The sequence below is a fragment of the Novosphingobium sp. genome, from assembly GCF_039595395.1.
Taxonomy (GTDB): Bacteria; Pseudomonadota; Alphaproteobacteria; order Sphingomonadales; family Sphingomonadaceae; genus Novosphingobium.
This window is the reverse complement of the sequence record NZ_JBCNLP010000006.1, coordinates 62,672-120,342: the sequence shown is the minus strand read 5'-3', so window position 1 is coordinate 120,342 and position 57,671 is coordinate 62,672. Positions and strand designations below refer to the sequence as shown.

General features: G+C 64.2%; 50 protein-coding genes (2 of these 50 running past the window's edge). 25 read left to right on the top strand and 25 right to left on the bottom strand.

All coding sequences use genetic code 11. The features are described from left to right. The 3 genes in view from ABDW49_RS20805 to ABDW49_RS20795 are tightly spaced (at most 21 nt apart) and all read right to left on the bottom strand, a layout consistent with a single transcriptional unit that may run on beyond the window. Positions 1-217 carry the 5' portion of a 2-dehydro-3-deoxygalactonokinase gene (locus ABDW49_RS20805; RefSeq protein WP_343614869.1) on the bottom strand. It extends 710 nt beyond the left edge of the window, so the window shows 217 of its 927 coding nt (coding positions 1-217); the start codon lies at positions 215-217; the stop codon falls past the left edge of the window. Further along, positions 201-941, bottom strand: a complete 741-nt coding sequence (locus tag ABDW49_RS20800) for an SDR family oxidoreductase (RefSeq protein WP_343614867.1) — start codon at positions 939-941, stop codon at positions 201-203. Before ABDW49_RS20800 ends, ABDW49_RS20805 begins: the two co-directional genes overlap by 17 nt. 21 nt (positions 942-962) lie before the next feature. After that, positions 963-3,629, bottom strand: a complete 2,667-nt coding sequence (locus tag ABDW49_RS20795) for a TonB-dependent receptor (RefSeq protein ID WP_343614866.1) — start codon at positions 3,627-3,629, stop codon at positions 963-965. 168 nt (positions 3,630-3,797) lie between these two features. Here ABDW49_RS20795 and ABDW49_RS20790 point away from each other — a divergent pair, with 168 nt between their 5' ends. Genes ABDW49_RS20790 through ABDW49_RS20775 form a run of 4 tightly spaced genes read left to right on the top strand, consistent with a single transcriptional unit; the run spans position 3,798 to position 7,902 of the window. After that, a complete protein-coding gene (locus ABDW49_RS20790; protein WP_343614865.1) occupies positions 3,798-4,715 on the top strand; it encodes a dihydrodipicolinate synthase family protein in 918 nt (305 codons plus the stop codon). After that, positions 4,712-5,881: a mandelate racemase/muconate lactonizing enzyme family protein gene (locus tag ABDW49_RS20785; protein WP_343614864.1), complete on the top strand. Its 1,170-nt coding sequence runs from the start codon at positions 4,712-4,714 to the stop codon at positions 5,879-5,881. Before ABDW49_RS20790 ends, ABDW49_RS20785 begins: the two co-directional genes overlap by 4 nt. A 54-nt stretch (positions 5,882-5,935) precedes the next feature. Then, positions 5,936-6,658: a helix-turn-helix domain-containing protein gene (locus ABDW49_RS20780; RefSeq protein ID WP_343614863.1), complete on the top strand. Its 723-nt coding sequence runs from the start codon at positions 5,936-5,938 to the stop codon at positions 6,656-6,658. Between the two features lie 2 nt (positions 6,659-6,660). Beyond that, positions 6,661-7,902, top strand: coding sequence for an MFS transporter (locus ABDW49_RS20775; RefSeq protein ID WP_343614861.1), 1,242 nt, complete (start codon positions 6,661-6,663; stop codon positions 7,900-7,902). 12 nt (positions 7,903-7,914) lie between these two features. On the opposite strand, the gene ABDW49_RS20770 is transcribed toward ABDW49_RS20775, so the two are convergent. Continuing rightward, complete coding sequence (locus ABDW49_RS20770) at positions 7,915-8,925, bottom strand: alpha/beta hydrolase (protein WP_343614859.1); 1,011 nt, start codon at positions 8,923-8,925, stop codon at positions 7,915-7,917. A gap of 276 nt (positions 8,926-9,201) precedes the next feature. Here ABDW49_RS20770 and ABDW49_RS20765 point away from each other — a divergent pair, with 276 nt between their 5' ends. The 3 genes from ABDW49_RS20765 to ABDW49_RS20755 all read left to right on the top strand — a co-directional run bounded on the left by ABDW49_RS20765 (position 9,202) and on the right by ABDW49_RS20755 (position 11,402). After that, positions 9,202-9,579 carry a glycine zipper 2TM domain-containing protein gene (locus tag ABDW49_RS20765; protein WP_343614857.1) on the top strand — a complete coding sequence of 126 codons (378 nt, stop codon included), beginning with the start codon at positions 9,202-9,204 and terminating at the stop codon, positions 9,577-9,579. 158 nt (positions 9,580-9,737) lie between these two features. Next, complete coding sequence (locus ABDW49_RS20760) at positions 9,738-10,802, top strand: PHB depolymerase family esterase (RefSeq protein ID WP_343614855.1); 1,065 nt, start codon at positions 9,738-9,740, stop codon at positions 10,800-10,802. 180 nt (positions 10,803-10,982) lie between these two features. Further along, positions 10,983-11,402 (top strand): hypothetical protein, encoded by a 420-nt coding sequence (locus ABDW49_RS20755; protein WP_343614853.1) that lies wholly within the window; start codon positions 10,983-10,985, stop codon positions 11,400-11,402. A gap of 73 nt (positions 11,403-11,475) precedes the next feature. On the opposite strand, the gene ABDW49_RS20750 is transcribed toward ABDW49_RS20755, so the two are convergent. From ABDW49_RS20750 to ABDW49_RS20720, 7 genes are all read right to left on the bottom strand, one after another. Continuing rightward, positions 11,476-12,147 carry a spermidine synthase gene (locus ABDW49_RS20750; protein WP_343614851.1) on the bottom strand — a complete coding sequence of 224 codons (672 nt, stop codon included), beginning with the start codon at positions 12,145-12,147 and terminating at the stop codon, positions 11,476-11,478. Between the two features lie 64 nt (positions 12,148-12,211). Next, positions 12,212-12,685, bottom strand: a complete 474-nt coding sequence (locus ABDW49_RS20745) for a YaiI/YqxD family protein (RefSeq protein WP_343614850.1) — start codon at positions 12,683-12,685, stop codon at positions 12,212-12,214. Between the two features lie 225 nt (positions 12,686-12,910). Next, positions 12,911-13,180, bottom strand: a complete 270-nt coding sequence (locus ABDW49_RS20740; RefSeq protein WP_343614848.1) for a hypothetical protein — start codon at positions 13,178-13,180, stop codon at positions 12,911-12,913. Between the two features lie 78 nt (positions 13,181-13,258). Beyond that, entirely contained in the window at positions 13,259-14,770 is a 1,512-nt protein-coding gene (locus ABDW49_RS20735; protein ID WP_343614846.1) for a PepSY-associated TM helix domain-containing protein, read from the bottom strand. After that, on the bottom strand, positions 14,767-15,333 hold the full coding sequence (locus ABDW49_RS20730; RefSeq protein ID WP_343617337.1) for a hypothetical protein: 567 nt from the start codon (positions 15,331-15,333) through the stop codon (positions 14,767-14,769). Before ABDW49_RS20730 ends, ABDW49_RS20735 begins: the two co-directional genes overlap by 4 nt. A gap of 5 nt (positions 15,334-15,338) precedes the next feature. Further along, the gene (locus ABDW49_RS20725) at positions 15,339-17,627 is read right to left on the bottom strand and encodes a TonB-dependent receptor (protein ID WP_343614844.1); all 2,289 of its coding nucleotides are present in this window, start codon (positions 17,625-17,627) and stop codon (positions 15,339-15,341) included. Positions 17,628-17,791: 164 nt separating this feature from the next. Continuing rightward, positions 17,792-20,077 carry a TonB-dependent siderophore receptor gene (locus tag ABDW49_RS20720; RefSeq protein WP_343614842.1) on the bottom strand — a complete coding sequence of 762 codons (2,286 nt, stop codon included), beginning with the start codon at positions 20,075-20,077 and terminating at the stop codon, positions 17,792-17,794. A 148-nt stretch (positions 20,078-20,225) separates the two neighbouring features. Between ABDW49_RS20720 and ABDW49_RS20715 the strand changes: the two genes are divergently transcribed. Together ABDW49_RS20715 and ABDW49_RS20710 are read left to right on the top strand one after the other, a co-directional pair. Then, positions 20,226-20,936: a response regulator gene (locus ABDW49_RS20715; protein WP_343614840.1), complete on the top strand. Its 711-nt coding sequence runs from the start codon at positions 20,226-20,228 to the stop codon at positions 20,934-20,936. Continuing rightward, complete coding sequence (locus ABDW49_RS20710) at positions 20,933-22,342, top strand: ATP-binding protein (RefSeq protein ID WP_343614838.1); 1,410 nt, start codon at positions 20,933-20,935, stop codon at positions 22,340-22,342. The genes ABDW49_RS20715 and ABDW49_RS20710 overlap by 4 nt, the downstream gene beginning before the upstream one ends. On the opposite strand, the gene ABDW49_RS20705 is transcribed toward ABDW49_RS20710, so the two are convergent. Next, a complete protein-coding gene (locus ABDW49_RS20705) occupies positions 22,330-22,956 on the bottom strand; it encodes a glutathione S-transferase (protein ID WP_343614837.1) in 627 nt (208 codons plus the stop codon). The genes ABDW49_RS20710 and ABDW49_RS20705 overlap by 13 nt on opposite strands. Before the next feature lie 182 nt (positions 22,957-23,138). On the opposite strand from ABDW49_RS20705, the gene ABDW49_RS20700 reads away from it, so the two are divergent. After that, positions 23,139-26,147, top strand: coding sequence for a carboxypeptidase regulatory-like domain-containing protein (locus ABDW49_RS20700; protein WP_343614835.1), 3,009 nt, complete (start codon positions 23,139-23,141; stop codon positions 26,145-26,147). A gap of 196 nt (positions 26,148-26,343) precedes the next feature. Continuing rightward, a complete protein-coding gene (locus tag ABDW49_RS20695; protein ID WP_343614834.1) occupies positions 26,344-27,111 on the top strand; it encodes a DeoR/GlpR family DNA-binding transcription regulator in 768 nt (255 codons plus the stop codon). Here the strand turns inward: ABDW49_RS20695 and ABDW49_RS20690 are convergent. The 3 genes from ABDW49_RS20690 to ABDW49_RS20680 form a co-directional block, all read right to left on the bottom strand. Beyond that, on the bottom strand, positions 27,087-28,442 hold the full coding sequence (locus tag ABDW49_RS20690) for an amino acid transporter (protein ID WP_343614833.1): 1,356 nt from the start codon (positions 28,440-28,442) through the stop codon (positions 27,087-27,089). The genes ABDW49_RS20695 and ABDW49_RS20690 overlap by 25 nt on opposite strands. Positions 28,443-28,507: 65 nt before the next feature. Further along, positions 28,508-30,565 (bottom strand): phospholipase C, phosphocholine-specific, encoded by a 2,058-nt coding sequence (locus ABDW49_RS20685; RefSeq protein WP_343614832.1) that lies wholly within the window; start codon positions 30,563-30,565, stop codon positions 28,508-28,510. A gap of 266 nt (positions 30,566-30,831) precedes the next feature. Then, complete coding sequence (locus ABDW49_RS20680) at positions 30,832-31,746, bottom strand: AraC family transcriptional regulator (RefSeq protein WP_343614831.1); 915 nt, start codon at positions 31,744-31,746, stop codon at positions 30,832-30,834. 133 nt (positions 31,747-31,879) lie between these two features. Here ABDW49_RS20680 and ABDW49_RS20675 point away from each other — a divergent pair, with 133 nt between their 5' ends. The 6 genes from ABDW49_RS20675 to ABDW49_RS20650 all read left to right on the top strand — a co-directional run bounded on the left by ABDW49_RS20675 (position 31,880) and on the right by ABDW49_RS20650 (position 37,484). Next, positions 31,880-32,779, top strand: a complete 900-nt coding sequence (locus ABDW49_RS20675; protein WP_343614830.1) for an alpha/beta hydrolase — start codon at positions 31,880-31,882, stop codon at positions 32,777-32,779. Positions 32,780-32,868: 89 nt separating this feature from the next. Continuing rightward, positions 32,869-33,813 carry a LysR family transcriptional regulator gene (locus ABDW49_RS20670; RefSeq protein WP_343614829.1) on the top strand — a complete coding sequence of 315 codons (945 nt, stop codon included), beginning with the start codon at positions 32,869-32,871 and terminating at the stop codon, positions 33,811-33,813. A gap of 110 nt (positions 33,814-33,923) precedes the next feature. Continuing rightward, positions 33,924-34,169, top strand: a complete 246-nt coding sequence (locus ABDW49_RS20665; RefSeq protein ID WP_343614828.1) for a hypothetical protein — start codon at positions 33,924-33,926, stop codon at positions 34,167-34,169. Between the two features lies 1 nt (position 34,170). Further along, positions 34,171-34,551 (top strand): hypothetical protein, encoded by a 381-nt coding sequence (locus tag ABDW49_RS20660; RefSeq protein WP_343614826.1) that lies wholly within the window; start codon positions 34,171-34,173, stop codon positions 34,549-34,551. A gap of 249 nt (positions 34,552-34,800) precedes the next feature. Next, on the top strand, positions 34,801-35,829 hold the full coding sequence (locus tag ABDW49_RS20655; RefSeq protein ID WP_343614824.1) for an aspartate-semialdehyde dehydrogenase: 1,029 nt from the start codon (positions 34,801-34,803) through the stop codon (positions 35,827-35,829). Between the two features lie 95 nt (positions 35,830-35,924). After that, a complete protein-coding gene (locus ABDW49_RS20650) occupies positions 35,925-37,484 on the top strand; it encodes a phospholipase D-like domain-containing protein (protein WP_343614822.1) in 1,560 nt (519 codons plus the stop codon). 9 nt (positions 37,485-37,493) lie between these two features. On the opposite strand, the gene ABDW49_RS20645 is transcribed toward ABDW49_RS20650, so the two are convergent. After that, complete coding sequence (locus ABDW49_RS20645) at positions 37,494-38,948, bottom strand: diguanylate cyclase (protein ID WP_343614820.1); 1,455 nt, start codon at positions 38,946-38,948, stop codon at positions 37,494-37,496. Positions 38,949-39,064: 116 nt separating this feature from the next. Here ABDW49_RS20645 and ABDW49_RS20640 point away from each other — a divergent pair, with 116 nt between their 5' ends. Beyond that, complete coding sequence (locus ABDW49_RS20640; RefSeq protein WP_343614819.1) at positions 39,065-39,322, top strand: hypothetical protein; 258 nt, start codon at positions 39,065-39,067, stop codon at positions 39,320-39,322. 174 nt (positions 39,323-39,496) lie between these two features. Here the strand turns inward: ABDW49_RS20640 and ABDW49_RS20635 are convergent, their stop codons facing one another. Further along, positions 39,497-39,730, bottom strand: coding sequence for a helix-turn-helix transcriptional regulator (locus ABDW49_RS20635; RefSeq protein ID WP_343614817.1), 234 nt, complete (start codon positions 39,728-39,730; stop codon positions 39,497-39,499). 323 nt (positions 39,731-40,053) lie between these two features. Here ABDW49_RS20635 and ABDW49_RS20630 point away from each other — a divergent pair, with 323 nt between their 5' ends. Continuing rightward, a complete protein-coding gene (locus tag ABDW49_RS20630) occupies positions 40,054-40,671 on the top strand; it encodes a Crp/Fnr family transcriptional regulator (protein WP_343614815.1) in 618 nt (205 codons plus the stop codon). After that, positions 40,664-41,986, top strand: coding sequence for a transporter (locus tag ABDW49_RS20625; protein WP_343614813.1), 1,323 nt, complete (start codon positions 40,664-40,666; stop codon positions 41,984-41,986). Before ABDW49_RS20630 ends, ABDW49_RS20625 begins: the two co-directional genes overlap by 8 nt. A gap of 75 nt (positions 41,987-42,061) precedes the next feature. On the opposite strand, the gene ABDW49_RS20620 is transcribed toward ABDW49_RS20625, so the two are convergent. The 4 genes from ABDW49_RS20620 to ABDW49_RS20605 form a co-directional block, all read right to left on the bottom strand. Continuing rightward, positions 42,062-42,640, bottom strand: a complete 579-nt coding sequence (locus ABDW49_RS20620; protein WP_343614812.1) for a hypothetical protein — start codon at positions 42,638-42,640, stop codon at positions 42,062-42,064. A gap of 25 nt (positions 42,641-42,665) precedes the next feature. Next, positions 42,666-43,397 (bottom strand): C39 family peptidase, encoded by a 732-nt coding sequence (locus tag ABDW49_RS20615; protein ID WP_343614811.1) that lies wholly within the window; start codon positions 43,395-43,397, stop codon positions 42,666-42,668. A gap of 28 nt (positions 43,398-43,425) precedes the next feature. Next, positions 43,426-43,890 (bottom strand): hypothetical protein, encoded by a 465-nt coding sequence (locus tag ABDW49_RS20610; protein WP_343614810.1) that lies wholly within the window; start codon positions 43,888-43,890, stop codon positions 43,426-43,428. A 69-nt stretch (positions 43,891-43,959) separates the two neighbouring features. Further along, on the bottom strand, positions 43,960-44,568 hold the full coding sequence (locus tag ABDW49_RS20605) for a hypothetical protein (RefSeq protein ID WP_343614808.1): 609 nt from the start codon (positions 44,566-44,568) through the stop codon (positions 43,960-43,962). A 635-nt stretch (positions 44,569-45,203) separates the two neighbouring features. On the opposite strand from ABDW49_RS20605, the gene ABDW49_RS20600 reads away from it, so the two are divergent. Then, on the top strand, positions 45,204-46,247 hold the full coding sequence (locus tag ABDW49_RS20600) for an endo-1,4-beta-xylanase (protein ID WP_343614805.1): 1,044 nt from the start codon (positions 45,204-45,206) through the stop codon (positions 46,245-46,247). A 152-nt stretch (positions 46,248-46,399) separates the two neighbouring features. Here ABDW49_RS20600 and ABDW49_RS20595 read toward each other — a convergent pair whose 3' ends face one another. The 4 genes from ABDW49_RS20595 to ABDW49_RS20580 all read right to left on the bottom strand — a co-directional run bounded on the left by ABDW49_RS20595 (position 46,400) and on the right by ABDW49_RS20580 (position 50,935). Next, positions 46,400-47,536, bottom strand: a complete 1,137-nt coding sequence (locus ABDW49_RS20595) for an NAD-dependent epimerase/dehydratase family protein (RefSeq protein WP_343614803.1) — start codon at positions 47,534-47,536, stop codon at positions 46,400-46,402. Between the two features lie 17 nt (positions 47,537-47,553). Further along, the gene (locus ABDW49_RS20590) at positions 47,554-49,008 is read right to left on the bottom strand and encodes a glycosyltransferase family 2 protein (RefSeq protein ID WP_343614802.1); all 1,455 of its coding nucleotides are present in this window, start codon (positions 49,006-49,008) and stop codon (positions 47,554-47,556) included. 51 nt (positions 49,009-49,059) lie between these two features. Next, positions 49,060-50,088, bottom strand: coding sequence for a UDP-glucuronic acid decarboxylase family protein (locus tag ABDW49_RS20585; RefSeq protein ID WP_343614800.1), 1,029 nt, complete (start codon positions 50,086-50,088; stop codon positions 49,060-49,062). 64 nt (positions 50,089-50,152) lie between these two features. Beyond that, complete coding sequence (locus ABDW49_RS20580; RefSeq protein WP_343614799.1) at positions 50,153-50,935, bottom strand: transporter; 783 nt, start codon at positions 50,933-50,935, stop codon at positions 50,153-50,155. 561 nt (positions 50,936-51,496) lie between these two features. Between ABDW49_RS20580 and ABDW49_RS20575 the strand changes: the two genes are divergently transcribed. The 4 genes from ABDW49_RS20575 to ABDW49_RS20560 all read left to right on the top strand — a co-directional run. Next, positions 51,497-52,012 (top strand): sigma-70 family RNA polymerase sigma factor, encoded by a 516-nt coding sequence (locus tag ABDW49_RS20575; RefSeq protein WP_343614798.1) that lies wholly within the window; start codon positions 51,497-51,499, stop codon positions 52,010-52,012. Then, positions 52,009-52,968 carry a FecR domain-containing protein gene (locus ABDW49_RS20570; RefSeq protein ID WP_343614796.1) on the top strand — a complete coding sequence of 320 codons (960 nt, stop codon included), beginning with the start codon at positions 52,009-52,011 and terminating at the stop codon, positions 52,966-52,968. The genes ABDW49_RS20575 and ABDW49_RS20570 overlap by 4 nt, the downstream gene beginning before the upstream one ends. 93 nt (positions 52,969-53,061) lie before the next feature. Beyond that, a complete protein-coding gene (locus tag ABDW49_RS20565) occupies positions 53,062-56,223 on the top strand; it encodes a TonB-dependent receptor (RefSeq protein WP_343614794.1) in 3,162 nt (1,053 codons plus the stop codon). A 90-nt stretch (positions 56,224-56,313) separates the two neighbouring features. Then, positions 56,314-57,671, top strand: the 5' portion of a protein-coding gene (locus ABDW49_RS20560; RefSeq protein WP_343614793.1) for a tryptophan halogenase family protein. The gene runs 178 nt beyond the window's last position; only the first 1,358 of its 1,536 coding nucleotides appear in the window; its start codon is at positions 56,314-56,316; its stop codon lies off the right edge, out of view.

Genomic DNA, 57,671 nt, shown 5'->3' with positions numbered 1-57,671 from the left:
ATCCGATCATCCCCGAGGCATAGGCGGGCCCATGGCCGGGCCAGCGCTCTGCCAATCCCCGGAGCATGGCCGCCATGCCGCCGCGATCCAGCCCGGCCACACCGCGCGGGGCCGCATAATCGTCGATCAGCGATCCATCGGCGGCGATGCGATAGGCGCGAAAGTTCGAACTGCCCCAATTGATGCCGACAATGTCTTGCTCAGCGACGCGTGACACGGGCGCCTCCATCGATGGGATGGACCGCGCCAGTGATCCAGCCCGCCCGGTCCGAGAGGAGAAACAGCGCGAGTTCGGCAACCTCCTCGGGCAGGCCAAGGCGACCGAGCGGATGGCGCAGGACATTCTCGGCGCGGGCGAGGACAGGATCGGGATGCAGGTCGAAGGAGGCGCGCAGCAGCGGCGTGTCGATCGAGGCTGGAGCAATGGCATTGACGCGGATGCCGTAAGGCGCGAAATCCAGCGCCGCCGTGCGCGTCAGGCTTTCCAGCGCCGCCTTGGAGGCCGCATAGGCCGCCAGCGTCGGCGTGGCAAAGCTGGCGTTGATCGAGGAGAGCAGCAGGATCGAGCCCCCGCCCCTCTCGCGCATCCCCGGCACCAGACGGCGCATCAGCCGCACCGCGCCGATCACATTGACGTCATAGAGATCGACATAATCCGCCGGATCGGTCTCGAGCACCCCGCCCGGCACCGAGGCCGCCGCCGCATGGACCAGCAGATCCACCGGGCCCAAGGTCGCCTCCAGCCGCTCCATGGCCTCGCCCAGCGCGGCGTCCGCGCGCAGATCGGCGACAAGGGAAAGTTCCGTGCCCTCAGCCACGGCCAGATCCAGCCCCGCCACGCGTGCGCCTGCCGCCCGCAGCCGCGCGGCGATGGCCGCGCCGATCCCGCTTGCCGCCCCGGTCACCAGCGCCACGCGGCCAGCCAACTCCTTGTTGTCCACGCCTGTCTCCCTGCCCATCGCTCAGAACTTCACGCTGACACTGGCCTTGAACATACGCCCGAAAAACAGATTGGTGTGCAAGGCCTCGGCGGTGCCATCAAAGGTGCGCTGATGTTCGTTGAGGATGTTGTTCGCCTCCAGATTGACCGACAGGCTTTTGGTGATGTCGTAACGGAAGGTCGTCGACAGATCGGTGTAGGCATCATTGTAGATGCCCGTGCCCGCCGCCGACAGGCTGACCAGATAATCGTCGCGCCAGTTGTAGGCGACGCACAGGCTGACCGGCCCCTTCTCGTAATAGCCCACGACGTTGACATTGTTCTTCGACAGGCCCGGAAAAGCCAGCACGCGCCCCACCACATCGCGGATCGGGGTGGAGGAATCGATGAAGGAATAGGTCGCCATGACGCCAAAGCCGTCGAAGGGCCGGGGTAGGAAATAGAAGGGAAGCTGCACCAGCGCCTCCACGCCCTTCACCTTGGCGCCATCCCCATTGACCCGGCGGTTGATGAGGTAATTGACCCCGCCATAGGTTTCCGCGCTCTGCTGCGAGACGATGAAGGTCGAGACATCCTTGTAGAACAGCCCCACCGACACCAGCGCCTGCTTGCCGAAATAATACTCCATGGAAGCGTCGAGCTGATTGGCCTTGTAGGGCTTGAGATTGGGCGCGCCGCCATTGCCGGTGCCCGGCGTGATCTGCACCCCGTTGGAAAACACCGCCGTGTTGAACAGGGTCAGGCCATTGTTGAGATCGACGGTGTTGGGGAAGGCCACCACCTTGGCCGCGCCCAGGCGCAGCAGCAGGCCATCGGCCAGCTTCGCCTTGGCCGTGGCCGAAGGCAGCCACTCATCGTCATTGCGGCGGAAGGTGGTGGGCGTGGCGGTGCCGTCGCTGGCGATCAGATTGCCGATCGAGGTCAGTTCGCGATGGACATAGCGCACGCCGATGTTGCCGGTGATGTCGAGCACACTCTCCACCGCGAAATCCAGCTTGCCATAGCCTTCGTAGAAATTTTCCTTGATGCGGTAGGTGCCCGCCAGCGCCGTGGTGGTGTTGGTGGGATTGAGGCAGGCCGCCGATTGCGAGACGGCGGGAAAGGCGCTCCAGCTGCCGCAGCCGCCGGTGATCGCATCGGTGGCGGTCAGATAGCTGCGCGGCAGCCCCGCGAAATCGCCGCTGGCAAAATCGGGGTTGGACCGCAGTTGAAGGTAGTTGCCAAGCTGCGTCGCGGCGATACCGCCAGTGGGGCGGATATCGGCCAGCGCCGGGTTGGTCAGATTGTCGAGATGCTGGAAACGCGCGCCGACATGCAACGTGTCGAGGATGCCGCGCCCCAGCTTGAAATCCCAGTCATTGCGTGCCGCCGTCGCGGTGGTGCGCGCACGATAGAGATTGTCGAACAGGATGGTGAAGTTGAGCTGCGAGGGATCGGTCAGATCAACGCCGCTGATCTTGTAGGCGCCCAGATCGCCCTTGGTCAGATCGAAATCCACCGTCGGGTTGATCCCGCTGCGCGGCTGCAGGCGCAGATAATTCTGGCGATAGCTGGAGGAGGAGCGGTTGAAGGAAAGCTCGGCGCTGCTCTGGATGCCGTCCACCACATTGAACTTGCCATGCAGCGCGCTGGACCAGGTGTCGGCCTTGGTCTTGGCATATTCGGTGTTGGTCAGCACCGGCCCCAGGGCCCGGCCTGACAGCAGCACATTGTCAGCCGAATAGGTGGCATTGCTCAGCCCGACCAGCGGGTTGAAGGAGAGCCAATAGCGTTTGCGGTCCGAAATCAGCTTGGAATAGAAACTGTCCAGCGTCACTTCGACATCCGACGAAGGCTTCCATTGCACCACGCCGTCGAGGCCGAATTTGGTGCGCGTCTCGGCGATTTCCTCGGGCCGCACATCGGACAGGCCGAAATGCGAGGCCCCCGCGCTGTCGGTAAAGCGCGTGTATCCGGCAAAGGTGTCGAGCCCCTGCTGCGACAGGCGCCGCCGCCCGTAGGAGGCCGACAGCAGCACGCCCAGCGTATCATCGGCAAATTTGCGCGAGACGAGGCCGAACATCTCGTAACTCGGCTTCTTGGTCAGATCGTCATAGCTGGCCCCACCGCGCAGCGCGGCCTGATTGGGCCCGTCGAGCGGCTTGCGGGTCGAGATGTTGATGACGCCGCCCAGCCCTCCGGCGATTTCGTCGGCGCCTGCCAGCTTGGTGACCTCCAGCCTGGAGATCAGTTCCGAGGGCACCAGCGCCAGAATACCATAGGTGGAGCTGCCAAGCTGATCGAGCCCCGTGCCGCCGCGCCCGGTGGAATCGACGATCTCGCGCCCGTTGAACAGATAGACGTTCTGGCGCAGGCCGCGCACCGAAATGCTGGTGCCCTCGCCAATGCCGCGATCGACCTGAATGCCCGAAACACGCGCCAGCGATTCAGCGACATTGCGGTCGGGCAGCTTGCCGATGTCGTCGGCGACGATGGCGTCGACGAATTGTGCGGCATTGCGCTTGATGTCGCGGGCCTGTCCAAGGCTGCGGCGGATGCCGGTGACGATGATCTCCTGATTTTGCGCAGCATTTTGCGGCGCCGTGGTTGCGGCGGGCGGCGTTTGATCCTGCGCCTGCACCCCGGCACCCCAGCCTGCGGAGACCAGCGCACTCGACACCAGAACCCGGCGAATCACATGCCCTTTCATCGGCTATCCCCTCCATTGTGCTGATTTTTTGCAGAAGGACGGTGTTCCGTCTCACCCTCTCTTAAAATCGCTATTAAAGCACCATTTTTAGTTTAGCAAGCGGATTGACAGGTTTTATTGCGCATATACAATTCACATATAGCAACAAGTATCTCCAGGAGGGGAACCATGACCGAACTCAAGGGGGTCCTGCCGATCCTGCCCACCATTTTCACCGGGGCAGGCACCATCGATGAAGCGGGAACGCGGCGCGTCCTCGACTACATCGTCGCCTCGGGCGCGCAGGGTGTGGTCTTTCCGGGCCTCGCCAGCGAATATGACATGCTCTCACGCGAGGAACGGCTGCATCTGACCGCCCAGATCGGCATATGGCTGGCCGGGCGCATTCCCTTCGTGGTCGGCGCCAGCAGCGAGAACACCGAAGAGGCCATCGCCTATGCCGAGGCAGGCGCGAAAGCCGGCGCGCAGGCGGCGATGATCCTGACGCCCAAGGCCTATGCCGGCGATCTGACGGCCATGACGGGCTTTTTCGCGGACGCCCATGCAGGCTGCGGCATCGCCATCATGGTGCAGAACGCGCCCGCCCCGATGGGCATCGGCATGCCGTTGGAGCAGGTCGCGCAATTGGCGAAAGCCGTGCCCGGCATCCGCTATGTGAAGGAAGAGGCAGCCCCCTCCGGCCAGCGCATCACAAAGCTGAGCGATCTGGCGGGCGATGCGCTGGATGCGGTGTTCGGCGGCGCGGGCGCGCGCTATGTGATCGACGAAATGGTGCGCGGCGCGCGCGGCACCATGCCCGCCTGCGAGGTGACCGAAGTGCATGTGCGTATGCTGACCGCCTTCGACGAGGGCCGCGAAAAGGACGCCCGCGATCTGTTCGAACGGACCCTGCCACTGCTCAGCATGCAGGCGGTCTTCCGCTGGCGGCTGACCAAGGCGGTGCTGCAGCGCCGGGGCCTGATCGACAGCGCCTTCACCCGCGCCCCCGGCCCCGAGCTGGACCGCTATGACCACGCCGAACTGGATGCGCTGCTGGCTCGGCTGGGCGACCTTACCTCTTTCGATCCGGCACGAAAGGTCGCATGATGCGCATCGCCTCCGTCGAGACTTTCATCGTCACCGTCCCGCGAGAGACGCCCTATCTCGGCCCGCTTGGCCCCGGCGAGAGGGTGAATGCACGGGGCTATCTCGTGCGCCAGGGCAATGGCACGATCTATCCCACGGTGGACCGCTCGATTGTGGTGCGGCTGACAGCGGCGGATGGCAGCATGGGCTGGGGCGAGACCTATGGCATCTGCGCCCCGCGCGCGACCTGCGAGATCATCAACGATCTGCTCGCCCCCGTGCTGATCGACAGCGAAGTCCACGATGTGTCCGCGACATGGGATATGCTCTACGATCTGATGCGCGTGCGCGGCTGCTCGGGTGGTTTTCATGGCGACGCTCTGGCCGCGCTGGACATTGCGCTGTGGGATCTGGCGGGCAAGGCGCGGGAGCTTCCGGTGCGCGAACTGATCGGCCCCGTCGTCCATCCCATCATCCCCAGCTATCTATCAGGCCTGCCCGCCGCCACGCTGGCCGAGCGGGTCGCGCTGGCGCAGAGCTGGCAGGCGCGCGGCATCCATGCCTTCAAATTCGCCGCCGTGGTCAGCCATGAAGGCATCGTCGAGGAAATGGCGGCCCTGCGCGCGGCGCTCGGCCCGCAGGCCGAGATCCTGATCGACCTGCACTGGAAATTCACACCGGACGAAGCCCGCGCCCTGATCGCGCAATTGGAACCCTATCGCCCCCGCTTTATCGAGGCGCCGCTCAAGCCCGAAGCCATGGCCGATCTTGCCGCCCTCGCCGCGCAGAGCCCGATCCCCATCGCGGCGGGCGAGGAATGGTACACCGCCCATGATGTCGCCAACCGGCTGGCCTTTGGCCCCATCGCCTATGTCCAGCCCGAGATGGGGCACACCGGCATCACCCAGATCCTGCGTATCGCGCAGCTTGCCGCGCGGCATGGCATCGCCGTCGCGCCGCATGCCACCATCGGCGCCGGGATCTTTCTGGCCGCCAGCCTCCAGGCCTCGGCCACGCTGCCCGGCCTGTGGAAGCATGAATGGCAGCATTCGGTTTTCACCCGCAACCTGGCGCTGCTCCACACCGATATGGCCCATGACGCCACCGGCTACCACCTGCCCACCGGCCCCGGCCTCGGCGTGGAGCCGGGCGACGCTTTCCGGGCCGCGGCGGAGCTTGTGTCGTGACCCAATCGCCGACCCGATTGGCAAGCGCCCAACCCTGGTGCATAGGAGATCACTGTGCGCGCTAAACTCAATGCCCAACCCAATCAGAGCCTGATCGATGGCATCGCCACACTTCAGGCGCTCGCCACCTCGCCCGAGCCGGTGGGGGGGCGCGAACTGGCGCGACGGCTCGATGCCGACCCCACCAAGATCAACCGCCTGCTCAAGACGCTGGCCTATCTGGGCATCGCGCGGCAAACCGCCAACCGCAAATACACCCCCGGCCCCGGCATGCATGTGCTGGCCGCGCAGAGCCTCTTCGCCTCCGGGCTGATCCGCCGCGCGCTGCCGGTGCTGGAGGGTTTGCGCAAATTCGGCCACACGGTCGCTCTGGGCGTGCTGTGGGGCGACAGTGTCAGCTATCTGTTCCACGCCCCGCCCGGCATCGAGGTCTCGGCGGGCCTTGGCCGCATCGGCCTGCTGCCCGCCAGCACCAGCGGCATCGGCATCGTCCTTCTGGCCGAGCATGAGGACGATGAGGTCCGCGAGATCTATCAGGACCGCGAGATCCCGATGTTCCCCGAAGGCATCGAACAACTGCTGGCCAAGCTCGCCGAGGTACGGCGGCTCGGCTATGCCCGTGTCCATGTCGCAGATGAACGCGATCATCATGTGGTGGCGGTCTCCACCGGCGACCCTGCCCATGCGGGCCTTGCCCTTTCGGGCTGGATTCCCGAGGGTGCCACCGATCCGCTGGTCGCCGCCCTGCGCGAGGCCGCGCCCGAAATCGGGGGCTGACCATGCACATTCCGACCAAAGCGGACGCCGGGCAGCCCTCGGCGCCAAGCCGCATGCGCTGGGTCATTCTGGCGCTGCTCTTTGCCTCGACCGTGCTCAACTATGTGGATCGGCAGACGCTCTCGATCCTGGCGCCGCTGGTGCAGCGCGATCTGGGCATGGACGATCTGGGCTATGCGCATATCGTCCAGCTTTTCCTGATCGCCTATACGGTGGCCTATCTGCTGGCGGGCTGGCTGACCGACCGGCTGGGCACGCGCCTTGCGCTGGCGATCTTCGTAGGCTGGTGGTCGCTCGCCAATATGGCGACCGGCTTTGTGCGCAGCGCAGGGGCGCTGGGCGGCGCGCGCGCCATGCTGGGCCTTGGTGAGGCGGGCAATTACACCGCCGGCCCCAAAGCCATCTCCCAGCATTTTCCGGCCAGCGAACGCGGCTTTGCCTTCGGCACCTACACCGCAGGCGCCATGGTCGGCGCGACGATTGCCCCGCCCCTGATCGGCTGGCTGGCGCTGACCCATGGCTGGCGCGCGGCCTTTGTGGCGACCGGCGCGCTGGGCTTTGTCTGGCTGGTGGCATGGCTGGCGGTCTATCCGCGCGACAGAGGCGAAAAAGCCGCCAGCGATCCCACCCCATGGGCAGCGATCCTGCGTGAACGCCCCCTCTGGGGCTTTGCCCTGTCACGCATGTTGGCCGATCCGGTGTGGTATTTCTATCTCTTCTGGTTCCCGAAATATCTTTCGGACCAGCGCGGCCTCAGCCTTGCCGGCATCGCCGCGACGGCATGGATCGTCTACCTCGCGGCGGACCTTGGCAGCATCGGCGGCGGGCTGTTCTCAGGCCGCCTGATCCAGCGCGGCATGAGCCCGGCGCGCAGCCGGTTTGTCGCCCTGGCAGCGGCAGCTGTGCTGGCGCCTTTGGGGATGGCACTCTCGCTGGAGCCCTCGATCGGGCTCACTTTCGCCATCGCCGCGACAGTGACCTTTGCGCATCTGGTCTTCCAGATCAATCTGAGCACGCTGGTGGTCGATCTCTACCCGACGCGCGTGGTGGCGACGGTGTTCGGCATCGTGGCGGCGGGCAGCGGCCTGGGCGGCATCTTTTCGACCCAGCTTGTCGGGCGCCTCGCCCAATCGGGGCATTATGGGCAGATTTTCCTGCTGATGGGCATGCTTCACCCTGTCGCCGTGGCGGTGGCGTGGCTGTCGCTGCGCAGCCAGCCGCATTCGGCCTTGCGCCCGGCATAGGCCGGGTGGATCTCAGGCCAGCCCGTTACGCAGCTGCCATGCCCGCGCCAGATCGGGCCAGCGCGAGATCGGCCAGGCCGGGTCGCCCCTCAGGCCCAGACCATGCGCGCCCTCCTCGAACAGATGCATGTCGATCGCCCCGCCCGAGGCCCGCACCGCCGCGAACAGCGCCAGCGAATGGTCCACCGGCACCACCCGGTCATGCACCGCATGCACCAGCAGGATCGGCGGGGTGATCCCCGGTATGCTCTTGTCGAAGGACCATTGCGCAATGGCCTCGGGCGAGGGGTTCGGCCCCAGCAACGCCATCCTTGAACCGACATGCGTGCCCACGCCCAGGGTCACCACCGGATAGAGCAGGATCGCGCCATCCGGGCGGGTCAGCAGATGGTCGGCCGCGTCCAGTTCGGAATAGGTCCGGTCGTAAACCTTGGTGGAAAGGCAAAGCGCCAGATGCCCGCCAGCCGAGCCGCCCATCACCGTCACCCGCTTGGGATCGACCTTCCACCGCCCGGCCCCGCCCGCGCGAATAAGCCGCATGGCGCGCTGCGCGTCCTGCAGCGCGACCACAGGCCCGTCGCCCCAACGGTCGGCGGGCAGGCGATAGCGCAGCACAAAGGCGGCCACCCCAAGGGCGTTCATCCAGCGCGCGGATTCATAGCCCTCACGGTCGATCCCGACGCGGGAATAGCCGCCGCCCGGTATGATCAGCACCGCAGCGCCAGTCGGGTTGGACGCGGCGAAATAGGCGATCGTCGGGCGGGTGACATGCTCGGCAACGCGGTAACGCAGACCGGCATTGTCCCATTGGTCATCCACCGCTTCGGTTACTGCGGGCACCGGGCCGCCGGGCATGCTTCCCGCAGGCCACAGCGGCACGATCATATCGGGTTCGCGCGTATCCTTCGAGAAGGACGCGATGTCGGCGCTCCGCGTTACCTGCCCCAAGGCGCGTGCCGCCACCATTGTGCCCGGAAGCGCTGCTGCCGCGGCCAGGATCTTGCGGCGAGAGGCCGACGGCATCTTTTGCGGTTCCAAGCTGTCCCCTCCTCTTCGGGGCTTATCGCGCCCGGTTGCGGGAAGCTTACTCAATGGTGCTATTTTAGCAATATATATAGGTATTATCTTTTTTATATCTGGAAGATAGCATATTTTGATGCTTTATATGAAACATATATCCCTGTCGCTGGGTCTGCGGGCTGCGCCCGGCAAGGGATAAAATCCGTTCATGGTGCGTTTCATTCTGTCACGCCAAAGGCTGCCGCCTTGACCAAACACGCATAGAGGAAAGGCTATTCCATGCGCCGCAAACTTCTTTCGATCGGGCTTGCCTCGCTTGTCCTGATGTCGGCCACGCCGGTTCTGGCCGATCCGCCGCCATGGGCTCCCGCGCATGGTCGCCGCGACCATGATGAAGATCGCGGTTATGATCGCGGGCGCTATGAGGGGCCGCGCCGCCTTGGTCGGGGCGACCGCATCTGGCGCGGCGATGACGGGCAATATTATTGCCATCGCAGCAACGGCTCCACCGGTCTGGTCGTCGGCGCGGCGCTGGGCGGCTTACTGGGCAATCAGGTCGCCGGGCGCGGGGACCGGACGCTGGGCACCATTCTGGGCGCAGCCGGCGGCGGCCTGCTGGGCCGGGAGATCGATCGCGGCAACGTCCAGTGCCGCTAGGCTGAGTGCGGGGGATGGGCAGGGATGTCCTCCCCTTTCAACTGGCCCCATGGATTATCATCGGGCATGCGGCAGCCATTGTCATGAAGATGGTGCAGGATCAAAGCTGAGCCCCGGACGTTGGCAAAGCGGGGCGAGGCACAGGCGGCGGGAGCACCATGACCGACATGTTCAAGGCCCTGGTGAAAGCCGCCCGGCTGGCGCGCAAGGGCCGCCCGCTCTCCGCCGTGATCGCGGCGCAGCGTGGCCTGTCTCCGGCCCGCCCGGCCAAGCGCAAAAACGTCGCGAAGGCGAAGGTCAGCCGCAAGCCCAAAACGCGGGCCCTTGCGCTGCCACGGCCCGCGCCCGGCAGCTTTGTGGCCGGAGAGTTCACCTGCCCTCAGGGCACGCTCACCTATCGGCTCTACACGCCCCATGGATCGCCGCTGCGCCGCATGCCGCTGGTCGTGATGCTGCATGGCTGTTCGCAATCGGCCGTGGATTTCGCCATCGGCACCGGCATGAACAGGCTGGCCGATGAGCTGGGGTTTATCGTCCTCTATCCCCAGCAGAGCCAGAGCGCGAACCTCGCCCGGTGCTGGAACTGGCACAAGCCGGACAATCAGGCCCGTGGGCGCGGCGAGCCTGCGGTGATCGCCGCGCTCACCCGCCATGCCATGGCGCTGAGCCGGGCCAATCCCGCACGCATCTATATCGCGGGCCTGTCGGCAGGGGGCGCCACGGCGGCGATCACGGGGGCGGCCTATCCGGATCTCTTTGTGGCCGTCGGGGTCCATTCCGGCGTGGCTCAGGGCCAGATCCGGTCGCTGGCCACCGCCATTTCGGCCATGCGGGGCCGCAGGGCTGCCGCGCCCGCAGCCAAGCTCAGGCGCCCTCCCCCCACGATCGTGTTTCATGGCGATCAGGATCGCGTCGTGCATCCGTCCAATGCGGGCGCCTTTCTTGCCAATCTCGAAAGCTCGAAGCCCGGACCGCTGCTGTCGCAGGCCTTTTCGGGAACCTCGCCGCAAGGGCGCGATTTTACGCGCAAGGTCTACCAGGCGGCCCATGGCGAGATCCTGCTGGAAGCGTGGACGGTCCATGGCAGCGGTCATGGATGGTCGGGCGGGCATGCCGGCGGGTCCTTCACCGATCCTTCCGGACCCGATGCGTCGCGGGAAATGCTCCGCTTCTTTCTGGCGCGACGGCGGCAGGCGACAAAGCCCGGATCCGCCGCGCGATAACAACCGCAACTCACCGCTTTTGCCGCTCGGGAGAGGCCATTACGCTCTAGCCACAGGCACTGGGAAGGCCTAGACAGGGCCTTGATATCACAGGCCTGCCGGGTGCGGGCCCCAGTCCCCGCGAATCTGCCCCCGCAAATCTGTCCCCCCAAACCTGCCCCCCTTCTCAGAGGATATGCCATGACGCTGCCCGCCCATGAGATCTATCAGAACGCCAATGATCCCCTGCAGTTCCGCGTGGTGGTGGCCGAGGCCGACATCCATGAGGATGCCGAACTCAATGCAGCCTATGCCAAGCTGTATGAGGGCTTCGTCGATGAGGTGACGGACAACATGCTGCCCGTCACCCATCTGGTCAGCCATATCGATGAACTGGCCGGGCTGGTGAGCGATTACCTCGCTCACGCCTTTCAGAACGACCCGAATTTCAAGCTGATCACCGATGAGGCGGCATGGCCGGAAAGCATCTGGGATCTCGACGTGTCGGAAGATGGCGACGAATTCTGGGTCTTCGACATCCAGCTTCCCGACAGCCCGCAAGGCAAGAAGGCCCTCGATGCCTTCAAGGCGGCGCATCAGATCGAAACGACCGGCTGGTAAGCTGGCCGCAAGGCAGGGGGCAGCCGGTCGGGGCTGGCCCCCTGCGCTTTGCCCTGGGGAAAGCGGTGCCCCGTTACGGATTGACCGCGAACCAGATGTGGTGGCGCAGGTCATCCTCATACCGCACGGCATCGACCGCCTCTTCGCTCACCTGAAAACCGGCATCGCGCAACTGGCGGGTGAAGGCCTCATCGGCATCGGCGGACCAGATGGCCAGAATGCCGCCTGATCGCAGCGCCTTGCGCGCCGCACTCAGCCCCGATGCGGAATAGAGGCCGTCATTCCAGCGGCGCGTCAGCCCTTCCGGCCCATTGTCGACATCCAGCAGAATGGCGTCATAGGCGTTGGCGGCGGAGTCGATCAGCACCGCCACATCCTCGACCACCAGTTGCACCCGTGGGTCATCAAGGCAGTCGCCCGTGAGCTGCCGCATCGGCCCTCTGGCCCAGGCGATGATCTCGGGCATGATTTCGGCGATGATGATCTGCGCGTCAGCCCCCAGCGCGACCAGCGCCGCCCGCAGCGTAAAGCCCATGCCATAACCCCCGATCAGGAGTTGCGGGGCCGCCAGCGCGCCCAGCCTTTGGCAGGTCAAATTCGCCAGCGACTGTTCCGAGGCGTAGATATCGGTACTCATCAGCTCATTGTCGCCGATGGCGATGATGAAATCACCGCCGCTGCGCAGCAATTGCAGCTCAACGCCATCAGGCACGCGGGCCCTGTCCACCAAAACATGCCCACTCATCTTTTTGACTTTCGGTTGGCCGGAAAACCGGCATTGATGGTTGGATGGCCCTGCCTCGCACGGATCAGCGGCGGGGGATCGCTCTGCCAAGCCGCACCAGCACCTCATCGAGCGCGGAGAGAAAGCGCGAGCGGTCCGCTTTCGAGAAAGGCGCCGGGCCGCCGATGGGATCGCCCACGGCCCCGGCGCGCAGATCGGTCATGATCGCGCGGGTCGCGATGGCCGCGCCGATCGAGCTTTCGGTAAAGGCCTTGCCATTGGGCGCCAGCACGCTTGCCCCGGCCTTCAGGCAGCGATCCGCCAGCAGAATATCCGCCGTGATCACCACGCAGCCCGCAGAGCTGGCCTGCGCGATCCAGTCATCCGCCGCGTCGAAGCCATCGCTCACGACCTCGCGGCGGATCAGCGGATGCTCGGGCACACGCAGGCGCTGGTTGCTGACGATGGTCACCTCAATGCCGTGGCGCAGCGCGACCTTGTAGATCTCTTCCTTTACAGGGCAGGCGTCGGCATCGACCAGGATCTGGCGTTCGGTCACAGCGTCACCCCGCGACAAACGTCGAGGCCGGGGGCCATAAAACGGGCGTGGCTGGCAAGGATCATAAACCTCCGACATGGACGCGGTTTGGTCCACGAAGGTTCGCGAAACGTGCCGGGTGTTCGAGCATGGCAAGGCCTGTTCCGCAGCATCCGCCGCGGCCTTGCCCGTCCCCCTTAGTCGACAATGCCCGCCACCGCTACCCCGGCAGCGCGGTTCCGGGCCTCAGCGGCGCCATGGCCACAGCACGATGAGAGAGGCCACGCTCCATCGCGCCACCGTAAAAGCCCCGATCGTCGCCAAAGCGGCGACGGCAAAGTTGCCGAGCGTTCCGGCATGGATCATCGGCGTGCCGATCAGCAGGACGACCATCACCAGCTTCATCACCGGGGGAAGCTGATCCCGGTTGCCCCAGCTTTTGACAAGCCCGCGCTTGCCGCTTTCGACAAAGGCGCCAGCCAGTCCGCCCAGAACGATGGATTCGATCAATGCCATGCCTACTCCATCGGGCCCACCGGCCCGCGCCGCCTGCCTTTTGCGTCAGGAAAGCGGCGCGCGCAATCGCCGGGGATGCTATCCGGCGGCACCTGCGGCGATGGGTGCAGCCGCGTTGATGCGCTGTCCCCGGCGAAACCATGCCAGCGTGATCCCGGCGGCGACCAGTACGGCATCCACCGCCACGCCGTCACCGCTCACGCCATGGCGCGCGGCATGGGCCACCGCTGTCACCACCAGCAGCACGCCCGTCACCCGGCGCAGCACGAGCCTGATCTCCGCGTCCGTCACCCGCGTCAGAACCGCAGCCGCGATCAGCGAGGCGATGGTCAGCCCCAGCCACACCCATGTCGCGCCCCGCTCGATCATGGCGGGCGCGGTCACGCCGGCCACGGCGGTCAGTGCCAGAATCGCCGGTTGCCCCCACAGGATGCTGGCCCAGACCCGCTCCCAATGCGGTGCTGGCCGCCCCCGGTCACGACGACGGGCCAGCCAGACGTGAATGCCGCTGGAGGTCACCACGCAGAGCGCAAGGCCCAGCAGCCCATAGGCGATCCGCACCGCCACGCCGCCGAACCAGCCGAAATGCAGGATGCCCAGCGAGCCCAGAATCTGCTCGCCCAGGGTCAGCGTGCCGGGGTGCTTTTCCTGAATGATCCGCCCGCCCGCATCGAAGACGAAGCTGTCCTGCGCGGCCAGCAGGCCGGGCCGTTCCTCGCTCAGCGCCACGCTGGCGTCGCGGTGCCCGGCATGGGTGATGGTCAGCAGATGGGGCTGGGCCAGAGGCGCCCTCGCCCGCGCGGCCGCCAGCATCGCGCCGATGTCGGGCGGGGGCGCGGCGCGCGCGTCCAGCGCCGGTCTGGGCGGCAGCAGCATGGCATAGACCTGCCCCGTATCACCGCGATAGAGCAGCATCGCCAGCGCCCCCACGATGATCGTGCTGAGCCCCAGCAGCGCCCCGGTCAGCGACACCAGCACATGGAAGGGCAGCGCCCAGACGCCCAGCCGGTTGTGCCAATCGGCCTCCTGCAGCCGCCGCGAACCGCCCAGCCGCAGATGAAACGCATCGCGCAGCACGCGCGGATGCGAAAGAATGCCCGAGATCAGCGAGGAGAGCAGCGCCACCCCCGTCAGCCCCACGATAAAGCCGCCCCAACTGCGCGGCAGATGAAGCTGGATGTGCAGGGTGGTGAGGAACTCGGTCCATGGCGTCTCCACCTCGCCCGTGATCCGGCCCTGCGCATCGGTGATCCAATTGTGCTCCTCATGGGCGTTTTGCGTGGTCAGGCGCAGGCGCGGCATGTCGTCATCGGGGAAGATGACAAAGAGCGTCTGGTCCCCCACGCGCGGCGCCACGCTGGCCACGGCGCGTACCACAGCCGCGTCGGAGATGCTCTCGACACGGGGCAGATGCGGCTGCTCCCAAAGCGTGAAATCCTGCTGGAACACCGACAGGGCGCCGGTCAGGCACACCAGATAGATCACCGCGGCAAAGGCAATGCCCAGCACCGAATGGCCGCTGAGCACCGCGCGCACGATATCGGGGCGATAGAGCCCGCCTTTGGGCGTTTTATCGCTGCGTGCCATCATGACATCCCCTTGAGAAAGGCCAGTCCGAAGCCCAGCATCGATGTGCCCGCCAACACGGCGGTGGAGCGCAACAGGCGCTGGTCGGCCAGGGTCCAGGTCATCGCCAGCCCCCACAGCAGGGGCACCAGCAAAGCCGCGATCAGCAGCCGCGTCTGCACCGCGCCCGGCATCCAGACGGCATAGCAAAAGGCGATGCCCATCGCCGCCGTCATGCCCAGCGGCCCGGCCAGCAGGCCCTTGGCCCAGCCGCGCCACGCCCGCGAGGTGCCCTCCAGCGGTTCCGGCGCCAGGGCGGAGCGGTCACGCGCCTTGCGTGCCTCGCGCCATGTCGCGCCCTGCGCCACCACGGCCAGCACCCCCAGCGGCGCCAGCGCCAGCGCGGTGGCGATGCCGGGCATCACGCCCAGCACCAGCCCCGCCCCGGCGGCGCCAGCCACCAGCAGCGCCCAGCCGGCGGCCACCAGTGCGGGGCGTTCGCGCTGGCGGTCGCGCCAGCTCATGCGCAGCAACCAGCCACCGCCCGCTCCCGCGATCACCAGCGCGGGGGCCGCGATCCATGCCATGATGCTCACCAGTGCAGATCCACTTCGCCGCCGATGGTCTGCGGCTCGCCCAGCACGGCGACATGCCCGTCGGCATAGGCATATTGCTGATATTTGGCGTTCAACACATTGCGCAGGAACAGATAGGCGCCCCAATGCCCCGCGTCATAACCCACCCGCGCATTGGCCACCGCCCGCGCGCCGACGTAATATTGCTGCTGGTTGACGCCGACGCTGGTGAACACGCCGCTGCGCCAGTTGACGTTGACATTGCCCGTCCAGCCGCTGGCCAGATGGGCATTGACGCCGCCCGCCAGCGTCCAGTGCGGCGCATAGGCAAATTCCGAGCCCGACAGGCTGGAGGCGGTCGCGGTCGTGCCGGTGGGCAGGGTGAATTGGTCGAATTTCGTCTCGACATGGCCCAGCGTGGCATAGGTGTCGAAGACCTTGCTCAGCTTGTGGCTGGCCTCCACCTCGAAGCCCCAGAGATGCGACTTGCCCGCATTGACCGTGTTGTAGTCATAGGAGTTGATGCCCCGGTTCACCGAGACCTGCTGGCTGGTCCACTTCGTGTAGAACAGATTGGCGTTGAGCGTCAGCCGGTCGTCCAGCCAGCTTGAGCGCAGCGAACCCTCGAAATTGAGCGTATGCTCGGGGTTGTAGGGCTCCAGCGTGGAGCGCGCGGCATTCTGGCTGGAGCCGCCCGAGCGATAGCCCTTCTGCACGGTGAAAGCGGTGGTGACATGCGGCGTCCAGTCCATGCTGAACCCGCCCTTGGGCAGGAATGCGCTGAAATTGCGCGTGGCGGGCGGGGCGCTGGCCCCCGCCGAAGCAACCATGCTGGCCACGCCCGCGTTAATCGCGCTGACCGCCTGATAGACCGCGCTGCCCGCCGCGCCGAAACTCGCCGGATTGGGGTAGGTGCCGGTGAAAAGCGCCGTGCTGTCGGAGGCGGACGAGTTGCGCTCATGATCGTAGCGGAAGCCGGCGATCAGCGAGAGGCGGTCGGTCAGTTTGTAACGCCCATCGCCGAAGACGGCGGCGGTGGTGATGCCGATCGGCTGATTGCCCTGATAGGCGACCGGGATCACCGGCAGTCGCGCGGCATAAAGCGTGGTGATCTGATTGGCGGCGGCGGCGGGGAAGCCGTTGCCCTGCAACAGGGCCGAGATGGTTGCGGTCGGCAGGGCGACGTTGATCCGGCTGTTGGCGTTATACTGCTGATTGCGGTGGTAATACCATCCGCCCAGCACGCCGCTCAACCGCTCGTCCTTGTAGTTGAGGCGCAGCTCCTCGGTCACGGTCTTGGTGGTGTAGATGTTGTGGACCGCGGCGATATCCTGCGGGCCATAGTCGCTATCCGCCGTCACATCGCTGTGGATGCGGTTCCACGAGGTGACGCTGGTCAGCTTGAAGCGGTCGCTCAGGCGATAGGAGATGTCGCCGTTGGCGATGTCGGTGGCGATTTTGCCGGTGTTGGGGTTGCCCGCCAGCGAAACGCGGTTGTTGTAATAGTCGGGCTGGCTGGTGTTGACATATTGGTACAGGTAACCGCCCGCGCGGCGCACCCGGTTGTAGCCCAGCTTCACCGTCAGATCGGGCAGCGCGCTGGGCGTCCACAGCAGCTTGCCACGCAGGTTGAGCGATTGCAGGCGGTCGTCATAGCCGCCGCGCGTGACGTTGCGGATCAGCCCCCGGTCGGCGCGATGTTCGACCGAGAGGCGGAAGGCCAGTTCGCCGGGCACGATCGGGCCGCCCAGCGCGGCGGAGAAGGTGCGGCTCATCTGGCTGGACCACAGCACGCGGCCATCGGCGCTCCACTGCATGGTGGGGTCTTTGGTCTCGATCACCACCGATCCGGCAAGCGCGTTGAGGCCCTGAATGGTCGATTGCGGCCCGCGCAGGATCTCCACCTGAGCAATGTCCCACATGTCGGTCGGGCCGCCGAACAGCGCCTCGCTGGGCAGCGGCGCGCCGTCGAGATAGACCGTGGCGGTGTCCGCGCTGCCCGCGCCAGAGACGCCGGTGTTGTTCACGCCGCGAATGGTGAAGCCCGCCGAACCATAGGTTTCCGACATGTTGGCGGTGCGGTTGTAGACATCCTGGATCGACAGGATCGCCTCATCCTTCAGCTTTTTGGGCGTGGTGACGGCGATGCTGGTGGTGGTGTGCCGGATCGTGCGGTCCGACTTTTCGCCGGTGACGATGATGTCGTCACTGGTCTGGCGGGTGGCCGGTTCTTCGGCGGCAGGCTGGGCCAAAGCGGGCGCGGCGCTGGTCAGCAGCAGCGCGCAGGATGCAAAAAGCGTCGACATAGGATTCCCCCCGGTTTGTCGCGGGGGCTGATATATAGATCGCTATTGAGAATCAAACGCATTTTCAATTGATGCAATCCAGCACGGGCTCCCGCCTTCCTGTGCGGAGTTGCAGGCAGCGGATCCATGCCGGGAGACGCCACCGCTCCCGGCATGGGGAACGGCTAGAGCTGGACGCGCAAGGTCATGCTGTAGGAGCGCGGATCGCCATAGATCAGCCCGTCATAGAAACCATATTGGCGATAATAGGTCTTGTCGGTCAGATTGTTGACATTGGCCGAGAGCTGGACCTGCTTCGTCACCTGATAGCGCGCCATCAGATTGACCAGCGTATAGCCACCCACCGTCAGATTGCTGGCATCATAGCGGCCACCACCCAGCGGACGACCGGGGTTGGTCGACCATTGCGTGTTGCTCTGGCTGGACAGGCCACCGCCGATGGTCAGGCGGTTCCACACGCCGGGCAGCGTGTAGCTGGTGGAAAGGCGGAACTGGTGGCGCGGATCCTGCCGATAGGAGGTGCCCTTCACGTTCAGATAGCTGTAGCCCATGAAGATGTTCCACCCCGGCAGCAGCTCGCCCGAGGCGTCCACATCCACGCCCTTGGAGATCACGCCGTTGATCGTGCGATAGATCGTCTCGCCGGTGATGTCGTTCACCGCGCCGGTACTCTCGGCAACATTGCTCTGCTTGTTGCGGAACAGGGCGAGCGAGGCGTTCAGCTTGCCGCCGTAGAACGCACCCTTGATGCCCGCCTCATAGCTGGAGCCGCGCACCGGATCGAGCAGGCGGTTGTCGGCATCGCGCAGATTGCCCTGCGGGGTGAAGACATCGGTGTAGCTGCCATAGACCGAAAACACCCGGGTCACGTCATAGACCACACCGGCATAGGGTGTGAACACCCCGGCCTGATGGCTGCGCGCGCTGGCATCGGCGGTGTAGACATTGGCCACGCTGTAATCGCCGCCCCAGACCTTGTAGTCGCTGATGCGCCCGCCCAGAATGGTCGAGAGACCCTTGGCCAGAATGAAGCGCCCTGCCAGATAACCGCCGACATTGCGGACGCTGTCCACCCCGCGCGCATTGGTGCGGAAGGTGTTGTAATTGGCATAGGAGCCGTCCCATGTCAGCCAGTCGGCAACCGGCAGGCCCGCCGCGCGATACTGGCAGCCGCTGTAGGGCGCCACGCCCGCGATGTTGCAATTGCCCAGCGCATTGCTGAAGGCAAATTCGGCCTGGCGGTTCTGGTAACCGTTGAAACCGGCCATCAGCTGGTGGTCGCGCCCGAACAGATGGAACGAGCCCGACAGGCTGATGTCGACATTCTCGCGCTTGGCTTCATATTCGGAGTGGATGCCGTTGAGAAAGGCCCCCGTGCCATCCTGGTTCCAGAAACCGGCAAAGCCACCGATGTTGCGCGCGGCATTGTTGACCTTGGCCACGCCGATGTTGCTGTAGCTGGAACCCTCCGTATGGGCATAGAACAGGCGAAGATGCCAGTCCTTGCCCCATTGGTGGTCCAGCGTGGCGAAGGCGGTGGTGGATTCGCGCTTGGCCACGCTCCAGTTGGTGACCGGATTGGTGCTGCGCGGCAGATTGGCGAGGCTCCCATCGGCAAACCAGATCGGCACATTGCCACCCCATGAGGCGCCATCGTTGCGGGTGCGCTCATACTGCAGCCCGCCGTTCAGCACGGTGCGCGGCCCCAGATCGACCGCGACATTGCCCAGCACGCCGCGCCGGGCGACATGCTCACGGTCGCGGAAGGTGTCGGTGCTTTCGTCGGTGAAGACCAGGCGGCTGCGGACATGGCCGTCGCGCGTGATCGGCAGGTTGAGGTCACCCATCGCGCGGCGCTTGTTCCAGTTGCCCAGCGTCAGCATGCCCTGCGCGGCCAGCTTGGTGCCCGGCGCCTTGCGCTGCAGATAGATGGTGGCCGAAGGATCGCCCGTGCCGCCCAGCAGCCCGTTGGCGCCGCGGATGATCTGGAGGTTGTCGTAAAGATCCATATTCATCGACGTGCCCACGCCGCTGAAATTGGTCTGCCCGTCGACCTGCATGCCGTCGATCTTGTAATTGGTGATGTCGAACCCGCGCGAGCGATAGGTGGTGCGCCCCGCATTGTCCTGCGCATAGGAGGAGACGCCCGGCGTCTTGCCCAGCACGTCGTCGATGGTCTCGATGCGCTGGTCGTCCAGCAACTGGCGGGTCAGCACGGTGATGGTCTGGGGCGTTTCGCGCGGGGACAGGTCAAGGCCGATGGCGGCGTTCTGATGCTGCGCGGTATAGGTGTCGGGCCCGTCCATCTGCTGGCCCGTGACCGTGATCGAGCGCTCATCCTCATCGGTCGCGGTTTCGGCGGCCATCACGGGCGCGGCCCAGCACAGGCCGATCGCCATGGCAAAGAGGGACGCACGCGCAAGGCCCGCGCCGTCAGCGGCTGGTAACATCGTCAATTCCCCTGTATAGTGCGGATCATTCGCAATAACTCGCGTCCCGCTAACAGGTCAGGGGCTTGGGGAAATCAGCGGATTTGTTTGAATTTGTAAGGGACGCGACGGAATTGTCAGCTATTGTAACGCGTTGGCGGATGCGGCCATGACCAGCATTCTGGTGGTGGATGACGATGCGCAGATCCGCGCGCTGCTCTGCGACTACCTGGCCGAGGCAGGGATGAGTGCCCAGGGTGTCGGCGATGGCGATGCGATGTGGCGGCATCTGGATGAGCATCAGCCCGATCTCATCATCCTCGATCTGATGCTGCCGGGCACCGATGGGCTTTCGCTGTGCCGTTCTCTGGTGGAGCGTCTGGACATCCCCGTCATCATGCTGACCGCGCGCGGCGCGCTGATCGACCGCATCGTCGGGCTGGAAATGGGCGCCGACGATTATCTGGCCAAGCCCTTCGACCCGCGCGAGCTGCTGGCGCGCATCAAGGTGATCCTGCGCCGCGTCGGGCGCAGCACGCAGCGCAGCGAGGAACCGGCCCTGCTGCATTTCGCGGGATGGACTCTGGACACGAAACGCAACCTGCTGCTCTCGGATGATAGCGCCGAACCATTGCTGATCGCCGGGGTGGATTTCCTCACCCTGCGCACGCTGCTGGGCGAACCCTATCAGACGCTCAGCCGCGATTACCTCTCGCAGCGCATCTATGGGCGTGAGCGCGATCCGGCGGACCGCGCCATCGACATGAGCATCAGCCGCCTGCGCCAGATGCTGGGCGACGATGCGCGCAATCCGATGCTGATCCGCACTGTGCGCAACGGCGGCTATGTCCTCTCGGCGGATGTGGCGGCACAGGCATGATCCGGCGGTGGTTGGGGCATCTATGGCCCTCCTCGCTCTCGATGCGGATCGCCTGCATTCTGGTGGCGGGGCTGGTGCTGACGCAGGTGCTGACCAGCACCATCTGGTTCGAAAGCCGGCGGCGGCAGATGCTGGAGATCCCCACAAGGGTCTTCGCCACCCGCGTCGCCGACAGTCTGCGCCTGCTCTCCACCCAGCCGGACGGTGCAAGGCAGGCGATGCTGCAAACGCTGACCACGCCGGGATTTGCGCCCAGCCTGTCCATGCAACTGCCCGCCCCGGTGACGGCCTCGGGCGATCAGACACGCATCGCGCCCTTGCTGGCTCAGGTCATCCGGCTGCATCTGGGGCGCCCGGTCGAGGTGCGGGTGATCGATGCCGCGCTGATGGATGAAAACAACCGCCCGGCAGGCAGTCTGGCGATGATGACCGCGCATGATCCCACCGCCTCCTTTCTGGTGGCCGCCAGGCTGAGCCCGCAAGACCCCTGGCTGATCGCGCGCGGGCAGGAGGATGAGAATGGCGCCGATCTCGACCGCGCTGGCACGATCCTCGACTATATCCTGCGCATCTATCTGCTGCGCATTCTGATCGTGGTCGCGCTGACCTTGCTGGCGGTGCGTCTGGCGATGAACCCGCTCAAGCGCATGGGCGATGCCGCCGAAGCGCTGCGCCGCGACATTCACAGCCCTCCGCTGCAAACCTGCGGCCCCCGCGAGGTGCGCGGCGCCGCCGAGGCCTTCAATGCCATGCAGCGCCAGATCATCGAGAATATGGAAGAGCGCAGCCGCTTTCTGGCGGCGATCTCGCATGATCTGCGCTCACCCATTACCCGGCTTCGTTTGCGCAGCGAGATGCTGCCCTCCGAGGCCCTGCGCGCCAGCTTCCGGGCCGATCTGTCGGATATGGAAGAGATGGTGGATGCCACCCTCTCCTTCGCGCGAAGCGGCGTGGAGGACAGCGTGCGGGAGATGGTGGATCTCGATCTGATGCTGGCGATGATGGTGGCCAATCTGGCCGGGCAGGCCGTCACGCTGACGGGACAGGTGGGCCGCCCCATCCATGGCTTCCCCCAGAGCCTGCGTCGATGCGTGCAAAATCTGCTCGACAATGCCCTGCGCTATGCGGGCAGCGCCGAAATCCATGCCTCAGGAGATAAGCAAATAGCGGTGATCGAGATTCGCGACCATGGCCCCGGCATCGCCGACGATCAGTTGGAAGCCGTGTTCGAGCCCTTCTATCGCCTTGAGCATTCGCGCAATGCCGATCTGGGCGGCGTCGGGCTGGGCCTCAGCATCGCGCGCAAGATCGCGCTGGCCCATGGCGGCAGCCTGACCCTGCGCAACCGGGCCGAAGGCGGGCTGTCGGTGCATCTGGCGATACCCCATGCCGTTCAGGATGCCTGAACCCCAGCCGTATCGGGCGACCATGGCGCAAACCGCTGCATGATCTGGTCGAACAGCTCCGATGCCAGATGCTGTTCCAGCCATCGCTTCAGATGCGGCAAGGGCAGCGCATCGAACCACGTCCGGTCGACCGCCGCGAACTGGCGCACGAAGGGCATGATCGCCGCATCGGCCAATCCACGCTCCGCGCCGCAAAGCTGCCCGGCGGTGCTCAGACGGCGGTCGAGCAATTCCAGAAACGCCAGCCCCCGCGCGCGATGGGTGAGCGCGTCGCCATCGTGGCGCTCGGGGTATTTGTAACGGTCGAGCGCATGTTTGAAGGCGCCATCATTGGTGGTGACAAGCGCCCCATCGTCACGCGCCAGCCAGCCTTCCGGGTCATGCCGCATCAGCGCCCAGCGCATGATGTCGAGGCTCTCGTCGATAACCCTGCCGTCGGGCAGCACCAGCACCGGCACCGTCCCCTTGGGGGAAGCCTCAAGCATGGCCTGCGGCTTGGCCGAAAGCTTGATCTCGCGCAGGGCGAAAGCCGCGCCGCTGATCGTCAGGGCCAGCCGCGCCCGCATCGCATAGGGGCAACGCCGAAAGCTGTAGAGGATGGGGTCTGCCTGCATGGCCCGCCTGTATCAGGCGACACGCTCCGCTCCAACTGCGGCATGCTTATGGGCCTTACCGTGGTTATTTTGTGGTCTTTATGTTTGATTGTCACAAAAATTCCACCAATGCCTCCTAATCCGACGATCGGGATGCGGCCGGGCCGCCTCCGCCATCTTCGTTTCTCCAAAGGGGGTTCCTCATGTTCCGCTCCACGCGCTGCTGCGCGCGCGCTGCCTTGCGCGCGCTGCTGATGCTCGGCACCACGGTGTCCGCCGTCGCCATCACCACAAGTGCCGCGCAAGCCCAGGATTACACCAACATCGCGGCCTCGGGCCGGGTGACCGGGCAGGATGGCGCGCCGATCGCCAATGCCGAGGTGAAGATCACCTCCTCGGACAAGGGCGTCAGCCGCAGCGTGAAGACCGATGGCACGGGCGCCTATACGATCCCCCAGCTTTCGCCGGGCAATTACGATGTCACCATCACGGCCGAGGGCTTCGCGACCTACAGCGAGCGCAGCATTGCCCTGACGCGCGAGACCGGCGGCGCCAACAGCTTCCGCCTGGCCCCGGCGACCCGCAGCGGCGACATTGTCGTGACCGGATCGCGCCAGCGCGTCGCCGATTTTCAGGACACCACGGTCGGCAGCACGATCAATCTGGCCTCACTGACCCAGCGCGTGCCTATCGGCCGCTCGCTGCGCGATGTCATGCTGCTCACTCCGGGCACGGTGCAGGGCTCCTCGCCCGCAAATGCCGGCTTTGCCAATCAGGTGTCGATCGGCGGCGCTGCCTTTACCGAAAACGCCTTCTACATCAACGGCCTGAACGTCACCGACTTCGTGTCGGGCGGCCAGCCAACCGAAGTGCCTTTCGACTTCTATCAGACCGTCGAGGTCAAGACCGGCGGCGCCCCCGCCGAATTTGGCCGCGCGACCGGCGGCTATGTGGTGGCCACCACCAAATCGGGCTCGAACCAGTATCACGCCAGCGTCACCGCGCTGACCGAGCCCAACGGTTTGCGCGCCACCTCGCCCTCGACCCGCACCACCGATTACGCCCATGCCAGCGCCAGCCGGCAGGAGCTGATCTTCCAGGCCAGCGGCCCGATCATCAAGGATCACCTCTTCGTCTACGGCCTCTACAATTTCCGCGACATCAGTTCCTTCACGCCCGCGAAGAACCAGAACAACGCGACCGGCACCGTCAACCGCAGCCCCTTCTGGGGCGGCAAGATCGACGGATACATCACCGGCGACCACCATTTCGAATTCACCTATTTCGACTCGACCAACGACACGCGCAACCGCAGCTATGACTGGAACACGACCACCTTCCAACGCGGCGCCGAGACCGGCGGCACCAATGCGCGGGCGGGCGGCATCAACTATGTGGGGCGCTACACCGGCACCTTCACCCGCTGGCTGACGTTGTCGGCCGCTTATGGCGTCAACAAGCTGCGCTCGGGCAATCTGCCGCTCGACACCGTCAATTCGCAGGTGGTCGATTATCGCACCGACCCCGCCGGCATCCAGATCGGCGCCAACAAGGTGACCGACGCCTTCAGCGAAACCGACGACACGCGCCGTTTCTACCGCATCGATGCCGACCTCCAGTTCCATCTGGTGGGCGCGCACCACATCCGCTTCGGTTACGACCACGAGAATGACAAGCAGGTCCAGACCTTCCAGACCATCGGCGCGGGCGCCTTCAAGATCTACAATGTCACGGCGGATTCGGCCGCGCGCATCGGCTTGCCGGTGGGCGAGACCTATTACACCACCCGCGTCTATGCCCAGAACGGCACCGCCCATGTCCGCAATGAGGCCTTCTACATTCAGGACCAGTGGTCTCTGCTGAACAACCGACTGCGGCTCGATCTGGGGCTGCGCAACGACCGCTTCAGCAACCAGGGCGTGAACGGCCAGTCCTTCTTCAAATCGGGCAACCAATGGGCCCCGCGTCTGGGCGCCTCCTTCGATCCGCTGGGCGACGGGCGGACCAAGATCTTTGGCTCCTATTCCAAATATTACCTGCCGATGGCGGGCGACATCAATCTGAACGTCGCGGGCAGCCTGGTCACCTACACGCGCTACAACCGCTTCAACGGGCTGGGCGCCAACAGCATCCCGGTCGCGGGCGCGGCGTTGCTGAACGTGGCCAACACCAGGGCCTGCCCCGACACCGGCATCGCCAATTGCGAGGTTTCGGCGGATGGCTCGGCCTTCAACCCCTCGGGCACGATCGCAACCAACATCAAGCCGCAATCCGACAATGAGTTCATCATCGGCGCCGAGCATCAGTTCGGCGATCATATCCGCATCGGCGCCAGCTTCACGCACCGCGAGCTGACCAATGTGATCGAGGATATGTCGATCGATCTGGCCGCGCGCAAATATTGCATCGGGCTGGGCATGTCGGTGGCGTCCTGCACCTCGACCTTCTCGGGCGGCAACCAGTTCGTCATCGCCAATCCCGGCAAGGATGTGACGGTGCAGCTCAACAAGCTGCCCGATGGCTCGACGCCGGTGGTGACGCTGAAAGCCGCCGATCTGGGCTACCCGATGCCCAGCCGCACCTACAATGCGCTGACGCTGACCTTCGACCGCAGCTTCGACCAGAAATGGAGCCTGTCGGCCTCCTACACGTTGTCGTTCAACCGCGGCAATTACGAGGGCGGCGTTCGCTCGGAGAACGGCCAGTTGTCGATCAACCGCAGCGCCGATTTCGACTCGCCCGGCTTCGTCAACGGCGCCTATGGCTATCTGCCCAGCGACCGCCGCCACAGCTTCAAGGCCTATGGCAGCTATCGCCTGCTGCCCTTCCTCGATCTGGGCGCCAATGCCGTCGTGCAGTCGGCAGCGCATTACAGCTGCATCGGCTCTGTGCCGCTCAGCGTCGATGCCTATGCCAACACCTATCACGGCTATGGCTTTTACTGTCAGGGCCAGCTGATCCCGCGCGGCACCGCCTTCATGGGCGACTGGCTGACCCAGTTCGACATCAGCGCGGTGGCGCATCTGCCGTTGCCGCATGGGGTGGATGCCTCGATCCGGCTGGACGTGTTCAACCTGTTCAACAGCCAGTCGGTCACCGCCTACAACAATTTCGGCGAGCAGAGCGACGGATCGGTCAACCCCGATTACCGCAGCCCGGTCAATTACCAGAACCCGCGTTCCTTCCGCCTGACGGCGCGGATCGGGTTTTAAAGAGTCGTTTGAAAATCCGGCGGAAGAGCCGGATTTTACGGCACCGGCCCGCTCCCCCGCCCGGCCACCCATAGGATACGTCCGTTGGGTATCCGGGCGGGAAAACGAGCCGATGCCGCGTCTGCGAGGGCCGCTCCCCAGCGGCCCGCAATTGCCAAAGCATGCGCCGCCGGGCAAACAGCCGTGCGGCGAAACGATGGAGGCCACAATCGAAAAACGATCACAGCGTCAGCGCGAGATCATCGCGCGGATGCGCAGCGGGCGGACCCTGTCGGTGCTGGCGCTGGCCAGCGATCTTGCCGTCTCGGACGAGACAATCCGCCGCGAATTGCGCGCGCTGGAGGAGCAGGGCGTCATCATCCGCGAGCATGGCGGGGCGCGTCTGGCCACGCAGGTGCATGAGGGGCCGCTCCACCAGCGCATGGAGGAGAATGCCGACGCCAAGCTGCGCATCGCCCGCGCGGCCGCCGAGCTGATCGACGATGGCGCGATCCTCTTCATCGATTCGGGCACCACAAGCTGCTTTATCGCCCGCCAGCTGGTCGAAAGGCGCTCGCTGACGGTCATCACCAATTCGCTGCAGGTGGCCAGCGATCTGGGCGGCATCAACAACAACCGCCTGTTCCTTGCCGCCGGGCAGATGGATTACGATTATCGCGCCTTTTCCGACCATGTGGCGCAGGATTATGTGCGCGGCTTCACGCCGCATCTGGCCATCCTGTCGGTCGGCGGCATCAGCATCGAGCGGGGCCTGATGGACTTCCACCCCGGCGAGGCCGCCATGAGCCGGATCGCCTATGCCACCTCCAAGCGCGTGCTGCTGGCCGCCGATTCCTCGAAGATCGGGCGTTATGCGCTGATCCAGACGGCGGCGCTCAACGATGTCGACATTCTCGTCACCGACACGCCGCTGGACGAGGATTACGCCCGCGCCTTCGCTCACGCCGAGGTGGTGATCGCCTGAGCGCGCCCCTCGGCACGGCGCGCGGCGCCCATCAGGGGCAGCCCGGCCACCAGCATCAGCAAGGCGCCGCATCCCGCCACGCCGGCATGCAGCAGCCAGAAGGCGGGGGCGCCGATCCTGTCGTACCAGACCCCGCTGAAGCCGACCCACAGGTTGGCGAAAAAGCCGTGGAGATAGAACAGCCCCATCCAGAAGCCGACGCGCCGGCGCGGGGCTGCCCCGGCGATCAGGCTGAGCCCCGAGGGCCAGATCAGCACGATCGCCGCATCGATCAGCAGCACATAGGTGATGGCCCAGGGCAGCGGCAGCGATGGCCCCTCGGCGCTGCCGATGGTCAGGATCAGATAGCCCGCCGTGCAGCACAGCCCGCCCATCAGCACCTGCACGCTGGCGCTGATGGCATGCCCGCGCCGCTCCAGCGCGCGGGTTGCCCATTGCGACAGGGTGATCAGCATCAGGGTGAAAGCGCCATCCAGCGAGAGGAACCACGCCACCGGCATCGCCCAGCCGCCCAGCCGCAGATCCAGATGCGTCCGCGCCCAGATCAGGAAGATGTTGTTGAGCTGCTCATAGGCGGCAAAGCACAGATAGACCGCCGCCAGCGCGACGATCAGCAGGCCGACCGCCGGAGCGGCGCCCAGTGACACGCGGTCAGCCATCACGGCCACGGGAGGCCGGGCGATCTCCGCGCCGCTGCGCGCATAGAACCCCAGCCCGATGGTCAGCCCTGCCGCCGCCGCACCGAGCCCCCAGACCGGCCCATAAAACAGCGCCAGCGCGCCGCACACCAGCGGGCCGCCGATCGTGCCCGCATTGAGAAAGCCGAGATAGGCGGTGTAGGCTCGCCGCCGCCGCGCCTCATTGGCATAGAGCATGCCGAGCTGCGCCGAGAGATTGCCCTTCAGCAGGCCTGTGCCGAGCGCGAAAGGGATCAGCCCGATCAGGAAACTGCCCTTGCCCAGCATCAGCATCAGGCCGAGCAACATGCCGCCACCCCCGCCCAGCACCAGCAATCTGCGGCTTCCGCCCAGATCCCCGACCAGTCCGCCCAGGGGAATGGACAGATAGATCAGCGCATTGGCGCAGCCGTAAAGCTGCGAGGCAAAGCCTGTGGTCGAAACCGGGCCCAGCAGCCTATGGAGCGTCGTGGCCCCCGCCACGCGGGCGAGGTCTCCGGCCAGCACCTGATCGACCAGCATCAGCACCAGCAGCGACTTCACCCCCGCCATGGCGAAGCGCTCCCAGAACTCCATCATCGCCAAGGCAAGGAAGCGCGGTTCCAGCAGCGGGCTGTCGGTGGTGGTCCCCCCAGTGCTCCTCTCGTCGTCCATGTCGCCTTTCCTCGCCGACTGGCCCAGCTAGGCGGCTTGTGCAACACGATGATGACAGTCGTGGCTCAAACGGGGTGAGGAAAGGCCGGGGCGGGCTCGCTGATGCCGGGGCGGCCGGTTTCGACATGCCCGGCCAGACGCAGGCTTGTGCCATCCGCGCTGGTCAGCAGCAGATCGTACCAGCGGTGGTCGGCCAGCGGGATGGCGCGCTGCATCGTGCCCGAGAGGGTGAAGTGGTCGCGCGTGCCGCCATGAGCGCAATGCATCGTGATGCTCACCGCCGCAGCGCCGCGACTGGCGAGATGCAGCGTGCCGCCGCTGCCATCCTCACGCCAGAGGACCTGCACGGCGATCCGCTCCACGCCGGAGCCGCGAAATTCGCGCTGAAAACCATTGGGGCCGCGTACCACAAGGGCATGGGGCTGATCGGCGCGCAGCGGCCAGTCTTCCTTCAGGCGCGATCCTGCCGCCACGGTGACATAGCGCCAGCCGGGGAAGGCAATCTCATCCTGCACGCCAAAGACGATGCCCACGGGGCCATCATTGACGAAACCCAGCGTCAGACCGGCATCGCTCCAGACCGGCTCGACGGCAAAGCGATAGGGCAAAGCGCGCGCCGGGCGGGTGCCGGGCTCCTGTGCTGGCACGGTCTTGGCGGTCGCGATGGCCGGCGGCGGGGCGGCCTTGCAGAGCTGCTCGGTCTCGGCGATGTAGCCCGCCACGGAGGGCAGCGCCTGCAGCCAGCGCGTGTCGCGCCGCGCCTCAAGCGGCACATCGAAATCGAAGATCGAGGTCAGATCGCCGCAGATCGCGCGCCGCCATGGCGAGATGTTGGGCTCGCCCACACCGAAGCGCTTTTCCAGAAACCGCAGCACCGACGTATGGTCGAAAAGCTGCGAGTTCACCCAGCCACCCCGCGTCCAGGGCGAGATCACCATCATCGGCACGCGCGGCCCCAGCCCGACCGGCTCGCCCTGCCAGGTCTCGCCGCGCACATCGACATTGCCCGCGCCATAATGCGGGGCGATGGCGGGCATGGGCGCGGGAATATGGTCGAAAAAGCCGTCATTCTCGTCATAGTTGAGGATAAAGGCCGTCTTGGCCCAGACCTTGGGATTGGCCGCCAGCGCGGCGACAAGCTGGCCGATCAGCGCCTCGCCAAAGGGCACCGGGGCATCGGGATGCTCGCTCATCTGCATCATCGGCACGATCCACGAGACCTGCGGCAGGCGATCCTCCGCCACATCTTTCGCGAAGGCGGCGATCAGATGGCGGGCCTGGGTCTTTTCCGGGTCTTCTGGCGCGACGCCGTCGACCCAGTCGACATAGGCCCGCCCGCGCCTGTAGCGCGAGGACGCCTTGTCGAGTTTGCGGAACTCCTTGAAATAGCCCAGCGGATTGTCGGAATAATTGGCCAGCTCCTGATAGACCCGCCATGACACACCCGCCTCCTCCAGCCGCCCGGCATAGGTGCGCCAGGGCAGGCCATCGGTGTCGTCGTCCCTGGCCATATCCGCGCCGGGGTTGGCATCGCTGCCGCCATTGGTGACGCAATATTCGCCCTCTTGCCCGACGCTCAGCCCGCTGGTGCCGGTGAAATGGAAGAGGCGGTTCGGCCCCGTCGGCCCCTGCAGCGAGCAGTGATAGGCGTCGCAGATCGTGAACTGGTCGGCCAGCGCGTAATAATAGGGCAGATCGGCGCGGGTGAGATGCGCCATCGTCAGCGGCCCCTTCTGATCGGCCCAGACGTCCCAGTTGCGCCAGCGCGCCTGACTGTCCTTCCAGCTATGGTCGAGGCCGGTGAAGCAGCGCGCATTGCTGCTGTTATAGTCGAGCCGGAAGGGCCAGGCGATCTGCCCGCCATCGCGGTCGGCGCGGCGCTGCGCCCAGACCGGCCTGCCGCCCGGCAGGGTGACCGGACGCGGATCGCCAAAACCGCGCACGCCGCGCAGCCTGCCGAAATAGTGATCGAAGGAGCGGTTTTCCTGCATCAGGATCACGACATGCTCGATGTCCTGGATCGAGCCGCGCGCGCTCAGGCGATGCAGCGGGCGGGCCGTGGCCGCCGCCGCGACCGCCGCGCTCGACGTGCCGAGAAGAAACATCCTGCGATTGATCGCCACAGCCGGGCTCCGTTCATGTCCATTGTCACTGCCCGTTTGGAACATGCGCTAAAGCGCATGTTCAGCGCGGCACCAGCCCTCTCCCCCACCCGGCCACCCAACGAAAGGATGATATGGGTGGCCGGGTGGGGGAGAGGGCTGGTGCCGCAAATCCGGCTTTCGCCGGATTTCCAAACAGACTCTCACTGCCTCGGCCGCGCTATGTGGAAGGCATGTGACAATGATATGAAAATGCGTTTATTTTGCAGATTATCCACATAAAACCATCAAACCGATGGCTTGAACGACGCGCTGCCCGGCCCTTGCTGCCGGCACAGCCGCCCATCGCGGGCAGGGGGCTGGCCATATTGCCGCCGATACTCGCGGCTGAACTGCGAGGGGCTTTCATAGCCGACCGCGAAAGCCACCCGCGTCACACTTTCGGCGCTGGCCATCAGGCGGGCGCGGGCGGCATGCAGGCGCAACTGCTTCTGATACTGCACCGGGGTCATCGCGGTCAGAGCGCGGAAATGGCGGTGGAATGAGGTTGCGCTCATCCCGGCCATCGCGGCCAGATCGCTCACCCGCACCGGCTCGGCCAGATGGTGGCGCAGCCACTGCAGAGCCTGCCCGATCCGCGTGGTATGGCTGTCCGCCAGCCCGATCTGGCGCAGCACCGCCCCCGCAGGCGTGCCGAGCAGGCGCCAGAGAATTTCCCGCTCCATCGCCGGGCCCAGCACCGCAAGGTCGGCGGGATGATCGAGCAGACGCAGCAGGCGGATCACCGCCTCGATCAGCGCCTCGGGCATGGTGCCCACCACGATGCCCGCCGGATCGGGAGGCAGGCCTCCTCCCGGTTGCTCCAGCAGCAGCGCGGCCACGGCTTCGGGGCGGATGCGCAGGCCCACGCCCAGAAAGGGCTTCTCCCGGCTGGCGTCGATCACGAAGGTGTTCATCGGCAGTTCGATCGACACCGCCATCCCCTCTCCGGGGCCGTAGGTCAGCGTTCTGTCGCCCACCTCGATCTGCTTGGTGCCCTGCGCGATCAGCGAAAAGACCGGTTCGGCGACATGGATGCAGGGCAGAGTCGCCCCGGTTTCCAGACCCAGCACTATGTTGGGCAGAGCCGCCAGCGGCGCGCCCGATTCCACCACATGGCGGGCGATAAGATCACACAGTTCGGCAAGCAGGGGGGCGGCCATGGCGCTTTATGACACCAGCCTTCCGGCCTGTCATCATCATGATTGGCAGGATTGTGCATGTTTCTGGTGGTTGCGGTCTAACACTCCGGCGTCTGGCCTCCCCACATGGTCCTCACACCCGAGGAGACCCATCATGCGGACCGACGTTTCTTTTCCCAGCGCTGGCATCAGGCTTGCCGCGCATCTCTACACACCTGCCGAGCCCAACGGGCGGGCCATCATCATCGGCCACCCCGGCACCGCGACCAAGGAACAATCCCCCGCGCTCTATGCCGCCAAGCTGGCGGACAAGGGCCTGACCGTGCTGACCTTTGATGCCGCCTTTCAGGGCGAGAGCGAAGGCCTGCCGCGCGGGCGCGAAGACCCGGCGCAGCGCATCGAGGACATCAAGGCAGCCGTCTCCTTCCTCGCCACCCTGCCCGGCATCGCCGCTGAAAGAATCGGGGTTCTGGGCATCTGCGCCTCGGGCGGCTATGCCATCGCGGCAGCGGCTGGCGACCGGCGCATCCGGGCCGTGGCGAGTGTCGCGGCGGTCGATGTCGGGCTGCAGATGCGCGTGGGCGCCGATGGCCAGCAGGATCCGGCAGTTCTCGACGCCCTCCTCGAGGGCGCGGCACAGGCCCGCAGCCGCGCGGCGCGCGGCGAGGCCATGGGCGCCCTGCCCGTCTTCCCCGCCAATGAGGAAGAGGCACGGGCGGGCGGTCAGCATGTCTTCGAAGGCTGGGACTATTACTGCACGCCGCGCGCGCAGCATCCCCGCTCGGCCAGGGCGCTGAGCTGGGACAGCCTTGACCGCATGGCCACCTTCGACGCCTTCCGCTTTATCGACATGATCGCCCCGCGCCCCCTGCTGATGATCACCGCGCAGCATGCGGTGACGGCGTGGATGTCGCAGCAGGCCTTCGCCAGAGCCGGGGAACCCAAGACGCTCCACACCGTCGCGCAGGCCAGCCATGTCGACCTCTATGATCGCGAGGGGCCCGTGAATGATGCGGTGGCGCAACTGGCGCGGTTTTTCACCGCCTCCCTGTGAGGCCGTGAGGGCCGGCGGCGACTCGCCTGCTTCCCTGCCGGAGGACAATGTTCTAGCCTGCGCCGATCCTCATTCGATTGGCCAGCCGCATGATCGATGTCCGCCGCCTTCGCTATTTTCTCGCCGTCGCCAGCGCCCGCAGCTTCACCAGGGCAGCCGAGGCGCTGCATATGGCCCAGCCCCCGCTCAGCAAGCGCATTCAGGAGCTGGAAGCCGATATCGGCGCGCCCCTATTCGACCGCGAGGCCCGCCCGCTGGCGCTGACCCCGGCGGGGCGGCTGCTGTTCGAACAGGGGCTGCAGATCGACCAGCGCATGGAGCAGATGGCGCTGACCATGCGGCAATTCGTCGCGGCGGAGCGGCGGCGGCTGGTGCTGGGACTGATCCCCTCGGCCTTTCACGCGCAATTGCCCGACATGATCCGCCGCTATCGCCTGCTGGCGCCCGATGTCGAGGTCTCGCTCAGCGAGATGACCACCATCGAGCAGATCGCCGCGCTGAAGGAGCGCCGGATCGATGCCGCGCTGGGCCGGGTGCGGATCGATGATCCCTCGCTGGCGCGCGAAGTGCTGCGCGACGAGCCGATGCTGCTGGCCTTGCCCGTCGATCATCCTGCGGCGCTGGAGGAAGGCCCCGCCGACCTGCGCCTGCTGGAGGAGACGCCGCTGTTCGTCTATCCCAAGGACCAGAGCCCCTCCTATGCCGATCTGGTGCTGTCGCAATGCCGCGACCATGGGCTGCATCTCCATCGCATCATGGAGGTGCGCGAGATGCAGACCGCGCTGATTCTGGTGGCGGCGGGCATGGGCGCCTGCATCGTGCCGGGATCGGCGCGGTTGATGGGGCGCCCGGAAATCCGCTTTCGCCCGATCCGCCAGCCGATGAGCGCGCCGATCATCCTCTATCACCGCGAGGGCGAGAACTCCTACGAATTGCGGATGCTGTACCGCACCTGCGCCCAGCTCTACACCGAATGGGGCCAGTCGGTGCCCGATGCGGTGCGCGCCAGAATGGTCGATCCCGAAACCGAGTGATCGGGCGCCATACCGGCAGGATATGGACCCCAGTTCCAGACGGTCTTTGCGCAACGGTCATCGCAGGTTCATATGCGCTGTCGGTTCAACAACGCACCGGCAGACGCCCCATGACGACCCAGATCACCTCCCCCCGGCCAACCCGCCACACCGCCACCCACGGCGTGTGGCTTCCCAAGCCTTCGCATCACACCGTGGAGCGGGCCTCGCTCACCCTGCTGATGCTGGTGCTGGGCGCCGTGATCTTTCAGGCCGTCTATCGCAGCACCGATGAGATGATGCTGGCGCTGCTGGCGCCGGTGGTCGCCTTCCTTGCGGTGGGATCACTGTTTGCCGGCCATGGCGGGAGGCACTGAGATGTTCGACTTCACCCATCACGAAACCTTCGAACAGGACAATGTCGCGCAGGACAATGGCGACTGCAGCGAGAGCCTGGCGCCTGTCGTGGAAGAAGCGCTCGATCCGCTCTCGCTGCGGGTGGTGCATCTGGCCCGCGAGGAAGCCTGGCGCAGCATCGCCGTCCGCACGCCGGGCCGTCGCCTGTGGCACTGGTTCCTCGGCGATATCGAGGAGCCCCGCAATCTGGCCAATCCGCGTTTGGAGATGCTGCGCAACTTCTGCACCTTCGCGGTGCTGGGGGACGAACGCAGCGATCTGCTGGCCGCCACCATGCTCCGGAAAGGGCATTACAGCCCTAGTCAACTGAATGTTGCGCGCAATTTGAGCATCGCTGCCTGAATCTTGCCATCCCGGCACATCATGCACACAATTCGGTTTACAGCGCTGCGCCTCACCGCTAAGGGCCCCTCATGTTCGTGAAGCCGATCATGATTATTACCCCGAAACCGACCGCCTCCGTGCGGACGGTGTCGCGGGTGTGCAGCTAAACGAAACAGCTCACCGGACACTTTCCCCGCACTCAGGCAGGCGGGGTTTTCTGACGAAACAATGAACCTCGCGCTGCTCCTCACCTGACAGGAGTACACCATGGTTCATGCCTTTAACCCCGGCCAGAAGCTTCATGTCGGCATCGTCGGCGCCACCGGCCTTGTCGGCTCGATGATCCGCGAGATCCTGGCCGAGCGTAACTTCCCCCTCGCCTCGCTGCGCCTCTTCGCTTCGGCGCGCTCGGCGGGCAAGGTGGTCGATGGCATCACTGTGGAGGATGCCGCCACCGCCGATTATGCGGGCCTCGATGTGGTGCTGTTTTCGGCGGGCGGCTCGACCTCCAAGGTGCTGGCGCCCAAGGTGGCCGCCGCTGGCGCCATCGTGATCGACAATTCCTCGGCCTGGCGTTCGGACCCGGAGGTGCCGCTGGTGGTGGCCGAAGTGAACCCCCATGCGCTGGCCAATCTGCCCAAGGGCATCGTCGCCAACCCCAACTGCACCACCATGGCCGCCATGCCGGTGATGCGCCCGCTGCATGAGGAAGCCGGCCTGAAGCGCCTGACCGTCTCGACCTATCAGGCCGTTTCGGGCGGCGGCGTGGAGGCCATCGATGTGCTCTCGCGCCAGATCGCTCATGTCGGCGACCGCGCCCGCGAGCTGTCCACCGGCGGCCATGAGGCCCTGCTGCCCGCCGCCGAAAAGTGGGCCGTGCCGATCGCTCATAACGTCGTGCCGCTCAACTATGTCTATGTCGAGGACGGCTACACCGAGGAAGAGATCAAGCTGCGCGACGAGAGTCGCAAGATCCTTGAGCTGCCTGAACTGCTGGTCTCGGGCACCTGCGTGCGCGTGCCGGTGTTCACCGGCCACTCGCTGTCGATCAACGCCGAGTTCGAGCGCCCGATCAGCCCCGAGCGTGCGCTCGAACTGCTGGGCGTGGCCCCCGGCGTGGTGGTGACCGAAGTGCCCAACCCGCTGGAGGCCACCGGTCAGGACCCGGTCTTCGTGGGCCGCGTGCGTCGCGATCCCACCGTGGCGCATGGTCTGGCGCTGTTCGTCGCCGGTGACAATCTGCGCAAGGGCGCGGCGCTGAACGCGGTGCAGATCGCCGAAGCGCTGATCGCCTGAGATTGCAACATGGAGGGCCCGGCTATCCGCCGGGCCCTTTTTACAATTCAGAAGCTTGCTTGGCAGAGGGCGCCAAGCCTGCGATGGCTGCCTCCATGACCCAAGACAGCCCCCTGCTTCGCCCCGACCACAATTGCTGGCGCATCGAGCGCGCGGCGCAGGTTGCGGTGATTGTCGACGCCGATGATTACTTCAAGGCCGCCCGCGCCGCGATGCTCAAGGCGCGCAAGCAGATCCTGCTGGTCGGCTGGGATTTCGATGCCCGCATCCGGCTGGGCGGCGATGTGGAGGATGGCGCCCCGGTCGAGGTCGGCGCGTTTCTGAGTTGGCTGGTGAAGCGCACGCCCGGTCTGCAGGTGCACATCCTGCGCTGGGATGTGGGGGCCATCAAAACGCTGGCCCATGGGCGCACCCTGCTGCGTCTGGTCCAATGGCTGAAGGATCCCCAGATCCATATGCGGCTGGACGGCCATCACCCGCCCGCCGGATCGCACCACCAGAAAGTCGTGGTGATCGACGATGATCTGGCCTTCTGCGGCGGCATCGACATGACCGCCCGCCGCTGGGACACGCGCGGCCATGATGATGCCGATCCGCGCCGGGTCGATCCCGATGGTGCGCCCTATCACCCCTGGCATGATGCGACGACGATGCTGCAAGGGCCCGTCGCGCGCGCTCTGGGCGATATGTGCCGCGATCGCTGGGTCGTTTCGGGCGGCGACACCATCGCGCCGGTCGAGGGCGCGGCGGATTGCTGGCCCGAGGATGTGAAGCCCGACTTTCACGATGTGGAGGTCGGCATCGCGCTGACCGTGCCGGATATGGCCGAGCAGGAGCCGCGCCATGAGATCGAGGCGCTCTATGTCGATCTGATCGCGCGTGCGAAACGCTGGTTCTATGCCGAAAGCCAGTATTTCGCCTCGCGCAAGGTGGCCGAGGCCATCGCCAAAAGGCTGGCCGAGCCCGATGGGCCCGAGTTCGTGATCGTCAACCCCACCACAGCGCAAGGCTGGCTGGAGCCGGTGGCGATGGATTCGGCGCGCGCCCGGCTGGTGGAGGCTCTGCTCGAGCGTGATCCCTACCGCCGCCTGCGGCTCTATCACCCTTTCACCGCGCAGGGGCAGCCGATCTATGTTCACGCCAAGGTGACGGTGGTGGATCGCGATGTGCTGCGGGTCGGCTCCTCCAACTTCAACAATCGCTCGCTGCGGCTGGACACGGAATGCGATGTGGTGATCGATGCCACAAGCTCGGGCCGCGCCGAGGACGGCGAGGCCATCGCCGCGATCCGTAATTCGCTGCTGGCCGAGCATCTGGGATGTCAGCCCTCGGCGGTTGCGGCAATGCTGGCGCGGACCGGCTCGCTGATCGAGACGGTGGAGCGTCTGCGGGGCAAGGGCCGTTCGCTGCGGCCCTATGAGGTGGAGGATCTCGACGGGGTGAAGGCCTGGCTGGCCGACAACAAGATCCTCGATCCCGAAGGGCCCGGCGAGATGTTCGAGCCGCTGTCCCGCCGCAAGCCCCTGCTCAAACGGCTGCGCCCGCATCTGCGGCGCGAGGACGGCGGCTTGTCAAAACAAGGGACCATGCTGGCCGTAGGCGGTGCGATGGTCGCGGCCGTGCTGGCGATTGCCGTATCCAGAAAGCGCGACTGACAGGGGTTTTCAGCCCGCCAGAACCTGCGAAGCCGAAGCCACGGCCCTGTTCCGCCCTGCCGATTTGGCGTGATACAAAGCCTGATCGGCCGCGCCATAAACATCCTCGAAAGAGGTATGTCCGCGCGATGAGGCAACGCCGCAACTGATGGAGAGAATCGCCTTGGTCTTGCCGTCCACATCCAGCGAGGCCTGACGCAGGGTCAGGCTGACGCGCTCGCAGATCGCAACGGCGATGTCGGTCGGCGTGTCGCGCAGCAGCAGCATGAACTCATCCCCGCCCATGCGGGCGATCGTGTCATGCTCGCGGCACTGCCGCGCCAGAATGCCGCCGATATGGATCAGCGCCCGGTCACCCGCCATATGGCCCCAGCAATCGTTGACCTGCTTGAAATGGTCGACATCGACGATGATCAGGCTGAAGATGCGGTCGCCCTCGGCCTGAAAGGCCCGTTCCACGCTGGCGATAAAGGCCGGGCGGTTGAGCAGGCCGGTCAGACTGTCCGTGGAGGCCAGCCGCAGGGCGCTTTTCTCGCTCTGCACCAGCTCCTGCGTCCGCAGGTTTCGCTCGGACAGCACCGAGGCCACCGGCAGGCTGGTCAGCAGCAGGAACGCCAGATAGAGCTGGAACAGCAGCGCCTGTTGCCCATGATCCTGCGTGAAGGCGGCAATCGGCCCGGTATCCGCAATGGTGCCGATCGCGCCGATCACCGCGACCAGAGTGACCGCGATCATCGTGCCGATACGGCCGGCACGAAACGTCACCAGCATCACCGGGGCAAAGAGGGTGAAAAGCAGCGGCGGCTGGGTCCTGAAGAAGATCAGCCAGCAGCACAGCACCACCATTGCCTGAAGGGCCAGCGCCTCGCCCCTTTGCGCGGCGGTCTTCTCGGCAAGGCTGCGCGCCAGATCACCGTTCAGCAGCGCGAAGAGCAGCGGCGTGAACACCAGCAGGCCAAGCCCGTCACTGAGATACCATCTCTCGAAAGAGCCCCAGAAGGGCTGATCGAACACCAGCGCCGCCGTGGCCGCCCCGCTCAACGCGCTGGCCAGAGGCGCGATCACGCCCAGACTCAACACGAAAGAGCCCAGCGCTTGGGGGCTCTCCAGCGTAAGCGCGCCATCACGGGCACGACGCAGCAGCACAGCCGCGAGCGCCACCTCGGCCAGATTGGAAAAGCTGTAGAGCAGCGGCCCCCAGACCGTGCCGCGCGTGATCAGATTGGCCGCGACATTGCCGCAGAAGCCCGCACTCAGCACCCGCCCCCAGGCCGGCCTGGGCCCGAGCATCAGCATGGCCAGCAGCACCGCATTGGCAGGCCAGATGGTCGCAATATCGCGCCCATTGCTGGTCAGGCGGATCGTGCCCGCTGCCAGGATGAAATACAGCAGTACCGCGGTGATCCATGGGGATGCATGATCACGCAGACCCTGTTTTGCGGCGACCCATTTATCTTTTCTCATCGCAACGGATTAGATCATACCCCCTGACAATCGATTAACCTGCACCGCCTTTGCCGTAAGCAGCATTCCCCGGCCCGCGACATGCCGCGTTCAACCATCCATACCCCTGATGAGGCATGGCTTTTGCGGATGGCAGGACGATATTCCCTTCCCGTCCCGGCTTTTTTCTAGGGGATCATCCTTGTGCGGCTTTGCTGCGCAGCATGGCGCGCGATGATGCGATTGCGATGGCATGGGGCATAGAAGGCAGCCGTCCAGAGGGCTGCTGGATCCTGTACCGGGAATGGGCGAGATCAGGGGGGATGATACTCACCTTACGCGGCGCCATCGCCATGATCCTGCAAGCATCCCTTGTTCAGGATCGAGATGCCTGATGTCGATCCGATGACCGCCGGCTTTCATCGTGCGCCTGCGGGCCATCCATGTCTTCAGGGAGATTTCAGGCCTCACTTCCGCCCCTCATGACGGCAAGAAGCCGAAAATCTCCTCAAAGATCAAACATACATTCGTATCGGAAACGGGCAATACAGGCCATACTGGCGATTCTGTCAGGACGGAACATGGATGACGCCGTAAAAGACGCCGCAAGCCACCATATGCGCGCTGTTCCTTGCGTGCATCTTCAGCCGCATATTCTCAATATAACGCTCCACCGTGCGGGGCGCCAAACTGACATGCCGCGCGATTTCTTTCGCGGACATGCCCAATGCCACGCATTCGAGAATTTCGCACTCCCTCGTCGTCAGGTGCGGTTGCGCGTCTAACAATTGAGAAATGATCATCGCCCCCTCCATTTTTATATTAACCAAATATTCGTTGCTGAAACCCGCCCCCCTCACGTGGTCAATTGAATCCAGGGAGGAATCCATTCACTTTGGATCGAATGGCACTTGGCAAATGGGAATATTGACGTAGGTGCTAACACGTTCCTAAAACAAAAGATACAGCTAAGTAGTATTAACCATATCGTTGAAATTCCTCAAATTGAGTCTTGCAAAATATGCATGGCGGAATTTCCGTGCGATTCGCTCCCGTAGTAGACTCGGCACCAAGCGCATAGCCTGACCCCTCGGCATGACCGATTCTCGGCGAGAGGGCGCCTGATATGGAAAAGTCCATTTCAACACTAATACGTGTTGACCGGCACACGACCATCTTCCTTACTGGTTCGCGTGCCACACATTGGGCGGTGGTGACGACCGGAGTCGTCGCCGAATGCCAGATTTCGATCGATGGAGACCGGCGGCTGACAGGCTTCCGCCTGCCCGGCGAGGCCTTTGGCGTGGAAATCGAGCGCTACAGCGTCACCTCCGAAGCGCTAACCGATTGTGTGATCTCGATGTTTCCCACCAATGTCCCGGCCGCGAACAGCAGGCTGTTTGCGGCGATGGCGCGGCAATTGAACCGGGTGCGCAACGACCATCTGCTGACGACCTTCCGCTCCGTGCCCGAACGGATTGCCGCCTTTCTGGTCGATCTGGCCGATCGCGGCATGGGGGAGTGTTTTCGCCTGCCGATGGCCCGGTGCGACATCGCCGATTTCCTCGGCACGACCGAGCCCACAATCAGCCGCGCCCTGGCCGAACTGGAGCGGCGGGGGGCGATCAAGCGGCGCCCGCGCGGCAGGATCGAGATCATCAATCGGGCATCGCTGGCACAGGTAACGCAAGGTGATGCCAGCCCCCTTCCCCTTCATCGCGAGCAAGAGGTGTCCCATGCGTAGACTCCGACTGGCGATTGCGCTGGCCAGCGCGGCGAGTTTTCCTGCCTTGATGATCGGAACCGCGCACGGCGCCGATGCCGATTCGCCCTCGGGAACGCCCTCCGACTCGCAACCGGTGGCGACATCCTCCCGCGCGACGGCGGCCGACATTGCAGAGCTGCGCGCCAAACTCGATGAGCAACGCGCCATTCTCGATGCCCAAGCCCAGCAGATCCGCGAGCTGGAAGCGCGTTTGGGCGGTGCCAACACCAATGCCACATCCGCGGCCAACACCAGCGCCGTGCCCGTCATGCCGTCCACGACAGCGGAGCAGGTGGCGCTGCTCGAGCAGCGGGCCATGGGCGGCGAGCCACAGGCGACCGTGGGGCAGGCTCCGGCGCCCGATGACAGCCACGCGCTCAACACAAGGACGGCCTCCATTCCGCCAGGACAGGGCGTGCTGACCCCGTCCGGCCATTTTTCGATCGAGCCGACCTTCGAATATGCCGCATCGGCGAACAATCGCCTGACCTTCAGCGGCATCGAACTGATCCCCGGCTTGCAACTGGGCGCGATCAGCGCGCAGACCGCGCAGCGCGACACCTTCTTCTTCTCACCCACCTTCCGCTATGGCCTCAACAGCCGCTTCGAAGTGGAAGTCACCGTGCCGATGCTGTATCGTCACGACAACATTCAGGTCGTGCAGCAACGCGATGAGCAGATCGTCCGGACGCTGGATTTGCGGCAATATGCGCTGGGCGATGTCGAAATGGGCCTGCGTTATCAGTTGAACCCGGCGACCGGCCCGGACAAGCCGATCTGGATTCTCAGCCTTCACGTCAAGAGCAATACGGGCATCGGCCCCTATGATGTCGGCTATGACGAATTCGGCATCGCCACGGGACTGGCCACCGGCTCCGGCTTCTGGGGTGTCGAACCGGGCGTGAGCTTCCTGCTGCCGTCCGATCCGGTCGTCATCTATGGCAGTTTGAACTATCTCCATCAGTTCAAGCGGAATCTGAACAAGGAGGTCGGAGGGTCGCTGGTTCAGGAAGTGCGGCCCGGAGAAGCCATTCTGGGCAACATCGGCTTCGGATTTTCCCTGAATCCGCGCTTCTCTTTCTCTTTGGGGTACAGCCACAGCTATATCATGCCCACCATGACCTATATCGGCAGCGGGCCTGAATATTCGACGGGCCAGCAGATCGGCACGCTGGACCTTGGCATGTCCTATCGCCTCAACAGCAAGACATCGGTGAATCTGAACTTCCAGTTCGGTGTCACGCCCGATGCGCCCAACCTCAACGCAACCTTGCGCATTCCCTTCAGCATTTGAGGATGAACGGACAGGAGCGTTTTCACCATGTGGTGAAAACGCTCCTGTTGCTGTCGCATTGATGGAAGATGGCGTTTAGCGGAAGCCCGCAATGCCCACCGCAGAGCCCAGCGTGCGCCCAAGACCGGCAGCCAGATTGGCGCTGCTGAAACCGGCATAGCCGGTGATGCCGACCGTCGCATTGATCGTCTGCGTGGCATTCACCCCCGAGGCGGTGTTGACCAGAACGTTTTGCAACCCATTGGCGGCGTTCTGATAAAGCAGGGTCTGCCCATTGTTGGTGATATAGGTCTGCCCGCCCGAGGAGCTCATGCCGAAACTGCCGCCTGAGGAGACCACCGACTGAAGCAGCGCCGTGCTGGCAGGGGTCAGCGCGACGCTGGACGTCGGGCCGTTCATGTCTCCGGTCGACCAGTTCAGCGTGGTGGCCAGCACAAGTTGCCCGTTCAGATAGGTGTTGAGCTGAGCCCCCAGCGAGATGTTCACGCCCTGAAGCTCAAAGCCACCGCGCAGCATGTCCATATCCGCGTCGGAGAGGCTGGTGTGGTGCATGAAGGCCGGCGGCCCCTCGGATGGCGTTGCGTCTGGCGCCGCCGCCAGAGCCGATGCGGAAGGCGAAGCAAAGAGGGCAGCAAGGCCGATCAGCCAACGCATGACACACTCCTTTTCCCATGAATAATCATGGCGCAATGCCCCCGGCATTGTCGACGATCAGCGCCGGGGTGAGCTGATAGATCGGTGGCAAATTCGTGGTGACGTCGCCGATCCAGCGATCATGAAGGGCCCAAAGTGGCGCCGTGGCCCATTTGGTCCATTCGATGGGCGTGTTGTAGGACACTTTCTGCTCATGCGGCATTTTGACGATGACCAGAACGACCCCTTTCCATTCCTTGGCAAAGTCGCTGATGGGCACCTGCAACAGGCCGCGGATCGGGTCACCGATCAACACGGCCTTGTCGTGCACGCCCTTGACCACGACGAAATGGCGAAAGCCCTTGGTCTCGATCAGCACGATCATCGGCTGGTTCGCCTGGCGCAGATCATCGATGGTGATGCTGTAGCCCTGGGCATCGAAGCCGCGCGATTCCAGATAGTGCTTCATATCCAGCAGCGAGAAACCCGACTGGATGATCTTCTTCTGGTCGCCCACACTCCACATCGCTGAGAATGCGTCGTTTTCCGTTGTCGGCAAGCCATAGCTATAGGTCAGCATGGTGGCCACAGCGGCCGAGCCGCAGCTAAAATCATAGCGTTGCCGCACGATGGTGCGAAAGGGGATGTCGCGCCAGCTTGTCACCTCAACCCGCGCCGGCCCCTGCATCGTATAGCCGATCGAGATCTGCGCATCGGCAGCAAAGGGCATCAGCAGCATCACGCCAGCCGCCATGGCATGCATTATCGCCCGCATCATCGCACCGTTCCCAAACCTGTCGATCCCCTCAGGGCGTGACGTTCACCGTCACATTCATCGCGCTTTGCAATTGCGACATGGCCCCGGTGTTGATCGTGATGTTGCCCAAACCATTGAAGTTGGAGAGCGCCGATTGGGAGATGTTGACCGCCCCGGCAGCATAATTGCCAATGGTGTTGTTGCCCGAGGTGATGGCGTTCAGCGTCTGGTTGCCCACCACGATGCCACCACTGCCGCGCAGATCGCCCAGCGCGCTGTTGTCCAGCGGCTTCCCGAGAGCAGAAGCTTCGGCGACAACCGGCGAAAGTTCGACAATCAGCGGGGCTTCGACCGGCTGCACCTTGGCCAGTTGGAGTTGAGGCAGCGTGACCGTCACCGCTTGCGACCCATCGGTCTGGAGCGCTTCGGGCGGCGTTTCCGCCCCGGCCGAACCGATCCCGACGCATCCCATCCCCGCTGCGGCCAGCACAAGGGTCCAGTTACGCAGTGTCATTGCTTGTCTCCTTGACGGAGGGGGCGGGGAATGGTCGGGCGGGAGCGCCCGACCATTCTTCCGTCATCATCAGAAGGTGATCGTACCCTGGGCGGCAATGTTGGTTGCAGCCTGGGCGTTCGATGCCATGCCCGTGTTCCATGCCTGGTTCAGAATACCGGCATAGGCGGCGAAGGCCGATCCGCTGATGCTGTTGGAGCCACTGGAGAAGGACACGCTTCTGCCGCTGGAGGTGACAGGCGCGGCGGTCGCCGACAGATCCTGCATGGCCGTCAGGCGCCAGTTGCCGTTCCGTTGCGAGTTGTTGGTGTTGTTCGAGTCGCTCATATTGTTCGAATCCAGCGCCAGATTCTTCGTGTGCGACGAATTGTCGGTGCTGGTGTTGTAGGAATCGAGCGTTGCCGTCTTGTTGGACGTGTTGTTGGTCGTCTTGGTCGACGAATTGTTCGACGCGATCGTGTCGGTCTTGTTCGAGGTGTTGTTCGAGGCCAGCGTGTCCGTCTTGGTCGACGAATGGGTCGAGTTGTCGGTGCTGGTGCTGCTGTTGAACGAATCCAGCGCGGCCGACTTGGTCGAGGAATGAGTCGAATTGTCGGTGCTGCTGTTGTTCGAATCGAGCGTGGTCGTCTTGGTCGAGGAATTGTTCGAATTGATCGGCACGGATGCCTGGATGCTCACGTCAGTCGTGCTGCTTGAGGTCGCTCCGTTATGGTCGCCGCTCGGGCCTGTTGTGCTTGACGATGCCTGAGCGAATGCCGGTCCTGCAATGACCAGAGCCGATACCGCCGTAGCGGCCAAGAGGATTTTACGCACCATTTCACTTCTCCTCACAGTGCCCCCAATATTTTAGCGCTGGTGGGCGACAGTCGCGCCGTCGCGACAAAGGATGAAATAGAGCATCGGGAGAGGGCAGTTCTTGCTGCCCGACAATTCTGGCGGGTTATTGGATTACCTTTGGGATTCCCTACGTAAATTCCGTCAGGCTATTCGGCGGCTTTTCACCGCTCGTTCATATTGACATGCCTCGCATCTGCCTCAAGACCGTCGAAGGACTCAGGGTCTGTCAGGAAATCCGGCACAAGCCGGAGTGAGTTGGTGCCGCGCTTGGGCGGTCGACTCGATTGAACAGTGAATCACCCTCAGCCCGCCTCATCCAGCGCTCGCCGTTAAGCCACCCTTAAAGTTGTCTTGCTAACCGGGCGACCATGTGAGCCTCGGCCGGATTCGCCATCTTGTCCCAACCTGTGTCCAGACGTACAGCCCTGACAGCGATTGCCGCGCTGCCTGTTGCTTTGCGCTTTTCGGACATTGGCATGGCTTCCTCATCCACCTCTCCGGGCCATCATCGTGACGCCGGCCAGCGCCGGTTTGGCGCGGCGGTGCGCCCCGATCAACTGGTCGATGACACGCCCTTGCTGGCCGCGATCAAGGGCTGCGACATTCTGGTGCCCGAATATCACGGCCAGTGGAGCGCGGTCGAATGGCGCAAGGGCGAGCCGTGGTATGGCAATTATGATGCCATCCTGGGTTTTGCCGAAACGCATGGCATGGCGGTGCGCGGCCATTCGCTGATCTGGGAAAAGATGACCCCGGACTGGGCCCGCGCCGAGATGCTGGAGAAGCGCGACTGGCGCACGGTGACCCGGCATTTCGCCAATCTGCTGCCGCGCTACAGCGGGCGCATCGCCGACTGGATCGTCGTCAATGAGATGATCGACACCGAGCAGGGCGAGAAGGGCCTGCGTCGTACCAGCTTCCAGCAGGCCTATGGCAGCGACTATGTCGCCATGGCGCTGCTGACGGCCAATGGGCTCGATCCGCGCGCGAAGCTGATGATCAATGAATATGCCCTCAGCTATGACAATCCGGTCGATGAGGCGCGGCGCAATGCCTTGCTGAGGCTGGTGGAGAATCTGAAGACTCGCGGCATGCCGCTGCACAGCGTGGGTCTGCAGGGGCATCTGGAGCTGGCCAAGGGGGCGATCCCGCAAAAGCGGCTGGCGCGCTTCATGTCCGATCTGGCGGATACGGGGGTGAAGCTGGCGATCACCGAACTCGATGCGATCGAGGCCGACCGCAACCGCCCGATCGCGGAACGTGACGCGGCTGTGGCGGATCATATCCAGTCCTTCCTCGATGTGGCGATGGATCAGCCCGCCGTGGAAAGCATCGTGACCTGGGGGCTGAGCGACCGGCATAGCTGGCTGCAGGAAAACGCCCCTGATACGCTTGCGGCGGTTTCTCACGCCCCCATCGATGGCAAGAGGCTGAACCGTGGCCTGCCCTTCGACGCCGATATGAAGCCCAAGAAGATGCAGATGGTGCTGAACGAGGCCATGCGCATCCAACGCGCCTGAGAGCCCGTTTGGAACATGCGCTTTCGCGCATGTTCAGCGCGGCACCAGCCCTCTCCCCCACCCGGCCACCCAACGGCAGTATTCTATGGGTGGCCGGGTGGGGGAGAGGGCTGGTGCCGCAAATCCGGCTTTCGCCGGATTTCCAATCAGCGTCAGATCACCAGGCCCTTTTCGCGCAGTTCCGACAGGCTGGATTCCGATTTGTCGACCGGCTTTTCGGTCGATCTCACCCAATCGATCAGCTCTCCCATCCCCGTTTCGAAATCCACCTGCGGGGTGACGCCAAAGGTGTCGCGCAATTTGGACAGATCACCAAAGCAGTGGCGGATGTCCCCCACCCGATACTGATGCAAAATCTGCGGCGCGATGTTCTTCTGCAGCAGACGCGCCAGCACATGGGCCATGTCATGGATGGCAATCGGCCTGTCGCTGCCGACATTGAACACGTCCCACAGGCGCTTGTCGCTGTCCAGCACGGTGGCGAAGGCATTGGCGACATCGCGCACATGGACGAAATCGCGCATCTGCTCGCCATCCTCGAAGACCAGCGGAGCGCTGTCGTTGAGCAGGCGCGAGATAAAGATCGCCGCCACGCCGGTGTAAGGATTGCTGAGCGCCTGCCGCGAGCCATAGGCGTTGAACAGCCGCAGAGCGACCGTGGGAATATCCAGCGCCCGGCCCACCGCCAGAAACATCTCCTCGTGATCGCGCTTGTTCACCGCATAGATCGAGGTCGGCTGCAGCAATTTGGTCTCGCGCGTGGGGACCGGGATCAGCCTTTCGCCATCTGGCCCCATCACATCCCATTGGCGCTGCTGCAACTGCTCACGCGCCCGCGTCTGTGGCATCACGCGGTTGCCCTCGGCATCGGCATATTCGCCCTCGCCGTAGATCGACATGGAGGAGGCCACCGCCATGCGCTCGACCGTGTGATGGCCTTTGGACAGCATCTCCAGCATCACGGCGGCGGCCATCACATTGTTGCGCGTATAGTCGACAATGTTGGTCATGCTCTGCCCAACGCCGACCGAGGCGGCCAGATGGACAAGATGAGTCACCCCGTCCAGCGCGGCTTCGAAGGCGCCATCGTCCAGCAGATTGGCATGGATCCGCCCCGCCGCCGGATTGAGGTAGGTGGGCCAGCCATCGGCATCGACCTCGGCCAGGCCATGAACCTGCGGCAGCAAGGCATCGAAGACGGTCACCCGAAAGCCGCGCTCCAGCAGCAGGTCGACCAGATGAGAGCCGATAAACCCCGCCCCGCCCGTCACCAGCACATGCTTTTCCATCACAAGCTCTCCCAGTCCTATCGTGCTTGCGCCGCGGCCCCTGCCGGAGCGCCCTCCGCATGCTCCGAGGCGACGATTTCCCGAACGATGTCATTGTTGGCGTTGATCTTGATGGTGCGCTCCCACACCAGCCCGGCGTCCTTGCGGTACATGCGCCAGCCCTTCCAGAGCGGGATCATCCAGACCAGCCAGAAGATCATCAGCGAGACCGGATTGACCCGGAACAGATACCACAGCCGCTTGAACCGCGAGGGCAGGACCAGCGCCGTGCGCCGCCAGGTGATGACATATTGCCCCAGCAGCAGCAGCGCGAAGCACAGCACGTTGAAAGCCGAAAGATAGACCGTCCAGTGCGGGAGGGGACTGGTGCCCTGCGCCCATACGATCAGCGCCCAGATGCCGATGGGAATGCCCACCGAATTGAGCCAGAAGGACATGCAGGGCAGGAAGTTGAGCCACGCCTTGAAGCGGTTGTAACGGCTGAAGCCCATCTCCTTGAGCGGCGTGTCGAGCGACTGAAAGAAGCCCGCGACCCAGCGCTTGCGCTGTGTGATGCCATTGCTCAGCGTTTCAGGCACTTCCTCGACCAGCGGCGCCTCGATCAGCCCCAGCTTTTTGCCATTGGCCCAGAAGCGCATGCCGACTTCGGGGTCCTCGATGGTCATCCAGGGATGGAAGCCGCCCAGCTCTTTCAGGTCGGATGCCTTGAAAAACAGCCCCTTGCCCAGCACCCAATAGGGGTGATGCCCATTGGCGGTCAGATGGCCATATTTGTTGGCATCCCAGCACAGGTGATCGAAGGCGAACCAGCTTGCCGGCATGGTATCCAGCAGATTTCCGGCGATGTTGGTGGCCTGCAGCACATCGTAATGGCGCATGCCGACGGCGGCGGCCTGAAAGTGATTGGCCGGCGGCGCGCTGTCGGCATCGATGTAATCGACCAGAAAATCGCCTTTGAACGGGTTGTTCGCATAGGTGGTGTAGAAGGCATAGATCAGTTGCCGCGTCTTCTTGGGCGGAAGATCGCGGACACCGGCGCGGGGGCCCTTGTGGAACCAATAGGCCTTCTCATTGGCCTGCCAGTCCTCCCACACGACATTCCAGCGCGGATCGCTGGTGGGGGGCACCGGCATCACGCTGAGGAAGGGAAACTCCCTGGCCAGTCGCTCAAGGCTCTCGACGGTCGGCAGGTCATTGTCGTTCGGGATCGCCACGATCCTGAATTTCTCGGTCGGATAGTGAAGATTGGCCAGAGACACGAAGGTCGTGCGCATCGTGGATTCAAGTTCACGCAGAACCGGATAGAACAGGATGATGTCAGGATAATCCTCCTGCGTTAAATCCTCCAGCTCTTCCATATCGACGCGATTGACAGGCCGCGTGATAAAATAAAGCTCGATCAGCATGATGCAGAGGTACGCAAGCTGAGCAATGACAAACAAGATAATCAGCACCTGATCGATCACGCTCATGGCACACACTCCTGACACAGGCGCAAGGCATGCGCCCATCCCACTGTTGCATCACATCACCAGACGGCTTCCCATCCGGGATGGCATGGCCGCCAGAAAGTCCGGTGACATGTTTTCATCGAACCTGCGACGGAAGTAACTGATTGTTTTTTCAAGGCCGCTCACCAGATCGACCTTCGGCGACCACCCCAGCAAGGCCTGCGCACGGGAAATATCCGGGCGGCGGCGGCGCGGATCGTCAACAGGCAAAGGCTTGTAGACAATCGAGGAGCGGGATCCGACCATCCCGACGATGAGAGAAGCCAGTTCTCCAACCGTATATTCACCGGGATTGCCGATATTCATCGGGCCGACGGCCTTGTCATCGGCGCTCATCAGCAACTGGATGCCGTCGATCAGATCATCGACATAGCAGAAGGACCGGGTCTGATTGCCGTCACCATAGATGGTGATCTGCTGACCACGCAGCGCCTGCACGATGAAATTGGAGACCACGCGCCCATCGTCGGGCTGCATCCGCGGGCCATAGGTGTTGAAAATCCGCACCAGCCGCACATTGAGCCCGGATTGGGCAGCATATTCGGTCAGCAGCGTTTCGGCGAAGCGCTTCCCTTCGTCATAGCACGAACGCGGACCGATGGTGTTCACATTGCCATGATAGGATTCATGCTGCGGATGAATTTCCGGATCGCCGTAAATCTCCGAGGTAGAGGTGTGGAACACCCTGGCATGATCGCGCGCCGCGCGCTCCAGCATGTTCAGCACGCCGATCGAGCAGACCTTCATCGTCGCCACCGGATCTTCCTGATAATGCACCGGCGAGGCGGGGCAGGCCAGATTGTAGATCTCGTCGAAGCGCGGCAGCTCCGGCAAGGGATTGACCAGATCATGCGTCACGATCGTCAGGCGGTTGCTGCGCAGCAAAGGCGTCAGATTGGCGCGACGTCCGGACTGGAAATTATCCAGACAGTAAACCCGGTGCCCTTGCCCCAGCAATCGCTCGGCCAGATGCGAACCAAGAAAGCCCGCTCCTCCGGTGATCAGCACTGTCTTTGCGCGTTCGCTTGTCATTGTGACCATGGCGCCCCCCTCTCTTTCAGGCTTTCCGTCAAACGGCGGACGATGCTGCGCATCCTCCCCAGCCTCAGAACTTGTACCAAATACCGACGACAGGCCCGCGCTGTCGCAATGAATTCTTGCCCGTGACAGTACCGGTGTATCCGGCCTGCAACGAAAACCGCTTCGTCACATCATAGACGACGCTGGCATAGACGTCGGTGTAATGATAAGACTGGTTGAACACGCCCCGCCCGCCGCCATCCGAGATCGTGGTATAGGCAGAGGCCAGCAACATCAGCCGCGGCGTGATATGTGTGCCCGCCGTCGCATCGATGTGAAACTCGTTCGGCGGATCGCCCGCCCGCAACCGATATGCGGTATCGAGCGTGATGAAGGCCGGACCCGCCATATAACCGCCCGACACGCGCAGGTCATATTGCACGCTCTTGTCGTTGAACTGCGGCACGGGATAGTTGCGCGCGGTCCCCGGTATCTTCACCAGTCCCTGAACCGAGATGATCCAGTGATCGCTTTTCGCCAGGCGATAGCGACCACCCACATCGGTGTATCCCAGACCGCTGGAATCATCACCGCCCTTGAGACTGATGTTGCCGACACTGGGCGTGAGCAAAACGGTGAAGTTTTTCGTCACGCCATATTCGCCCATGATATAGACCTGATTCTGGTCATATTCCTGGATGGGCACTGTCTTGCCGTTCGCATCGAACCCTTTCGGGCTTTGCGTGAAAATGCCGCTGACGATCACCCGTCCCTGGCCTTGCTCCTGCGTAAAGGGATCCGCATGAGCGGTCCCCACAAAGAACAACATAAGCCCAAAAGCTGACACGACCGTCTTGAGATAATTCATCGCATTTACCCCGAGACCAAATAGTGAAATGGACGGCGTAGATTTGAATGCGGAAGAAACATTCGGCTTGTTGAAACTTGCGCTCGCAATCCGGCGTATGGCGTCATGAGGAAAACCCGCTCACAGCCCCGCAGAATTTTGTTTTAGTGCAACAATCACAAGCCACTTTAGGAGCTTTCCACCCCGAGAAAATAGCAATTGGGTCACGTATTTTCCGCCATTGCAAACGGGAAAATCCCGATTTGGGAAAGCGGTATACCGCTGGAACGCCCCATCGGTTGGGCGCAGCCGGACGCCCCAAAGCGCTTCCCGATGCGGCACGAGCCGTCATCCCATCCGCAGCTCCCGAGCCCCGGCAGACCGGAAAACCGGAAAACCGGAAAACCGGAAAACCGGCAGGGCCTAAAAAATATCTGACGCAGCGGGAGGGATTTTCGCGCGCCAGGCCTCTATGACGGTCAAAGGGGATAAACCTCGAACAGGGAGGGTGCCACGGCTACGGATTCGCGAGCGCTGCTTGAACGTCGCCGCGCGCTTGCGCTGTGGGTGGCGCGCGAGATCATGCCGCATGAACCACGCATTCGCGCCTGGTTCCTGCGGCGGCGCGTCTCGCCTGACGAGGTGGATGAGTTGATGCAGGACGCCTATTGCCGCTTGGTCACGCTGGAGGGGGTGGAGCATATCGACTGCCCGCACGCCTATTTCTTCTCCGTGTGCCGCAATCTGATGGTACGGCGGCTGAAGCGCCAGCAGATCGCCCCTTTCGAGGCCATCAGCGAGATCGAAAGCTATCGCGACAATGGCTCCCCCTCGCCCGAGGAGCAGGTGGCCAGCCGCCTGGCCTTTGACCGGGTGCGCATGATGCTGGCCAGCCTGCCCGAACGCTGCCGCCGCATCGTCGAATTGCGCAAGATCGAGGGATGGTCGCAAAAGGAAGTCGCCAGCCATATGGGCATCACCGAAAAGGCGGTTGAAAAGCAGGTTTCGGTCGGCGTGCGCGCGATCCGCGAGGGATGGCGCCTGCTGGAGCAAGAGCAGGAACCCCAGCCCGCCGAACAGAAGGCGCTCCGCTCGTGAGCCCGCGCGAACAGATCGCCGGCGAGGCGGCGCAGTGGGTCGCCCGCATGGATGCCGGCGACTGGTCGGCGCAGGATGAGGCCGATCTGCAGGCATGGCTGGCGGTCGACCCGATTCGGCAAGGCCTGCTGCTGCAAACGCATGCCGCATGGCTGATGCCCGATGCCATCAGCGCGCCCGAGGTTATCCCCGCCCCCTCGCCGGCCATCTGGAAGCGCCGCAGCGTGCTAGGAGGGCTGGTCGCGGCCAGCGGGGCCGCGGTGCTGGCCTCACGCTTCATGATGGCGCAGGGCCAGGCCTATGTCACGCAACTGGGCGAAATTCGCCGTGTGCCGCTGGGTGACGGCTCGGTGATGACGATCAATTCCGACACGGAACTGAAGGTGCATCTCGCCAAGCACATGCGCCAGATCGAACTGGCACAGGGCGAGGCCTGGTTCGAGGTCGCCAAGGATGCGGCCCGCCCCTTTGTCGTGGCTTCGGGCAATGCGCGCGCCCGCGCGGTGGGCACCGCTTTCTCGGTTCGCAAACGCGAAGGCGGGGTGGAAGTGCTGGTGACGGAAGGCATCGTGGAAACATGGTCCGACGCCGACTCCGGCCAGCGCGTGCGGGTGGTGGCCGGGGAGCGGGCGCTCATCAGCGAACGCGCGGTGGTGCATTATCAGGCGAGCGAGACCGCCTCGGTCGACCGGGCGCTGGCCTGGCGCAACGGCATGATCGACCTCAACGGCACCACCCTGCGGGACGCGGCGGAGGAGTTCAACCGCTACAACCAGTGCCAGATCGTCATTGCCGACCCCAATGTGGCGGCCGAACAGTTCGACGGCCTGTTCCGCATCAGCGACCCCGAAGGCTTTGCCGAAGCGCTCAAGACCTCTCTGGGCGTCAGCGTGAACACCAGCGAACCCAATGTGATCCGCATCGAACGCGGAAGCGACATGCAAAATAAAACATAGGCTGAGAGAGGGATTTTCGAAACAGGATACTCTTGGGGAGGACAGATCAAAAAACGATCTGCCGATAATCGAAAAGAACAACCGGAGGGGCTTATGTTGAGAACCACGCTTCGTGGCGCGCTTTTTGCGTCAGCAAGCATTGTCTGCGCCGTTACCGCGCCAGCAAGTGCGCAGGCCGCCGCACAGACCCGGACCTTCGCCATCGAAGCACAATCCGCCGAAACCGCGATCGGTCTGCTGGGCCATCAGGCCGATGTGCAGATCATCGCCTCGCGCAAGGTCACCCATGCGGTGCGTACCAATGCGGTGCGCGGCGAACTGACCGTCGGCAATGCCATCGATCAGCTTTTTGCCGGCACCGGGCTTGTCGCCCGCCAGACCGGTCCGCGCACCTATGCCATCATCGCCCGCCAGATTTCCGCGCGCGGCGCCGCCCCGGGCGGGCAGTTTGCGCTGGCCAGCACGGGCAGCATGCAGGATGGCGCTGCGGCCCCGGCTTCGGCCCCTCCTCCACCCGCGGCGGAGCCCGAGAGGCAGGCGATCGTCGTCACCGGGCTGCGCGCCAGCCTCGATACGTCGCGCGGGATCAAGCGCGCCTCCTCGGGCATTGTCGACGCCATTTCCACCAAGGACATCGGCAAGCTGCCGGACGCCAACCTTGCTGAATCGCTGCAGCGCATCACCGGCGTGTCGATCGACCGCTCGGGCGGTGAAGGCGCCTTCATCACGGTGCGCGGTTTTGGCCCGGAATTCAACACGGTGCTGGTCAACGGCCGCCAGATCGCCACCCCCACCGACCCCAGCCAGGCATCCGGCCGCGCTTTCTCCTTCGATACGCTGGCCTCGGAGCTGGTTTCGGGCGTGGAGGTCTACAAATCCTCGACCGCGCGTTTTCAGTCCGGCGGTGTCGGCTCCACGGTCAACATCAAGACCGCGCGCCCTTTCGACTATAAGGGGCGCAAATTTTCCGCCTCGATCGATGGCAATTATGACGGCAACGCCAAGAAGGTCGCGCCCGACGCCTCCTTCCTGTTTGCCGATACCTTTGCCGACGGCAAGCTGGGCGTGCTGCTTTCGGGCAGCTATCAGAAGCGCTTCACCCGCCTGAGCCAGGCGCAGACCGATGGCTGGCTGGTCAACCCCGGCGTGCCAGCAGCGCAGGTCAACGGCGGCGCCGGTCTTGTCAGTTCGAGCAATCCGCAGGGCAACATCTTTGTGCCCCAGAACTTCGACTCCAAGGTCACGCGTGAGGATCGCGAGCGCATCGGCGGCACGCTGGTGCTGCAATACCGGCCCAATGATGACGTGACGATCACCGCCGACGCGCTCTACACCAAATTCACCAACACCACCGACACGCGCTCCTATGGCCACTGGTTCACCGCATCGAACCTGACCAATGTGAAGACCGATGCCAATGGCACCGTCACCGACATGACCCAGGCCAGCGGCATCGCCACCGATTTTCACGACAAGAAGTTCGACAAGCGCACCAACACCCGCGAATTCGGCCTGAACGTCGACTGGCAGATCTCGCCCACCATCAGCGCCACGCTGGATGGCTCCTATTCGCTGGCCAAGGAAGACGAGAACGGCGGCAAGGAGGCCTATCTGGCGCTGCTGGGCTATCTCACCGGCTCGTCGCGCTATCAGTCGGATGGCGCCATCCTGCCGTGGCAGACCGAAACCCTGCCCACCTTCGCCAATCCCGCCAGCCCCTGCGGCAGCGCCGTGACCAATTCCGGCACGCCGGCCAACAGCACCACCGTCGGCGCGGGCGAGCCGATGTGCCAGCATGTCATGCTGCTGCGCGGCTATGGCATCAAGGATGAAGTCACCCAGGTCCGCGCCGATTTCACCTACAAGGGTGAAAGCGACGAGGGGCTGGTGAAGGCCAACTGGGGCCTCTACTACTCCCACGACCGCAAGGACACCGCGCTCTATTCCAACGATGGCGGCAGCGGCTGCACCACCTGCGGCTACAACCTGCCCGCGCCGTCCAACGTGCCGATCAGCGTGTTCAATGCGGGCAGCGGCTTCCTCTCGGGGGTGAGCGGGTCCAACCGCCTGCCCACCCAATGGCAGACCTTCGATGGCCCCAGCCTGTTCAGCGCGATCACCGCGCAGCAAGGCCCCGGCTTCACCTTCGCCCCGCCGTTGGTGAATGACACCATCGTCAAGGAGCGGGTGCTGGGTGCCTATCTGGAAACCGAGTTCAAGGGCAGCATCGCCAATCGCCCGATCTCCATCGTGGCGGGCGTGCGGTTCGAGGATACTTCCACCAATGTCAACGGGCTGGCCACCGCCTATACTTCGTTGGTGAAGCTGGCGAACGACCAGACGCAATATGGCTCGGCCTCCTCGGGTTCGACCCGCACGGTGGGCTCGACGCATTATCTCGACATCCTGCCCAACATCGCGCTGAAGTGGCTGGTGACCAACGACTTCACCCTGCGCTTTGCCGCCTCGCAGACCATCACCCGGCCCACGCTGGAGCAGCTTTCGCCGGTGACCACGCTGATCACGCTGCGCCCCGGCAACTTTGCCGCCAGCCGGGGCAATCCGGACCTCAAACCCTTCAAATCGAGCAATCTCGATATTTCGGCGGAGTATTACTACGCGCCGGCCAGTTACATTTCGCTTGGCGCCTACCTGAAGAGCGTCAACAACTTTATCGTGCTGAACCAGACGACCGGCCCTGTTGCCAACGCATCGGGCACGCCGCTGCTCGATCCGGCCAGCAACACGGCGGCCCAGTTCACCATCACCGCGCCGGTCAACGGGCAGGATGCCACCGTCACCGGGCTTGAGGCGGCGTGGCAGCACAGCCTTGGCCAGACCGGCTTCGGCTTTCAGATCAACGGGACTCTGGTGGGATCGAACCGCCACCTCAACCCGCAGGACCTGACCAACAAATTCGCGCTGACCGGCCTGTCGAACTCGGCCAATGCGGTGCTGTTCTATGACAAGCACGGGATCGAGGCCCGCGTCGCCTACAACTGGCGCGATCATTTCCTGCAATATCTCGCCCCGCCTCCGCTCAATGGCGCGGGTCAGGCGGTGACGCAGGTGCGTTCCTACGGCCAACTCGATGCCAGCCTCACCTATCACATCACCCCGCAGGTGGCGGTCTTTGTCGAAGGGGCCAACTTGACCAATGCGATGACCTTGAAATACGCCTACTACACCAACCAGTTCCTCTATGCAGAAGACTCCGGGCGCCGGTTCAAATTTGGCGCAAGGGTCAATTTCTGATCAAAAACATGCCGGTGGGAGGGCACCCCTCCCACCGGCCCACAATGATAAGACAAGACAAGCCGCAGGCATGAGGATGACCACAAGGCAATGACCCGCGACATTCGATCGATCTGCATCGTGGGCGGCGGCTCGGCAGGCTGGCTGACAGCAGGCCTGATCGCCGCGCGCCACGGGAAAGACCTTGACGTCACGCTGGTGGAAAGTCTGGAGCGCGGCACCATCGGGGTCGGGGAGGGCACCTGGCCCACCATGCGCAACACGCTGCGCAAGATCGGCATCGCCGAAACCGACTTTATCCGCGCCTGCAACGCCTCGTTCAAACAGGGGGCCAAATTCGCCCGATGGCGCACGGGCAAGGCGGATGACGCCTATTATCACCCGCTGGTGCTGCCTCAGGGTTTCCCGGATCTCGATCTGGCGCCCTATTGGCATGAGGCCTCGGCAGGCGGCGACGCGATGTCCTATTCCGATGCGGTCTGCTTTCAGGACTTTCTGTGCGAGAACGGGCTGGCGCCCAAGCTCATCACCTCGCCCGACTATGGCGGCATCGCCAATTATGCCTATCACCTTGATGCGGTGCGGCTGGGCGAACTGCTGCACGATCATTGCGTGAACAAGCTGGGCGTGCGCCACATCGACGACACGATCAACCATGTCGAGCTGAATGAGGCGGGCGATGTCGCCGCCGTTGTCGGCAGCAAATCCGGGCCTATTCGCGCCGATCTTTTCGTCGATTGCTCCGGCTTTGCCTCGCTGCTGCTGGGGCAGGCGCTGGATGTGCCCTTTATCGACCGCAGCGATGTGCTGTTCATCGACCGGGCGCTGGCCGTGCAGGTGCCCTATGAGGAGGCCGACAGCCCGATCACCGCCCATACCGTCTCCACCGCGCAGAAGCATGGCTGGATCTGGGATATCGGCCTGCAGAACCGGCGCGGCGTGGGCTATGTCTGGTCCAGCCGCCACGGCAGCGCGGAGCAGGCCGAGGAAGCGCTGGCGGCCTATGTCGGCCCCGCCTTTGCCGGGCTTTCGACAAGGACGATCCCCATCCGCTCGGGCCACCGCGAGACCTTCTGGAAGAACAATGTGGTCGCCGTGGGCCTTGCCGCGGGCTTCCTCGAACCGCTGGAGGCATCGGCGCTGGTGATGATCGAGCTGTCGGCCGATTACATCGCCAATGCCATGCCCGCCACGCGCCGGGCGATGGATTTTGTCGCCCGCCGCTTCAACACGATGACGCGCTACCGCTGGGACCGGGTGATCGAGTTCCTGAAGCTGCACTATATCCTGTCCGAACGCGACGACAGCGCCTTCTGGCGTGACAACCGCGATCCCGCGACCATCCCGCAGGACTTGCAGGACCAGTTGGACCTGTGGCGCCACACGCCCCCCGGCGAGCATGATTTCGCCAGCGCGCATGAAATGTTCCCGGCGGCGAGCTATCACTA

Coding starts and splice junctions, on each gene's coding strand:
- ABDW49_RS20670 (WP_343614829.1), top strand. CDS start 32,869: ATGATCGATGTCCGCCGCCTTCGCTATTTTCTCGCCGTCGCCAGCGCC.
- ABDW49_RS20705 (WP_343614837.1), bottom strand. CDS start 22,956: ATGCAGGCAGACCCCATCCTCTACAGCTTTCGGCGTTGCCCCTATGCG.
- ABDW49_RS20630 (WP_343614815.1), top strand. CDS start 40,054: ATGGAAAAGTCCATTTCAACACTAATACGTGTTGACCGGCACACGACC.
- ABDW49_RS20795 (WP_343614866.1), bottom strand. CDS start 3,629: ATGAAAGGGCATGTGATTCGCCGGGTTCTGGTGTCGAGTGCGCTGGTC.
- ABDW49_RS20725 (WP_343614844.1), bottom strand. CDS start 17,627: ATGTCGACGCTTTTTGCATCCTGCGCGCTGCTGCTGACCAGCGCCGCG.
- ABDW49_RS20590 (WP_343614802.1), bottom strand. CDS start 49,008: ATGAGCGTGATCGATCAGGTGCTGATTATCTTGTTTGTCATTGCTCAG.
- ABDW49_RS20790 (WP_343614865.1), top strand. CDS start 3,798: ATGACCGAACTCAAGGGGGTCCTGCCGATCCTGCCCACCATTTTCACC.
- ABDW49_RS20665 (WP_343614828.1), top strand. CDS start 33,924: ATGACGACCCAGATCACCTCCCCCCGGCCAACCCGCCACACCGCCACC.
- ABDW49_RS20765 (WP_343614857.1), top strand. CDS start 9,202: ATGCGCCGCAAACTTCTTTCGATCGGGCTTGCCTCGCTTGTCCTGATG.
- ABDW49_RS20675 (WP_343614830.1), top strand. CDS start 31,880: ATGCGGACCGACGTTTCTTTTCCCAGCGCTGGCATCAGGCTTGCCGCG.
- ABDW49_RS20645 (WP_343614820.1), bottom strand. CDS start 38,948: ATGAGAAAAGATAAATGGGTCGCCGCAAAACAGGGTCTGCGTGATCAT.
- ABDW49_RS20625 (WP_343614813.1), top strand. CDS start 40,664: ATGCGTAGACTCCGACTGGCGATTGCGCTGGCCAGCGCGGCGAGTTTT.
- ABDW49_RS20660 (WP_343614826.1), top strand. CDS start 34,171: ATGTTCGACTTCACCCATCACGAAACCTTCGAACAGGACAATGTCGCG.
- ABDW49_RS20690 (WP_343614833.1), bottom strand. CDS start 28,442: ATGGACGACGAGAGGAGCACTGGGGGGACCACCACCGACAGCCCGCTG.
- ABDW49_RS20565 (WP_343614794.1), top strand. CDS start 53,062: ATGTTGAGAACCACGCTTCGTGGCGCGCTTTTTGCGTCAGCAAGCATT.
- ABDW49_RS20760 (WP_343614855.1), top strand. CDS start 9,738: ATGACCGACATGTTCAAGGCCCTGGTGAAAGCCGCCCGGCTGGCGCGC.
- ABDW49_RS20720 (WP_343614842.1), bottom strand. CDS start 20,077: ATGTTACCAGCCGCTGACGGCGCGGGCCTTGCGCGTGCGTCCCTCTTT.
- ABDW49_RS20585 (WP_343614800.1), bottom strand. CDS start 50,088: ATGGTCACAATGACAAGCGAACGCGCAAAGACAGTGCTGATCACCGGA.
- ABDW49_RS20740 (WP_343614848.1), bottom strand. CDS start 13,180: ATGGCATTGATCGAATCCATCGTTCTGGGCGGACTGGCTGGCGCCTTT.
- ABDW49_RS20575 (WP_343614798.1), top strand. CDS start 51,497: ATGCCGCATGAACCACGCATTCGCGCCTGGTTCCTGCGGCGGCGCGTC.
- ABDW49_RS20735 (WP_343614846.1), bottom strand. CDS start 14,770: ATGATGGCACGCAGCGATAAAACGCCCAAAGGCGGGCTCTATCGCCCC.
- ABDW49_RS20715 (WP_343614840.1), top strand. CDS start 20,226: ATGACCAGCATTCTGGTGGTGGATGACGATGCGCAGATCCGCGCGCTG.
- ABDW49_RS20750 (WP_343614851.1), bottom strand. CDS start 12,147: ATGAGTGGGCATGTTTTGGTGGACAGGGCCCGCGTGCCTGATGGCGTT.
- ABDW49_RS20695 (WP_343614834.1), top strand. CDS start 26,344: ATGGAGGCCACAATCGAAAAACGATCACAGCGTCAGCGCGAGATCATC.
- ABDW49_RS20650 (WP_343614822.1), top strand. CDS start 35,925: ATGACCCAAGACAGCCCCCTGCTTCGCCCCGACCACAATTGCTGGCGC.
- ABDW49_RS20635 (WP_343614817.1), bottom strand. CDS start 39,730: ATGATCATTTCTCAATTGTTAGACGCGCAACCGCACCTGACGACGAGG.
- ABDW49_RS20700 (WP_343614835.1), top strand. CDS start 23,139: ATGTTCCGCTCCACGCGCTGCTGCGCGCGCGCTGCCTTGCGCGCGCTG.
- ABDW49_RS20710 (WP_343614838.1), top strand. CDS start 20,933: ATGATCCGGCGGTGGTTGGGGCATCTATGGCCCTCCTCGCTCTCGATG.
- ABDW49_RS20580 (WP_343614799.1), bottom strand. CDS start 50,935: ATGAATTATCTCAAGACGGTCGTGTCAGCTTTTGGGCTTATGTTGTTC.
- ABDW49_RS20610 (WP_343614810.1), bottom strand. CDS start 43,890: ATGACACTGCGTAACTGGACCCTTGTGCTGGCCGCAGCGGGGATGGGA.
- ABDW49_RS20600 (WP_343614805.1), top strand. CDS start 45,204: ATGGCTTCCTCATCCACCTCTCCGGGCCATCATCGTGACGCCGGCCAG.
- ABDW49_RS20640 (WP_343614819.1), top strand. CDS start 39,065: ATGGCTTTTGCGGATGGCAGGACGATATTCCCTTCCCGTCCCGGCTTT.
- ABDW49_RS20770 (WP_343614859.1), bottom strand. CDS start 8,925: ATGCCGTCGGCCTCTCGCCGCAAGATCCTGGCCGCGGCAGCAGCGCTT.
- ABDW49_RS20755 (WP_343614853.1), top strand. CDS start 10,983: ATGACGCTGCCCGCCCATGAGATCTATCAGAACGCCAATGATCCCCTG.
- ABDW49_RS20615 (WP_343614811.1), bottom strand. CDS start 43,397: ATGATGCGGGCGATAATGCATGCCATGGCGGCTGGCGTGATGCTGCTG.
- ABDW49_RS20775 (WP_343614861.1), top strand. CDS start 6,661: ATGCACATTCCGACCAAAGCGGACGCCGGGCAGCCCTCGGCGCCAAGC.
- ABDW49_RS20730 (WP_343617337.1), bottom strand. CDS start 15,333: ATGGCATGGATCGCGGCCCCCGCGCTGGTGATCGCGGGAGCGGGCGGT.
- ABDW49_RS20620 (WP_343614812.1), bottom strand. CDS start 42,640: ATGCGTTGGCTGATCGGCCTTGCTGCCCTCTTTGCTTCGCCTTCCGCA.
- ABDW49_RS20680 (WP_343614831.1), bottom strand. CDS start 31,746: ATGGCCGCCCCCCTGCTTGCCGAACTGTGTGATCTTATCGCCCGCCAT.
- ABDW49_RS20595 (WP_343614803.1), bottom strand. CDS start 47,536: ATGGAAAAGCATGTGCTGGTGACGGGCGGGGCGGGGTTTATCGGCTCT.
- ABDW49_RS20655 (WP_343614824.1), top strand. CDS start 34,801: ATGGTTCATGCCTTTAACCCCGGCCAGAAGCTTCATGTCGGCATCGTC.
- ABDW49_RS20785 (WP_343614864.1), top strand. CDS start 4,712: ATGATGCGCATCGCCTCCGTCGAGACTTTCATCGTCACCGTCCCGCGA.